Source organism: Bacillus cereus group sp. BfR-BA-01347, from assembly GCF_022663835.1.
GTDB classification, from domain to species: Bacteria; Bacillota; Bacilli; order Bacillales; family Bacillaceae_G; genus Bacillus_A; species Bacillus_A thuringiensis_K.
The window spans coordinates 57672-112449 of the sequence record NZ_JAKUGG010000020.1 but is presented as its reverse complement, the minus strand read 5'-3'; the positions used below and the strand labels follow the sequence as shown (position 1 = coordinate 112449).

Below are 54778 nucleotides of genomic sequence, written 5' to 3'. Positions count from 1 at the left end.
GGAGCTTTATAGTATTCATAAAATTCGTTTCCTGGATGTTGAATTTTCCATTCAGATTTATTGGATACCTGAACTTTATCACCTTCAGCAAATGTCTGCCCTTTACTTGTCTTTACAACAACCATTTTACTTTTTCCACTGTCTGTGTTGTATTCAACAGAAATTTCACCCTTATATGCATCTATTACTGTTCCAACTATAAAGTCTTGGTTTTGTATCTCGCTCACTTTAGAAATAGTATTTTTTGAGTTAGTAATAGAAACATCTGCAAAAGTATTAGATGAGTAAGATAGTAGAGCTCCTGTTAGAATCCCTGCTGCAATAAATTTACGCTTCATATAAAATAAACACCTCTTAAATGTATTACGAGATGATGAACTACCGGTAGCTAACACTCGTGTAACAATTATAGTTACAACCGAATCGGTACGTCAATATAAAATACCTTACAATTTTGTAAGGTATTAAACACAGAATATACATTGACACTTATATATATAAGTAACTATACTAGTTACATTAAATCAGATACATATTTTCTAAAGGTTCAATTTCTGAATGTGTAAATGTTATATAAATAGATTTAATAAATACAATAGAATGTTAGAGGTGCGTATTTTTAATGAAACACAAACTGATTGCAACAAGTATTCTTGCAGGAGCGATATTATCTTATTCATTTAATACTTTAGCAGATACTCAAAAATTTCCTGATGTTCCAAAATGGGCAGAGCAATCTGTAAACTATTTAGTGGATAAACAAGTCTTAATTGGTTATCCAGATGGAACTTTTGGTTCACATGATTTATTAGACAGAGCTTCCGCCACGAAAATTATGACAAAAGTATTAGGTATACAAATTGACTTCGATGCAAAACCATCTTTTACAGATTCACAAAACCATTGGGCTACCCCTTATATTGCTGCTGCTGAAAAAGCTGGCATTATTAAAGGAGAAGGGAATGGAGTCTTCAATCCATCCGGAAAAGTTACTCGCGCTGCTATGGCGACGATGCTAGTAAATGCATATAAACTACAAAGTACAACAAATAATAATGACCAAAGTAAATTTGAGGATTTAAAAGGACATTGGGGTGAAAGATTCGCCAATATTTTAATTGACCTAAAAATTTCCGTTGGTACCGATAATGGCTGGCAACCAAATAGATTCATAACACGTGCTGAAGCTGCTCAACTTACTGCAAAATCTGATCAAATTCAAAAGAACACTAACAAACAAGTTGAAAATAGTATGAGAGCAGATTCAATTTCTAAAGTGGATATTGAAGTTAACAAACAAGTTGAAAATAGTACGAGAGCAGATTCAGTTTCTAAAGTGAAACAATCAACTACACAAAGTGATAAACTTCAAAACAATACTACTCAACCTTTTATTGAAAAAAATAATAAGCAAACAGGTAAAGTAATTGAAAAGGGATCTAAATATTTAATAGTTAAACAGGGTGATGTAACCATTAAAACCAATGTACGTAAGAAAGTTCTAGAAAATATAAATATTGGAGATATAGTACATATTTATGCCGAAAGTTTTACAGGTTCTAATTTACCAATGAAAGAACAAACTTTATATGCACATAGTTCTATTGTCCAAAAAATAGGGGAACCTATAGATTCAAACTACATAAAATTCACAGGGGAAGTTGTGAGTAAGGATGGAAATTACCTTGTAGTGTCTAATGGTAAGATGAAAATGTCAGCTAGAACATCATCCAAAGTAATAGAAGAGATTAATATTGGAGATACAGTCAATATATATACTACAACCGTTGTAGGAGGAATGATTGGAATTAGTTCTGCTGGTTCATCTGTTATTGAAAAATACCTTTAATTATGAAAAATAAGCTGAACTATGAATACATGTAAAAAAATAAAAAGGACAATATCCTCTTATCATTAATAAAAATATATCACTGTTAAATGGTGGTATATTTTTATTTTCAAAAGAATCCTTATACATAGCTGCAAAGAAATACAATTCACATTTAATTAATGGATTTGCTATTGAAAATCATGGTAAATATGAATACGTATATATAACTAAAGAAATTTCCTTATAAAAAAATACCCACTTTTTTGTCTAAAACAATAGTAGGAATAGACGTATCCACTTTCTTGTCTAAATAGTTCTCATTTTCATGTCTTTCTACATTTGTAAAAAGACATGAAAATAGGAACTAATTTTATAGTGTAAAATGCTCAATTATCTACAGAGACAGTTCATTTAGTACCCATTTTCTTGTCCACATATTGAGACAAGAAAATGGGTACTTCTTTAAACGGAGACACCAAAGTGGATACTTTCTGAATAGACTTCAAATTATAGATTTGAAATAAATACAAGATCTTTGCAAGAAAGACGTGAGGTTTCTAAAAAGATACGATGCTTTATCTCTTCATTTAAACCAATTAGAAGCACACAATATAATACTTTTATTAAAATTAATGAAATAGAAGACTAACTTTATATATCTATAAAGTTAGTCTTCTATTCGTAACAACAATTATTTATGAGAATTCAGGTCCTGTTTTTCGTTTTAGGAAACAAAGAATTGCTTAGCTTGATAGCGATATGGCGGAATCACTATAATTAGTCTGTTATCGATTATTTGTTAAATTCTTTGAAAATACATCTTTCGTGATGTAGAAAGAATGCATACCTGCAAATTCTTTAAATTCTTCATTTAAATTTTTGATTTTTTCTTCAAATTGAAATCCGAGCTTTTTCAAAACTCTAATTGATGCTTTGTTTTCAGGGAATACAACAGCAACAACACGCTCTATCCCTATTTTTAAAAATGCGTATTGTAAAAGGGCGTATGTGGCTTCCGTTGCATAACCTTTTCCCCATTTATCATACGATAAAGCATAATACATTTCTGTAGATGTAATCTCAAAGTCTAAAGGATCTAATTCACAATATCCGCTAAACCTTTGAGAAGTTTTTTCAAAAATAGAAAGATTGAATTTAGCAATATTATTTACGTTGTTTTTTTGTTCATCTCTATGCTCCATAGAATAATATCTTGTATTTCTTCTAGTGAATACGACGGAGATGGCATAAAACGGTTTGTTTTGGGATGTTTTTGTAATTCGTATAAAGGTTTTGCATCAGATATGTGATAAGGTTTGATTAATAATCTTTTGGTTTCGATATGAGCCGTACTAACAATCTACAGTACTACGTCTGATCTTGTTTCATTAGTTATTTCAGTAGTATTAATAGCATCAGCTGGAGAATCATTGTTAGTTTGACTAGGTGTCTTCTCTTTATCAACACGAAACTTGTTTAGCATCTCCATAATAATCCATAAGGGGACACCTTTATCTTTTAACATTTTCCATGAGCAGAAGGAGAATCTTGAGTATTCTTTACTGTACCCACAGTTGAATACTTTGTAGATTGATTTACCCTATGTGCATTTAAACCAATTTCCATTCCTTACACCTGTTCCCTTTAAATGTTTATATATAGATATTACGAGTTAAAAGATACTTTGGAAATATAAATTTATGGAACTATTACTATCAATATTCATTGAAAGATCAACTCTTAGTAGATATTTTTATAAGTATTTTAGTAATTGAATGATTTCTTTTTTAAACTCAGGACTTGCTAATTTCAATAACTTAGGGACTTCTCTAAAGTGTTTTACAAGGGCTTTATTGATTTTATTAGAGTAATGCTTTTTGTCACCTGTAAGCAGGTCTACAATGTCGTTTTTTAACGAAGTACTCACTTTCCCCCATAAAAATTCTGATTCTGTCTTATGTTTATCAATAAATATTTTTACTTGATTAATAAAAGGATCATTTTTATGCTGAATAGCATCTTGTAACTGTGTAATTGTCATCACTTCTGCTTGAAGAGATTGGTACATAGGATCTGGATTAGCATTTTCGGCAGCACTTACATTTGTTGCGAAAACTCCAATACTACTACATCCAATCATACTAGCCAAAGCAATTCCTGTACATTGTTTTACAAATGATTTTGGTTTTCTTGCGTTCATAATAAATCTGCCTCCTATATTAATATTTTGTCTTACAGGTAAATGCTACCATATTTATAAGGAGTTTGGGCATATCGAATGTTACAATAAAGTTAAATATTGGGATTTTAAACTTTGTGATAATACGTTTAAAGATTCAATTGGACCTGGTGGTTTGGAAAGTAAGTCTTTTTTCTGAAGTTGGATATACGTTAGAAAGGGCTGTTAAACTAGGAATAAATGATAAGGGGCTAAATGCTGATGGAAATGTGAGTATGATTAAAATAAAGATTTGATGATAAATAAGAGCACATTTGTATATCCGCTCTTAGAAAGGGAAGTAGACAGTCAGTGATAATACAAGAAAATGATTTATTGGATATAAAAAGGAGATTGGAACACAAGAAAAAATTCAGCGTCGATAAATTGATATGAGCTTTTCTACATGTGAAAGAAAAGAGTCTAATTTTACGAAAGATGAAATCCTATCAGCAGCTCGTGATTTTAAACCTTTTTCTATTGATGAATATGGAGAGAAGAGTTTTGGTGGTAAGCACCCTGATGCAGATATTCTATTTAGAAATAAAGGATCAAAACGATTAGATAGGGCACATTATTTTACACTTGGTGCAAGAGTAAGTTCAATATTACCAATGAAAATAGCTTCTTATTGTAATGCTTTAGAATGCCTGTTTACTACCGATAAGTCTGAAGTAAGCCGCAAAATTGCAGAACGTGTTGCATTAATGTTAGGCACTTCAGATGAATCAAAGAAAGAGTATTTCGACCTTATTAAAAAGGCTTATGGATGTCGTTCGACTGTGGTACATGGTCAACATATTAAAGGCGAAGAAAGTGATTTCATTGAAATTTCTAAAAAATTAGATGATATTCTAAGACAACTACTTGTTGCAAAACATGAGATATTTTCAAAAAAAGATTTAGAGATAGAGACGTTCTTTACTGATTTACTCTTTAAAACTAAATAACAACTCTACTCAATTTACTAGAAATACCACCAACTCATGATGCACCTATAGATGCAGTAACGATAACTTTTAAAGAAAATTTAAAATAAGATAATCAAATTAAAAAATCTATACAAAAAGAACCAATCATAAATTGCCCGGTTCTTTTTGTATATCTAAGAATTATAGTTAACAATAACATGAAATTTATTTTCACATAGCTAATTAACTTTAAATATATACCTTTCTAAAAGAACCCTAAATTATTACACAAGACCAATTAGATTTAGTTCGATAAAATTTTAGTTTTGACTTTCTTGTCTAAATAGTTTAAAGTTTCATGTCTTTGTACAATTTCTAAGTGTAGAAAGACATAAAAGTCTAAACTAAAATCTCATGAGCAATCGCTGATAAATAGCCATTATCATAAGTTTTGTAGGTACTTTCTTGTCTTAATAACGGGACAAGAAACTCTAAACTACTTAGCCAGTAATAATGCAATAAGATGATAGTTAACTTTCATCTTATTAAGTTTCCTGAGTATATCAGTAGAAATTAAAATGAAAAGCTAAGTGGTTATATAGACTCATTGCAATTGTCCAGAAGCTTTTGCACCATACTTGTAATAGTCTCCAAAGATTTACAGATAGGATAATCCATTTATTAATATTGGATTATTTTTCCGTTGATGTTTACACAAGACATATGTATAATTTAAATCGTAATCATTACGATTTAAATGGAGGTTTTATAATGAAAATTGCATTTACAAAGAAGGTAGGTATATTAACTATTAGTTCAATGTTAGTGTTAGTAGGCTGTCAGACTTCAGGTTCATCTAAAAAGCAAGAGCAAACATCTGAAAGTCATACACACGAAAATGAACACGAACACAGTCATGCTCATGATGAAGCAACAGAAAAAATTTATGAAGGGTATTTCGAAGACAACCAAGTGAAGGATCGATCACTCTCCGATTGGAAAGGAGACTGGCAATCGGTATATCCATATTTACAAGATGGAACGCTTGATGAGGTATTTGCTTACAAAGCGAAACATAAAGGTAAAATGTCAGCCAAAGAATATAAGGAGTATTATAATGAAGGATATCAAACAGATGTCAACCGTATCGTGATTCAAGGAGATACTGTAACATTCTACAAAAACAAAGAAGAATATTCTGGTAAATATATCTATGATGGGTACAAAATTTTGACATATGATGCAGGGAATAGAGGTGTAAGATACATATTTAAACTAGCAGAAAAAACAGAAGGAGTTCCTCAGTATATTCAATTTAGTGATCATGGTATTTATCCGAATAAATCTGGTCACTACCACTTGTATTGGGGTGACAATCGTGAAGCTTTATTGGATGAAGTCATACACTGGCCTACCTACTACCCATCGGATATGGATGGACATGATATTGCCCACGAGATGATGGAGCATTAAATTAGGGGCCACGATGATTATTTCTTTGACAAATATGTAAGATTCAAAGGTTATCAGTCTAGAATAGTATTGTTTAATACTCAAAAGTTAACTATAAAAAATACTCTTTTATAATAACAAGTGATTTATACATGCTTTTGATAGATATTTTAGTAAATGTACTAAATCAAATAAATTGAGAAAAAGTAATCCTACACTTCGGTAAACGGTCTTGTAAAGATACAGTTGCAATAGAATTGTTCGTGGAAGTAGGGTATTCACCTCACGTGAAATCAACTGAACTAAAAGCAGAAGAAATTCGTTTAATTACTAATATAAACCATAAAATGAAACGAATGGTAAACTGTATATACGTATAATGCATCTAATCCCTAAAAATTCATATTTTTGGGGATTTTTCTTTAAATAAATTATATTCTTTCGAATTTATTTATTTGGTTTAACATTAAATTAAGTGGATATTATATAAATCTTAAAATATTTTAGTTTAGACTTTCTTGTCCCAACTAAGTTCCCCAAATGATAGTTTAGACTTTCTTGTCTAATTAGTTTAGAGTTTCATGTCTTTGTTGTACAAAGACATGAAACTCTAAACTAATTCTATAGTGTAAAATGCTGAATTATCTAAGGAAGAAGTTCATTTAGTACCCATTTTTATGTCCACATATCGAGACAAGAAAATGGGTACTTTTTTAAATAGAGACACCAAAGTGGATATTTTCTAATTGAAATACGCACATTAATGATCCATCGAAAAACATTTAGTAATCAACATTCGATATATATTTTGATGTCACAAAGTCATTAGGCGAATGGAATTAACCGATTTCTTGAAATGACTGCATGAAAGTAGGTATTTTCTTATTTGAAAAGGGTACTATTTTTTAGTTTTTGTTATATATCTTGTTATGTATAGAAACGATGAAAAATGAGCTCAAGGAAAGTATACTAATTACAAATAGACAAATTTTAAATACAGATAAATCTATAAGCGGTGATTGATCATTTCTTTGTTTATTTCTTTCAATAAGAATAAAGAAAGCAAACACAAAAAATGATAGGACAAATATGCTTAATAGGGGTTCAGCCCATCACCATCAAGCTAAGGTTTTGAAGTACCCCCTAAATGAAATTTTCTTTCTCTACAGATAGTTACTCTGAAAAGTCAGCTCATTTTTTCGTTTTGGGGGCATTATAAAATGCTTAAGTTGATGGATGTGTGGTGTTTCCCCATATTAATAAAATGTTACATTTATTTTGTATACTAAATAAGAGTTTTACTTATGTAGGTAAGTTATTACTCTATATAACGCCAACTTGTTAATATGTAAAATAGTAAAAAGGTGCTTATGTATTTTAACATAAGCACCTTTTTTACTTTGAAAGATTAAAAGATGGCAATTCGCTATTTTATACAGTAGATCGCGATTTTTTTAGAAAGTCGGATCATTTGTTAGGAAGGTTTCCCACATTTGTTTTGTTTGTTGAACAATCTCATCTCTTGAGGCACAAAGTCTGTTCTCAGTGCCAGCATACCCTATTTCTATATCTCCATTTCTAACTCCTTTAAAAACAGCATTTGTAAATTCATCTAATGGGACACCAAAATCATGCAATCCAGCACCACCTAAATCAGTATTAACTGCTGGTGGAAAGATCTCAATAACATTTATGTTTGTTTTAGATAGTTGTAATCTCAATGATGTTGTAAACGAATGAAGTCCTGCTTTTGTGGCGCTATAAACCGGAACCCAAGCACCTGGAGTAATAGCTAATCCCGAGGATACATTGATAATTGTAGCATGCTTTTTTTTCATCAAGTGCGGAATAAAAAGCATAGAAAGATGGATAGGCGCATCCATGTTAATTGAGACTTCTTTGCGGTAATCAGCCCAATTATCAATTGGCCTTAAAAGATTTATTCTTTGTTGAATACCTGCATTATTAATTAACACATTTAAATCAGGGAATTTATTATGGGCCCATTTTACTAATGCTTGACGTTCTGATTCATTAGAAACATCACAAACCCTTGTATAAAGTTGAGGGAATTTCTTTTTTGCTGCACTTAACTTCTCTTCTCGTCTTCCTACAATGATAACCTTATTGTTTTCCTTTAAAAAACGCTCAACTAATGCTAAACCAATACCTGTTGAACCGCCGGTGATCAAAATAGTATTTCCTGATAAAATCAAGTTTCTTCCTCCTCGAATATAATTGCAAATATTTTATACGAAACTAATTTTAAAGATTGTTTCTACTTCTGATATATTGGGATTAATCCCTCCTTTATTACAATTTACAAAAAAAATATATTGTAAGTCAAGAGATAAAATGTTAAGCTACTGATACTCGGAAGAAGATTATAAGCAGGTAGAAAATAAGTGAATATAGATTAACAACACGTATTTTCTAAATAGAATAACAAGAGTAAATTTTAAATGATACTTTAAAATCAAATTCCTTAATTGTTCATTTATTCGATTTTTTATGCACAAAACTTACAAAAAATAAATTTTATAAGTTGTAATTATGTATGTTAGACTATTGTCTACTGAAGGATAGTTCTATAGCCACGTTGATTTGCTGATAGAGGTATCAAATTAAAATGAACGTATGACTTAATGGTATTGAGAAACAGGTTTATAAGGAAAGTTTGTTAATTCAGTAACGGAAGAGAAAAAATTTCAAATGAAATATAGGAAAGGTGAGAACAATGACTGAAAAAGCATTAACGAAGGATGTCATTCTTGATGTTGCAGAAAAAGAACTTATCAAATATGGCTGGAGTAGAACAACACTTGTTAGTATCGCTAAATCTTTGGATGTAAGCCATGCGGCACTATATTCTTATTTTCGGAGCAAAGTAGCACTCCGAGATGCCATTCTTGAAAGATGGTTGTTAAAATATTCCGATACACTCGATGTAATTACAAAGCAGGAAGGAAGCGCTGAAGAACTTCTGTACGAATGGTTTTTCTGTTTATTTCAACTCAAAAGAAAGGAACTGATTGAGAATGAAGAAGTCTTTGCGCTAAATACATCCTTAATTGAAAAATATAATCCAGTCATTCAAAACCATGAAGAAAGTTTAGTGAATCAATTAGAAATCATTATTAAGAATGGCATAAAAAATAAAGAAATTATTAATCAAGATAGCTCTTTATTAGCAAATTCTATCTTTAAACTTATGTCTTGCTTTTATCATCCTGCTTTTTCTAAACAATGGAGAAGCAAAGACATAGTTAATGAATTTAATACGTCCTGGAAGATATTATCTCGTGGTATTTTCCATTCGACAAATTAGTTATGCTTCTAGGCGGAATTTAAATTATGGTTTAAATTTCCTAATTATATCACTATTTCTTATTTGGATTGCATCATCTGTTTATGTTGTTTGGATCGTAGGAATATTTTTTGGTCGGGGTTCTGTTACTCCATCTATACAATCTTGGGTAAATATTTTAGCTGTCCCAAATAAGGAATGGAATGGCAAAAGTGGCTTATTTTAATGCATTTGATATTGGTCTTGGATTTGGTAGCTTAGTTCTTAGTGTAATAGCTGGATTAACTAGTTACACAAATATGTATGACTTTTCAATTCTTTTAATTTTCATGTTTACAATAAGTATATTAGCTCAAGCTAATATACAAACCAAACAGAAAAATCCCATCAGGTTAAATTGAATGAAAATATGAGGTGATTTCATGAGTAATTGGGATCAGGAGTTCAAATGTGAACAAGAACGAGTTGATGTAGTCGTTGAAAAAGTAAATCAGAAACTCGATGAATTGCAGGAACAAATGGGTTCAGTAAAAGCAGAAATTATTAGCTTAAGAAAGAATTTTTGGGAAGATGTTACAGTAAATATTGATAATATTAAAGAAATGGTTGAGACTGCTGCTAGCATTCGGCAGGAGTCAGAGATTCTTTCAGAAAGAGAACATACTCATCGGCATGTACAAAATCAATATCAACTTTTGAAGAAACTAAAAGAAACCCCATATTTTGGACGAATTGATTTTTTAGAAGAAAATGAGAGAGAAGTTGATCAAATTTATTTAGGAATTGGTTCATTTTACGACAATGAAACTGAAAGTTTTCTCGTTTATGATTGGCGTGCTCCTATTTCTAGCCTTTATTATGACTATTCCTTGGGATTTGCAAAATATCAAGCTCCTGCCGATACGATATCAGGAGAACTACTTCTTAAACGTCAATATCTAATTCGTAGCAGGAAAATTCAAAGCATGTTTGATACTGGGGTAACAATTGGTGACGAATTATTACAAGAAGTTTTGGGAAGAAATGCAAGCGATCAAATGAAAAGTATTGTTTCAACAATACAAAAAGAACAGAATCAAATTATTCGAAACGATCAGAGCAGTTTATTACTTGTTCAAGGTACAGCAGGGAGTGGGAAAACTTCCGCTGCCTTACAACGAATTGCTTATTTAATGTATCGCTATCGTGAAACAATAAAGCCAGAGCAAATATTATTATTTTCTCCAAACCCAATGTTTAATAGCTATATTTCAAATGTCCTACCTGAGCTTGGTGAAGAAAATGTGCAACAGACTACTTTTCAAGATTATGTAGAACATATGGTAGGGAATGAATTTGTTGTTGAAGATTCATTTGCACAACTAGAATATATTTTAACATCTGGTCAAAACATCGCATATAAAACTCGATTAGATGGAGTTATTTACAAATCCTCTGTTTCATTTATGTCACTTATTGAAAAGTTTATAAAGAGTCTTGGTAAAGAGGGGCTAATCTTTAATGATATAGAGTTTAGAGGTAGGATTTTAATTTCTTCAGATTCCATCTATGATTACTTTTATTCACTTAATCAATCTATTCCATTATCTAATCGCATGCAGTTAACAACAGAATGGATTCTTCAAAAACTTAAGAAGTTTGAAAAACAAGAAAGAAAAAAAGATTGGGTGGAACAAAAAATCCAATATTTAAGTGGAGATGAATATAATCGTTTTCTTGAAGAACAAACAAAAGACAATAAAATTTCTGAAGATATGTTTGATGATTTTGAGCATGAGCATGATTTGCTCACTAAATATATAGTAAAAAAACGTTTTGATTCTTTACGTAAACGAGTGAGATCTTTAATATACGTAAATTCTATGGGAATATTTAAACAATTATTTAGATGGGCACCACAAGATAAATCAGTCCCAAATAATTGGACAGATATATGTAAGCAAACAATAAATCGCCTAGAAGATAACCAATTAGCCTATGAAGATGCTACACCGTATCTTTATTTAAAAGAATTATTAGAAGGATTTAAACGAAATTACTTGGTGAAATTTGTTTTTATTGATGAAGCGCAAGACTATTCACCGTTCCAAGTAGCATTTATAAAGCATCTATTTCCAAAAGCAAAATGGACAATTCTTGGTGATATAAATCAGACAATATTTTCGCATGCAGGAAATACAGGGTTAGAAGTCATTTCTTCTTTATTCCCTAATGAAAAAGCAGAAATAATACGACTTTATCGTAGTTATCGTTCAACTCGTCAGATTGTTGAATTTACCAAACATATGTTAACAGATGGAGATTTAATTGAACCTTTTAATAGATCTGGAAATAAACCATTATGCATGAAGGCATATAGTGAAAAAGAGCATCTAGAAAGTGTGATTCAACGAGTTAATAAGTTACAAAAAGATGGTCACAAAACAATCGCAATCATTTGTAAAACTGCTAAAGAAAGTGAGAAAGTGGCAAAATTAATAGCCGATGATTTAGATTTTTATCTTATCAATAAAGAAAGTACAGTTTATGAACAAGGGGTATTAATCATACCGACTTATTTAGCAAAAGGAATAGAGTTTGATGCAGTAATTATTTTTAATGGATCAAATCAGGCTTATCATAAGGAGTCTGAAAGAAAGCTCTTCTATACAGCTTGTACAAGAGCCATGCATGAATTATCAATTCATACTTTAGGAGAAATAACTCATTTCCTTTCAACAGTTCCAGAGGACTTATTTGAAAGCGAGTCGCTTTCAAATAAGAATCTATAGGAAAGTGGAAATTAGTATATAATTAATTACTTTTAAAAATTAACTCATGTGAAATTTATTTATAACTTGGAAAGGATAGGATAAGTGATGACAGGTATTTTAGATACATTTCAAAATTGTAGTAAAGAGGTTTCAGAATTACTCCCAATTCCTAATAATGTGCAGTTAGTCAGCGTACTAGAAGAAATACGAGATGGTATAAAAGTTGAAGTTCGTCGCTATCAAACACAAGATACAATTCAATTCAGAGGTCCTCATATCACAACAATCGCATCTCAAGAGGGTAGATATCCTCTAAGTTACACAAATCTAATAGCTAAACCTTCAGGAGAATTTCTAAACTCAGATTATGCGGCAGGTCTTGCAATGGATATAATGTTCGCTATTGATCCAGAATATGCCGAGGGATTAACGATCCTTCGAATTGAGAAACAAACAAGATGTTTTATAAATAGTGCAAAAGATATAGTAGAATTCCCGGTTTTATGGATTAAGATGATGCATAGTAATGGAAGTTATAACTGGGTGACATTAGGAAGTGGTGGAAAAGTAGTAGAATTTGAACGACAAGTGCAATGGGATTATCTAGCTGGTCGACGTCAAACAGAAATGTGGTTCCATGATGAGTGGGTTCTTGCACGAATGGGAAAAGGTCCACAGCTTCCACCCCCAATCGCTTTGGCTTAGGCATATAGTTTATATTTAAAAGTTAACTTGGTATTAAAAAATATATGATTATTGCAAATTTAAGAAAATGTATAAAAACACAATTAATTGGAATGAAAAGATTTTCAAGAATAAAAAACAGTTGAATTTCAACTGTTTTTTTATTCTTTGAGAGCTACTCCAATTGCTTACACTGGAATAGGAGGACTTTATGCAACAACAAAACTTTACAACAGGAGATATATGGAAACAATTATTTTTATTTTCAACTCCTATCATGGTTACAAATTTACTACAAGTTTCTTATCAATTTATTGACAGTCTTTGGGTTGGAAATTTATTGGGTGCAAATGGACTAGGAGCAATAGCTGTTTCAAGTACGGTTATTTTCACAATTCTATCTTTCATTATTGGGATAAATAATGCAACGTTAACTATTTTTTCTCAACAAAAAGGAATGAAAGACAGAGAAGGATTAACCTCCTTTTTAAATGCCTTTATTGTATTATTGACGTGTTTGTCGATTGGTTTGGGGATAACCGGTTATCTTTTTTCTGAAGATATTCTAGTGCTACTTGGGATACCATCAGAAATGCTACGAGAAGCTAATGCCTACTTACAAATTAACTTTATTGGAATTTTATTTTTATTTGGTTATAACTTTATTGGGACTGTTTTAAGAGCATTAGGTGATAGTCGAACACCAATTCAGTTTGTGATAATTGCAGTTATTTTAAATACAATTCTTGATCCTCTATTTATTCACGTATTAGGACTAGGTATTGATGGCGCTGCCTATGCAACAATCCTCTCAGAAGGTGTTGCATTTGCATATGGGATGTTCTTGATTATCAACAAAGGGCTAATCCCGCTAACTCAACTTTCTGTTCCAAAACGAGGGGAATTTTTTCTGATTTTAAAATTAGGTATTCCAGCTGGTTTGCAGATGATGGCAATTACTGGGGGAGTAATGGCAATTATGAGTGTTGTCACTTCATTTGGGAAGGATGTTGTCGCAGGTTTTGGCGCTGCTCAGCGATTAGATAGTGTTATTATGTTGCCAGCTATGGCACTCGGAACAGCAGTTAACAGCATGGCTGGACAAAACATTGGGGCAAAACAAATGAATCGTGTTCATAAAATTGCATTTTATGCCATGATTTATAATTTAGTGATAATGTTTATCGTTGCAGTGTTTATTGTATTTCTAGCACAATTTTGTGTGAAACTCTTTATACAAGATAAACATGCAGTCGAATTTGGAACAAAATACTTGCAAACCATTGCTTTTTTCTATCCGTTTTTAGGAATAAATTTTGTGTTAAACGGAATTGTACGTGCTTCCGGAGCAATGATACAAGTACTCGTATTGAATATAATTTCATTTTGGGTTTTACGTTATCCATTAACCCTCCTGTTTTCCAAAAAATCAGGAGATGATGGCATCGCTTATGGGATGGGGGTAAGCTTTGTAATAAGCAGTATCATTGCATTTGTATATTATCGATATGGAAAATGGGATCAAAAATTCTTATTTAATAGCAATAAATAAAGTAACTTATTATCAAAATCAGGTTAGTTTCTATGATATATTCACAATTCAACTTTCAAGCCTTACTAGGTTTTTGTACTTGACTTATATCAGAATAAGTTTTTTATAAAAATTGTTTTTTAGTTAATCAATGGCTTATTACTATCCTAGCTAAACTCTAAAAAAGGTTATTTATAAAATATAAATTTGGCTCCACGAGTAAAATACTATGAATTAGGAGGACTTTATGAGCGAATCATTGTTACTTAGTATGGTTATTATTATTACATTAGGAATAGCTTCACAATGGGTAGCTTGGCGTTTTCAACTTCCTGCTATTGTTGTAATGTCGGTAATTGGTTTATTAATTGGACCAGTTTTAGGGATTATTAATCCTAAGGAAATACTTGGTGATATTTTTAATCCGCTCATTTCCCTTTCTGTTGCAATTATATTATTTGAGGGAAGTTTGAGTTTAGATATTCGTGAATTAAGAGGACTTTCAAAGCCTGTATTTCGTATCGTTACATTTGGTGCTTGTATAGCATGGATTGCTGGTTCATTAGCGGCATATTATGTTGCTGGATTAGACTGGGCAATCGCATTTATAATTGGAGGACTTTTTATTGTCACCGGTCCGACGGTTATCATTCCATTATTACGCCAAGCAAAATTAAAATCCAGAACAGCAGCAGTGTTAAAATGGGAAGGGATTATTGTTGACCCGTTCGGTGCTTTACTCGCTGTGTTTGCATTTCAAATTGTAAACTTTTTAACAAAAGAAAACATGCAGGTAAATACATTGCTGTATTTCTTTGCTGGTTCCTTATTTGCAATTGTATTAGGATACGGTTTTAGGATTTTAATTAGCTATATGATTTTAAAAGGAAAAATACCAGAGTATTTAAAATCACCTATTTTATTTGTTGCAGTTCTGCTCTGTTTTGGAATTTCAGATGAAGTGATGCATGAAACAGGAATGTTAGCTGTAACTGTTATGGGGGTTACATTAGCTCGCATGAAAAAATATATTTCTTCGATTGGTGACATTCGTCATTTCAATGAAAATATATCGGTGTTATTAACCTCTACAGTATTTATTATATTGACAGCATCATTGCCAAGAACGACAATCATAGAAATCTTTAGCTGGCCAATTATTAGCTTTGTCTTAATTATGCTTTTTGTTGTTCGTCCGTTATCAATTTGGTTATCAACAATAGGAACGGAATTAACAATTCCAGAACGTGCATTAGTTGGTTGGATAGCACCAAGAGGGATTGTAGCATTAACCGTATCAAGTTACTTTGCGACAGAGTTATTAGAGGAAGGCTATCAGGATGCTTCTATTTTAACAACATTAACATTTGCTCTTGTAATTACTACTGTCTGTGTACATGGATTCTCAATAGGCTTTTTAGCAAAAAAATTAGGACTTGCCAATACACAGCCTCCAGGTATATTAATTTCTGGTGCTAATAATTTTTCTATTGCATTTGGAATGCATTGTAAAGAAATGGGGATTCCAATATTAATTGTTGATATATCTGAAGAACACTTAAAATATGCAAAGGAGAAAGATCTTGAAACCTATAATGGGCAAATATTATCAGAACAATTACAATTTGACATAGATATGAATCGCTTTGATTATATTATGGCTGCTACTGATACAGATTCTTATAACGTTTTAGTAGCAAACACCTATGTACCACAATTTGGTTATCATAATACATTTTTGTTACCCGTTCATGATATGGAAAAAATTGCACAAGAACGTATTTCTCTTTCCAAGAAGGCTCATTTACTTTTTGGAAAAGGAGAGGTATATGAAGAACTGAATAGAAAAATTGAAGTAGGCTACAAATTTAAATTTATTAGAGTAGAGAAAGAGCAAAAAATAAATAAGCAAGAACAAAGAACAGGAGATGTATTATTATTTGTTCGTCATCGTGATGGTAGCCTTACATTTTCAACACTATATGAATATTTAACGGTTACATTAGGTGATGAGTTAATTGTACTCACCAAGGAGTAATGTAGATAATTCGAAATTTAAAACAGAATGCCTGGAATAAATGGTCATTAATTTAATTGGTAATCTGTATCATGAGATTCGTCATGCATGGCAATTTGAAAATAATTTATTCCAAGATGAAAACATGCAAATCTTTAAAGAACTTATACTGGACTTTTAGAAAAAAGAAAAAATCTCACGTGAAATTAAACTTATATAAGCTTAGCTTGATGAGCACGGGGTACCGCCCACATTTTAACTTAAATATACGCTAAGCAAATTTCGACATAAAATAAGCCGAGCTTCCACTCCTCTTTCCATCATCTTATGTAATTGACGTTGTTCATTTTGATCTTTTGTACTTACACATATATATCCATAAATATTTGCCATATTTAATATGTTCCTTACATTTGTTACCACAATTATACTACTTTCGTTTATAAAGGTGTTCGCTAAAAATAAACGTTTACAAAATAATCTTAATGACCTTTATAAACTTGATGTTTCATAGATGTTCTTTAACTGTTTGTAAAGGTATACCTTTACAAACTGATGGAGAAAAATCTCTACCCATGATAAACAGCAATATTTAACTTAGTTTTCTCAATAAGTATATTATGTATAAAATTATAATAATAGTTAATATTTTCTAATTTATAGTGTACAGTAGATATGCGGGTATTATTTTAGAATTTAGAGGAGGTAACTTTAGATGAAAAAGAAAATTATGTTTACTGCACTGACTTCAACATTATTAGCTATTCCATTATTTTTAGGAGTAAATCATGAAACGAAGGTTGAAGCAAAATCTACTCTTGCGAGTGGTTTTTGTAAAAGTTCTCAGGCTACATCTTACATAAGTACATTTGTAGGTGATAAAGAAGAGTTTGAGGGCGTAGAATTTGAGGCAATAAAAGGACATCCAGATATATATTATTTACGTTCATACGAAAAAGATGGATATGCACTTCTTGAAGGTAAAAAACCAGGAAAGGGCTGTCTAAAGGTTGTTGAATCTGATGGTGAAGTGTATTACTGGGATGTACTAGTTAAAGAAAGATAAAAATTAAATTTCTATTGGGTAGCACCACACATCCATCAAGCTATAATTTTAGATTATCCCCAAAATGAAATATTTATCTTTCTATAGTGATGTATGAGCCTTTAACTCATTTTTTCGTTTTGGGGAACAATGAATTTCTTAGCTTGATGGGCATGTGGTGAGACTCCTAAAACACCTATAAAATTTTACATCTAAAAAATGAAAATATGCATATTTTCAAATCAAATAACAAAATTGTAAATATATAGGTTACAATGGATGTGTAGACACTCTCCGAGTCTCCTAAGTATCTATTTTTCGATACGAAGTCTCTTTATAGACTTCGTTTTTTTTTATAAAAAATGAAAGTAAACTTATAGCCATTAGTTTACTTTCGATTTTTATAAAATATTGAATTTATCTAAAATCCCCTGACACCCTCAGAATCAAAAAACAAAAGTATACATTCAAAACACTGTAAATAAAGAAATTAGAACATTTTTAAACAAAAAATAGATCCAAACTAATCTTTTATATAAATACGATTATGATAGCTGTATACACAAAATTAAGGAAACTACTTATTAACGTGAAAATATTTGCATAAAATGAACATGTTTTCATAATAGAGAATGAGCGTTAGTCCCCAATAGTATGAATATGTTAAATTAATTCATTATTTTCCATTTAAAAGAGGATAGCTACACTATAAATTTTCATAAAATGTTCAAAATATATAATGGAGTTGATACAGTGAATCTATTAAAAAAGGATATTAAGAAAGTTGAAGAAATATGCTTGGGATTTGGTGTAAGTTTGGAGCTGATAGAAGCTATTATTAGTAAATTGGGGTTTCAACAATGGCCTAAAAATAGTGAAGATAACCTGAGAATGCTTTATCAGTCATGGTGCAAAAATGTTCCGCAAGATAATATACATAAAAGGATTTATTTTGGAAATCAAATGTCAGGTCCATTACCAATTGGAAATCCTTCAGAATTCTTTTCGAATTTTTTAGAACATTCAACAGGAGGGACATGTTGGGGACATTCAATCGGTTTATACAGTCTGTTAAAAATTTTAGGATATGATGTGCGCGCTGCGGCAGGATCGATGGTAGGGCTTACTCCACCAGAAAATGGTCCAAGTCATGGCACGGTCATTGTTACAATTGAAGATCAACAATATTTGGTAGATGGTATTTTAATGATTGAAGATATTGTTCCTTTATCCCAAGAACGTCCTTCAATCGGAGGATCTCTACCTTTTACAATCAAGATATATCCGAATTTTAATGATTTGTGGGATATTGTATTTCGAACGGGTCACAGTGAGAAAGAACTTACCTGTAGGTTAGAGATTGATAATGTCGAATTTTCATATTTACAGGAGCGTTGGGAAAATACTCGAAACTATAGCCCATTTAATAGTAGTTTATTTATTCGTAAAAACATTGGGAAAAAGGCTGTTACACTTAGTCGAAATAAACTTTTTCATTTAAATGAAGCTGGTAATATTACAGTTGAGGAAATAGTAACGAATCTAGAAAAGAAACGAATTTTAATTAACATATTTGATTTGAGTGAGGAAATTGTTAATGCAATACCGTTGGATGACCCTTAAAAAAATTGGACTTGTCAACATTTACTGAACACGAAGGGTTCTGTTGCAAATGTTTAGCTTACTCTTTAAAATTTTGCAACAGAGCCATAAATATTGGTTTGGGACTTATATTTAAAGGTAAAGCATCCAAAACGGTTGCTTTTTTCTTTGTTGTATAGAAATTACACAATAAACGTATTTAGAGGTTAATTTAGGCATAATGAAGGCCAAGCATCTCCAGCATCATATAATTATACAGAAAGGCTTTTCTGGCATAAAACTAGTATCCCTACACTTTATGTGGTACTTGAATAAGGTGCCATTCATTGAGAAAATAAATACCTAATATTCCTAATAATTAAATAAATATTTCTATAAATTATAAATATTTACAATAATGTAAAAAATGATACATTTAAGGTGCAAGTTATAAAAAATATTTGAGGAGGAATTTTTATGTTCAAGAAATTAGTAGTGGGAGTACTGGCGACTGGTTTTGTATTAACAGGGGGTATGGGAGCTTCAGCTGCAACATCTACAGTTGATAATACTAATAAAAAACTTGATTCGTCACAGTTCTTACCTAATGAAGTTTATCCATATGATGATTTTTGTCCTCAGAGTAAAGCTCACTTAAAAATGGCAATGAAAAATGAAAATGGGATTTTCGCTAACGCTTTTACTGATTCAACAGGTATCACTTGGTACTTTAAATCTTTTGGTAAGTATGGTGAGAGGACCATTGGATGCTACGAGGGAACAAGGTATTAATCAAAAAACGCGCTTATTTTAAAGCGCGTTTTTTACTATCTATCACATCCCTCGGCATTTCTCATTCTGAGGTGGTACAGTAAAATTGGAGCACGAATGAGATGAAGTAATTGGTTTTGAATATCCGTTGAACTACTCGGGATATATGTAGCAATGGAACCAAAACTTACGTTAAGTATTAGCGGACATGAAAGACCCATTTTTAGTAGTATGATGTCCACTAATGCTTGTTACGTTATCCTGTTCCATTGCTACACAAAGGCCATATTTCATTGCTGGTATGCAAGGAAAATGGAAAGTTGTAGGATCAAATGGAAGAGATTTAGAGAAAGGGAAATTATCAGATCCACGTACTCCAAGATTTGTTAAAAAAGTACCCACTTTCTTGTCTAAAAAGTATCCATTTTCATGTCTTTCTACAAAAGGGGAGGCACAAAAACTTTCACTTTAAATTTTATCTTCGCGTTAAATCCTTATTTAACGAACATATAGATAGAAGGGGGATATAATACTAATATGATATAAATACACATGTTTACAAATTGGTAAGAGATTTGGATAGGAACTCTAAGACTTATAAAATCGTATTTAAAAGAGAAATGTATAGCAATTCAATAATGGAATATACGTACTTGAATATTCACTTTTAAGATTATTTTTGATATTTAAATTTGATATTATATAAATAAATAGCTTATAAGGAGTGAAAATATTGATTGCTTTCACGATGCCAAATAAACAAGAACTAATAGAAAATCAAAAAAAATATAATCTAAAAGAAATGCCTGAATTGAGAGATAGATTTAGGAATATGCCTTTCTTTCATCAAATTCGCACTTTTTCTTATGACGAACATCGTTTTTTAAAACCAAAACAAATTTTAGAATCTAATCAATTAATTTCTCTTAAATTACAAGGTCCAAATGCGGATGCTGCCTTTGGTGGTACTTCAGATTATGACAAGGCATTAGGTAGAGATGAATATGTATATTTACGCTTGGGTGCAGTATTCAATGTGTACTCAGTTAAATCATTCATTGTTGAAATCCCTTCTAGCTATTTAGACTTTGAAGATATTGAAAAAGGTTTTTTCTGCAACGATATTTCAAATTATCAAATAGATTATGAGAATTATGACCTTAAAAACTATAAAGGAACAATATTATCCATTAGACAAGGTATTGATATTCTGGCCGATTATGTCGGAAATGAATATCAAAATGACCCTTCTCAATATACAATTGCAAGATCACATAGGAATATCTACAACGCAAAATCGTTTTTACCTGAATTTGCCGTTAAAGGGAGCATTGCAATTAACGAGCCAGGAATTAAGATTCATTTAGTAGGTTTACCTCGTGAATTAATTGAGGAAGCTCAAATAATTATGGAAAAGCATAATTATTCACCTCCAGTTATTCATAATTCTAATAACGATTTTAAAAATTATCTTACAAATAAATTCAACTCAATATTAAGAGAGCGTACTTAAGGTTGGAAACACTGAATTTTAGGGGATTCAACAAGGTATCAACCGACATCACTCCTACAATACGATAATTCTCATTATTTAATACGTAAAAAAGGTCATTATATTTTTTATAAAATACAATGACCTTTTTTACTATATATATTAACACTTTAAAATTGTATCCCTTAGAGGCATAGTTCATATCATGTATCAATTTCATCACTTTCTTCTAATTGGCGTTGTTCTAAACGCTCAATTGCAGCTCGACGTTTAGTATCATCAATATTCGTATAAAGAGATGTAGTTTCCATCGAATTATGCCCCATTTGATTTGCTAAGAGAACAAGATCCTTATTTTCATTATAATGATTAGTTGCATAGGTATGGCGCAACTTATGAGGGCTCTTTTTTTCATCAAATGCTCTAGTATATTTCTCTGTAAGCTTTTGTATTGCATTAACAGAAATTTGCGCGTATGAGCCTTTATAATTCGTTACAAATAGAATATCCTCATCATCAGGACACTTGTAACGGTTAGCACGTATTTGAAGGTACTCTTGAACATCATCTAGTGCTGTTTGTGTAGCCAAAATAGATGATTTTTTATCTCCTTTACGTATAACCTTTATATAACGAGTACGAAAATTAATACTAGAAATAGTTAAACTTGCTGCTTCAGATACCCGAAGACCTGTACCCAGGATTAGACTTAGAATAGCAATATCACGCTCTCTATCACGTTTAAAAAATCTTAGTTTACCAGGAGCGGTTTCTTGTAACATTTTCTCATATTCAGTAGATAAAAAGCGCATGAATTTAATGTCATCATTGTTGTGAAAAATAACTTCCGAAATTTCTTTTGCTCTAGCTGCAGCGTCGATTTTTTCCTTGTGAATTTCCATTTTGGCCATAACATTTCTATAAAAGTAACATTCTCCATTATCATCCTCAGTATTGCTTGTTAGGTAGTTAAATAATGACTTTAGAGCCGAAAATGTCCGTATAACTGCTTTGGTTTTGTTACCCTGTCTCTCTAAAAAACTCTTAAACCTTTTTACTTGTTTAAGAGGGAGATGTTCCAATGTTTCAATTGTTACCTCATGTATTTCCGTTACAACTTCACCATCTACTGTAGCGAGACGGGAGGAGATTAACCATTGTAAAAATATTTCATATTCAATTAAATAGCCATACAAAGTAGCGGGGGAGAGGTTCGTTTTCTCTTCAATGTATTCAATAATATACCAGGGCATTTTTTCTTTATGACGTTCTACACGCGCTTGATATACTTGCTTTTCTCGATTACTCATTTTTCACCTCAAACTTCAAGTACATTGACTTTTTATCATCAATGTACTTTTTTGTCTAAATTTGTCCGATTTTACATTAAATACAATTTTAATTCACACTTATATTATTTCAATAATTCCTTCTTGCTCAAGTTCATGTATATAGTCGTAGCATGAGGGACATAAAGCTACTTCTATGAATGGAGATGAAGTAGTTTCTAAAGAAACATTAGAGTAGAAATCTTTAGTTTTTTTTATGTCTATTTTTAATTTTTCTCTTAATTTATAATAACCATGAAAACAATTTGGACAAGTATCAGAATCTATATTTTCATCACATACAAAACAATATCTAACTTCTTCTATATTACCGTTTATATCATGAGAATATATAATTAATGAATCTTCATTGCATTTATTGCAATTGCTCGAAATTACTGGACCACAATTAAAACATACAGTAGTCTTCTTATCTTTTTCATACCAAGCCATATTATATCCATTACAATTTGGACAGTTTCTAAAATGCATTCCGTTCATGTGTTTTTCAAATGAAAATGCTACAAATAATTCTTCAATCAAATCTACATCATCTAAACTATTAATAGCTTCTGGAAGACTCATAAAAATACTACCACAATGTAGACACTCTACTTTTTCATCTTTCTTAATTAATTTTTTAATTGAACAAACAGAGCAAGGGACAGGAATTCCATTTAATTTTATTCCTTCTATAGAGTTGTAGTATGCTGTTTGAATAGGTTCAATATTTGCGATAAACGTCCAATTATTAACCTGAGAGGATAAAGTTAATTGTTTAAAATCCTTTACTATTCGATCTAATGAGAATAAAGCATTAGCATAAATATTTTGTGGTACTTTTTCATCATTAAATATAGCTTCTTTATGTATAATTTTATTTCTAAAAGACCTAATTGAATTCAAGTTATCTATATCTAATTTCTGAATTCTTTTTTTAGGCTGTTCATAATTATATATCTTATTAATTCTGCTAATTAAATTGTCTGCACTAACTGTTTTTTCTGCTGAACTATCAATGTTTTCTTCAATAAATAAAGGGTGTATGTTTTCTAATAAACTTTTTAAAATTAATTCACAACCAGTAGCTAATAAAGTGATAGCATATTTATATTCAACTGGACTCGGATCCTCAACAGCTCGAACAAATGATTCCATACTTTTATTAATAAAATCTATACCATTATCATACAGCCTTAGTTCTAAAAACATATTTGGATGTGTGGTAGTCACAATTTAATCCTCCTTAAAATTATATAAGAAAATTATACAAAATAAAAATTTATTTTACAATTATCAATTAAACTCGAATTTAATGTAAAATTAAAGTGAATCAGTTCTCCTAATTAAATGGAGTGTTTAATTAGGAGAACTGATTCTTTGTTCCACCCCCTTTTAAATTATTTGATGTGCATCGTTCCTTATTATATTTTTTTATGATATCACTCTTCCCTTTTCAGATTGTTCAGGGTAATTCTTTTTATTCATACCGTTAATCCGTTTTTCACAATGTTTAAACTGGGTTAGAAGAGGCTGATTTAAAAGAGCTTCATTATATAATGTTCCACACTAAATTCATACATAATAAAACAGTATTCCTAGAATTAGGGTCATAAAGATGTATTTAAAAAGTACGTTCTATTTTCAAACGTACTTTTTCATGAATGAAATTACACTAAATTAAAAAGCATTTACACCTATAAATTATACACAGAATAATTTCCGTCATCTAATTGTTACAATTACATCATTCTCCTATACATCCCGTCAAATATAAATTTTTATTTATGGATTAACATGCAAATGCCAACTACGAATGTTAACTAAAATTCCTTTTAAAGGAACATGATTTAGATTTAGGGTTTTTCTTGCATAATTCATCTTGCAAATATTAATGTAATTCTTTACACAATAACAAATTACATAGAATATATGAAACCATTAAACTCATTATTATACATAAAAATATCATCAAAATATAAAAAGGAAACCTTTTATATACTCTATTTTTTATGAACTTGCTGCCCTTCTTTGTTCTGTTTGCTGTTTATTTACGCGTATTATAATTGGAATAACAGCACTACCCATCACAAAAATAGCACCTGTAATTTGAATAACTGATGGAATACTATTATTAAACAATATATCTAGTAGCAGTGAAAACAAAATGTTTAAATATAACAACGCAGATAAATTTGAAATTCTCGTAGTTAACCTATACGCCCTTCCTCTAAACCATTGATTCCCTAAACTTCCCATTGCCATTAAGAATAAAAATACTAGTACCATTGTATTATTCGTAAATACATCAATATAATTCCCCTTTGAAAAACATGCAGAGAGTACACCCGATATTATCGTCCCATATAGGTATGTATAGGCCATAATGGATAGATTATCATCCGTCTGTGCACTTCTATGTAAAAAAAATTGTGAAAATGCTAAGGATAATCCTGAAAGTAAACCTACTCCTAAATAAAGAAATGCTTCATAATCAATACCACCATTTTTTAAAACAAGAAACACTCCAAAAAATCCTAGAAATGCTGCTACTATTTCTACTCTTGTCGCACGCCTTGTCTTTGAAAAAAGAGTAATAAGACAGATAAAAATAGGACCTGTATTATATAAAACCATTGCTATAAAAAGGGAGGTTTTAGCTGCACATAGAAAAAATAATGCCTGTGAAAAGGTAATAGAAAAAGCTCGAGGTAATTGTTTATAACTATTACTCCAAAATGAAATTCCCCCCATTCTTTTTATAATAAAAGGGACTAAGAATAGAAAAGGAATAAAAAACCTTGCTGTTAAAGTTACAAAGAAATCCCCTGATATAATAGCATGTTCTGCAAAAAATCCAGAAAGTGAAAAGCTAATTCCTGAAAGAACCATAAAAAATGTCGCTTTTTTAAGATTATCCATTTAATGTAGGCCTCCTTAATAAATATACGCACCGAGAAACGTTATTCTTTAAATTTCTCGGTGCTTAAAAAATGTGCCATTAAAACTATATCAAGAAAAATAATTCATTGATCAAGGTATTATTAATTCTCCTTTAAAAAGTAACCTTGCTGTTCGTGTAATACTAGATTTCTTAATTACATATCCATTAGCTGACTCCTCAATAACTGATTCTGTTTGAATTTTCCCCGCTGGGTGTTCTATTATAATTTGATTCAATTTTTTCATTTTATTTAAATCATTATTTTGTGCAACATGGTATGCAGTTGTACCATTAATTTTTATGGCTGCCGATAATGCGAGTGATCCTGTTACTGCATGAGTGCTATGACATTGGTGAGGAATAAAATATCTTGATGTAATAGTGCCAGATTTCCTAGGTTTTGAAATTATCGCAATCTTAGGAATTACCTTATTTGATACGTCACCTAAATTTGCAAGACGAGCTACCTTTTTTCTAATGAGATCAATGTCATGTAAAAATGTTTTATTTGCATTTAACAATTCTGGACTTTCATCTCCCATAATTCCCAATTCACTGGCTCGAATTATAATTAATGGCACTGATACATCGACACAAGATACATTAATTCCATTAATAACATCCATTTTTGCACCTGTAGGAAATAACTTCCCTGTAACTGAGCCGATAGAATTTTTAAAATTAAGATTTATTGGAGCTCCTGTACCCGGAACACCGTCAATTTTAATATCTCCGTTATATACAACATTTCCGTTTTTAGTGGCTATAGTTGATTCAACAATTACATTTGTATTTAAATTTCTTATTGTTATAGTTTCTTTTCCTGATCCGACTTTAATTAGTCCGCTCTCTACTGCATAGGGAGCAACAGCTGCAATTATATTTCCACAGTTTACACTATCGTCTAATATCCTTCTCTTTAAATCTGCTTGTAAAAATAAATAATCAATATCTATTCCTGGTGTATTGGAAATTCGAATAATCGCAATTTTATTTGATAAAGGATCTAACGTACCCATCCCATCAACACCACGTGCATTTCCTGCCCCTAACGCTTTTAAAATAACCTCATCTCTAATCGATTTATTTGAAGGTAAATGTTTATCTAAAAAAAATAATCCTTTTGACGTTCCTCCACGCATGACAAAACAAGGTATTTTCATTTATTAGCATCTCCTTTTCATTTTTTAATCATTATATACAAAAAAATAAATTTTTGTTCTATTACTAAATCTAATTAAAGGAAAAAATATTACTTAACAATCTCGTCCCTCCTCCATATATTCAAAAACAAAAAGATAATATTTACAATTATGTAAATCACCTCCTGCAACTTGCATCCATTCTAACAATAAAATATTAAATAAGTAACAAATTACTCTGTATAAATAAAATATTAATAATTAAGAACTTTGCAAATATAATTAAATTTAGCATTTTAACTAATTCATCTCCCACTTCCTCATTAGACTGTGGCGCTTCACGCTCATTGAGGAAGAAGTCTTCTTTGCTTTAAAATCACTATTCAATTATTTGGCTCAGAATACAGAAAATGAATACGGGGAAATTTATATCTCACGTAATGTTATGGAGAAAATTGAGCTACATAAGGAAAAAGCAGATGACGTTGCAAACATGATATTTAACGAAAAGGATGATGTAGCCTTTCTTCAATTTTTAGCAAATGTTTACGGAGAAATGTTGAAAGATATATCACCAAGAAAATATAGTTTTTTTCAGCGTGATAAAGAAAGAGATATAGCCATTATAAGCCTCATTTTAGGCACTGGGCTTCGAGTTTCTGAGGTAGCTAGTCTTACTATATCTAGTATAAACTTCCGTCAGGGAAAAATAAAAGTGACTCGTAAAGGTAATAAAAAATCTTCAATACTCGCAACGAAATCGTGTTTAGACGACGTACAAGAATACATGAAAGTACGTTTAGAGAAATATATGTGTCCGCCTGAAGAGGATATTCTATTTGTAACTAGATACCAGGGAAAATACACACAGCTTTCTGTACGCGCTATACAGAACTTAGTAGAGAAGTATTCAAGTGCTTTCGATGAAAAACGTAGCCCACATAAGCTACGTCATACGTATGCTACAAATCATTATAAGGAAAACAAGGACTTAGTATTGCTACGAGACCAACTTGGTCACACTTCTGTTGAGGTTACTAGTATCTATACAAATATAAATAATCAAAAGAAACGAGAAGCGATTGATCGTTTAGAAAAAAGACAATTTGAATAAAATTTCATTAGAATTAGTCGTCATTGTTTGGTGAAATATAAAGTTTGATAATATTATTAATATAAATAGTAGAACCGCATCCTGAAAAAGATATTTATATCTGGATAAAGGTACTAGACACTATTCGACATACAAAAAATGTTTCTAAACCATCATTTGAAAGATAGTTTAAAGGAAGTATATTCCTTCAAAATGGAAATCACTTCTGCATATATAGCCGAAATAAGTTCGCTGCAGACTGGTTAGCATCACATTGTAAAGATATAATCATCGAGTCCTTACAAGAATGTACACATTTTGATGAGGATATTCATGCACTTGTTTTTGACTACATGGAAGTAGAAGGCGTACAACAAAAAGAAGAGTGAGATTTCACTCTTCTTTTTTTATCACTCAATTGGGTGTCTTTTCTTTGATTAATACGCTCTTCCCTCGTAGCATCCAATGGTCTTATTATATCCATTTCCTTTAAAATACCAAGTGATTCCTGTTGCTGGATCAGTAAAAGAGTTAGCGAAATACCCATTTTCATTTATCATTGACATTCTATAGGGAGCATTACTAGTAAGCCTAGGACAACTAGAATGATATTCATACATGTCATAAGATGAAAACTGTGGTGAATCAAGTTTGTTATTAGTATCATCAACTGTAGATGTTGCAGCTGAGGCTCCCATACCCCCTGTTAATACAAAACCAGTTGCTAATGCTCCCACTACTAATTTCTTGAACATAAAAATTCCTCCTTTAATAGTTTTATAACTAACACCTTAACTGTAACATGATTTACATTATTGTAAATATTTATAATATATAGAAAATTTTATTTAATTATTATGAATATTAGGAACTCATTTTCTCAATGCAAAAATATTCTAATATGTAATTAAATCAAAGCTGTCACTCTTATCAATGTTAGATTGGAAACCTAACATCTTATCGAATTTCAACAAAAGAAAAGGCACTCAAAATCCGGGCTTCTTTTCTTTTATTTTAACAATTGTTACTCAAAGTTTCTGTACGTATATATTAAAAGAAGAGATGCGCTAACATCTCTTCCAGTAACTACTACCACAAGGTGAGTGGTTGCGACTAAATACTACTTTTTAAAAGTAATCTTCTTAACTAAGACCCTAGTTTTTACGAGGAAAAGTTTTATAATATCGTAAGTGGGCAACTAGGAGAATCTGCAATTTCTGTATAACCCAGAATAATCTCTTAGCGCTCATAACTTTTCAATCACTATCATTTCCCCTGATGTATGAGGTACTTCATGCTTAATAATCCCCTCTTTTAAATACGCCTTTTTCTTGTCATATTGTTCTTTTACATGCTTCTTAACAGGGTGCAATCCCCAAGGGTGGTCCCAATAATGGAATTTACCGATTTTAAAATTTTCCCATTGAAACTGAGCATCTTGCAGCCGGTTATTTCCTTGATATAATCGCTCCAAAGAGTATTTCTTGATTTTCCCTTTTAGACTATCTACTACAATATATTTACTAGTTTTATTATCATAACCAACTATAGAAATCCAATGAGAAATTATATGATTCTTTGTACGGCGTTTATATGTACATAAACTAAAAAGTACAAAACACTTATTCTGTTGTAACTTCGTAATTAACTCTTTAGAATTTAGATGTTTTATGTTCTTTATACTTACATCATATTTTATATCATCACATCCAGTTGCTTGATTGAATATCTCCAAATTATTAACTAAAAACATTTTATACAAATTTAAATCGAAAAGTACGGCGGTAATATCAACGTTAAGGCTATCGAACTTAGACGGAACGCTGGCGAATACCAGCACTACAGTTAGTACCGCTAACATGATTAGAGTTATTTTATCTTCACTCATAGATACTTCACTCCTATCTATCTTTTTCCACCTGCAATAACTTCTGAAACTCTTCTTTAACTCTCTTATAGATTCATCTCTTAGGCTTCCAGATGCAAAAATAAATGACCCAATGAGAAAACAATTCCAAATGCCCATAAAAATGTATCAGAATTCAGCTTCAATTTCCTCATACTATTTAGCACCACCTTTAATACAAGTTATTTTTCTTTTATATACCTTATACTTATACCATTATCAACCTTTTTTCAGTTTCATACCCTAACTCTAATTGATAAAATCCTTCTAATGATTCTACAGCTCCTGCAAATTCTAAAATCTTCGGAATATCTTTCTTTGATTGATAATAAACTATTTTCGCCTGCGGTATTTTATGATCTGTTTGTATACACTTCATTCCAATATATAACTCATTATGTAACACACGCACAATGTTATTTAATACATCAACAGAACCAAGTATACGCAAACGCGGTCGGACCCAACTTCATGCAACAAGCGAATATACATACTAACAAATACCATTTCATTAAAACGTCCTTTTGGAAATACTCGATTCCCTCCTGTAATTGGAGTCCATCCCATTTCTTTTATTCTTTGGACAGTTGAGTATTATCAGTTCCGTCAATCTAGTACACTAAATACTTTCAAAATCGAATTATTGTGTTTTGATGAATCATATGCCTTTCATTTAATTTCAGAGAATGAATTAATCCCTCAAGAATACCGTTTTGTTGCAATTAATGATTGGGAGATTAACGAAGAATTTGGTTTTGATCTTGTAGATTCTAAATCTAAACAGGCAGTATTACAACGTGCGATAAATACGGCAAGTGCCATTGCAAAAAAATATTGTGAAAAACCTGTTAAACAATAAGTATATTATGTAGTGAAGATCATTCTATAAGGAGATGTTAAAATTGAACTTTAACTATATTAATAAAAATACAGGCAATTATCTTCTTGATCCACCACCAGGAATTTATTATATTCCTGGTGGTGGCCACTAAAAAACAACACCTACAGTATTTGTAGGTGTTGTTTTTTCATCGTTTAGACTTGTAAAATATTTCGTATTTCTTCTATACGTAAATTTGTAAACTTCGCAATATCTTCTATCGGCATTCCATTTTTACTCATACCACGAATGAGTTGTATTTTCCCCTCTTCAATCCCTTCCTTGCGGGCATGAGCATACTTTGCTGCCTCATCCATCAGAGCTTTTTCCCTTGCTTCATACGCTTGTCGGAAAGAAGAATCTTGACTCATACGCTCCCATTTATTCATTGCTTTTTGTAAAATCGGATCTTGGTTCATCGCAATTTCCTCCAATGTTTGGGTTAATTGTTCATCTTCATTCGCTGGAAGTAATAACAACCAACGAACAAATGAATCCTCCCAAGGATTAACCTGTTCACTCCGCCACTGTTGCATCAGTTTTGGAATCTCCACAATATGAACTTCAATATCATCACTCAATATCTTCTTCTGCTGTTGATTCCATAGGATTCCTGTAGTATGGAATTCTTCATATTCAGGAAACATAACGAAATTCAACAAATTAATCGTAATTGTTTTATGAAGAGAGCTATACGGCATTCCTTTTTGAAGTTGGGATGTATATAGCCTTCCCCAGTAATAAAGGCTGCGTTTAATCATATTATGGGCGTTATTCATTTGTATTTCTATATTTACTTTCGTACCAGTATCTAATGTAGCGGAAATATCTAGTATTGATAATTTATCCTCTTCATGTTCTCGATGCAAGTGTGGATCTTCTAATTGTAACGAAACAATAGGAGATTCTAACGAATCCTGTAACATTGCGTTTAAAAAGGCAACGAGAATATCTTCATTTCCACTTGTACCAAATAGTTGTTTAAAAGCAAAATCAATGCGTAAATTCACTAATTGTTGGTTGAACATGGTTTTCCTCTCCCAATCTCATAAGATGTTTTTCTTTCATTGTACATAAAAAAATGATAAAGATGCAAACAAGCTCTTATGTATATTTACATAAGAGCCTGTTTATAACAACATACAATAAAAAATTAGATTGTAGCATAGAACGAGAAATTGCTGACTGTAAGAAAAACGAGGCGAGGAGAATACTATATGGGATATTTTAAAGGAAAACAATTTAAGAAGGATATTATTTTAGTAGCCGTTGGCTACTATTGTCGCTTTTCTTTAAGCTATCGCGATGTATCTGAACTTTTGAGAGAACATGGCATATTGGTTCATCCAACAACTATTATGCATTGGATCCATGAATATGGAAATTTGATCTATCAAATCTGGAATAAGAAAAACAAAAAGGTACAATCATCGTGGAAATTAGATGAAACTTATATAAAAGTGAAAGGAAAATGGCGTTATTTATATCGTGCAATTGATAAGGATGGATATACATTGGATATTCAACTTCGAAAAACAAGAGATCCTCAGGCGTCATATGCCTTTATGAAAAGATTGGTGAAGGCTTTTGGAGAACCAACGGTTCTCACAAATGCCAAGGACCTAGCGCTACTTTGTGCGTTTAACAAATTAAAAGAACACGGCTTTTATAAACGTACAACTCATTGTACCATCAAACTTTTGAACAATCTTATAGAACAAGACCATAGGCATGTCAAACGACGTTTTTCCAAATCTGCAGGTTTTCAAAATCTTCGTCATGCTTCACGTACCTTGAAAGGAATCGAATCTATTCATGCTTTATATAAAAGAAACCACAGTTTACATCCAAACTGCGGTTTTTCAACGTACAAAGAATTACATAAATTATTAGTCACTGCCTAAATTGTGTTCCTCATTTATCAATATCTGTTTCTATTTTTAAACTTTGCAACGGAACCCTAATTTTAATATCAATCTTCTTCTATACATAAAATTCCATTCTCTATTTTTCCCCAGCATATTTACTAAGTACATGAACATTATCCCACAAATAAAGTGAATTCTACTCATGGTAATCCCCGTCTGTTTCTATTAAGTGACTAACTAATGTATCAAATATGGCATTTTCTACTTTTGTATGCATTAGTCGAATATTATCAAATTGGGCCACATTCATTTTAAACCACTCTAGGATATCTGTACCCTGAATAATCTCCTTTTCTCTTGGGTCTAACTCCTCCAACAACTCATGGTAATCTTTTTCTATAATTTCCTGTTTTTGAATCATATTTAATGGGCTAAATTCTACTAAATTATCAATCCTTGAATAAATCGGTATGCCCAATTTATTCATAATCTGCTTTTCATTTTCAAGATTTGTAGTTAATATAAAAATACAATTTTTAACATCAAGACGATAGTTTAAATCCTGGTATACGCCTTCATCAAACATTTCATAAAAAGCATTATAAAAGTTCGGATGCACTTTATCGAATTCATCTATAAGAACTATATTTGATTCCCTTGAAAGAAGATCTCTTGCAAGTGACGGTTTTGAATGACTTTCCCCAAAAATATAATTATTCGCTTCATTGGTTTGCATCATTGAAAACTGGATTCTTAATAAACTTCCACCTAAATGCTTACTTACTACTTTTGATAACTCAGTTTTTCCAACACCAGATGGTCCGTAAAACAAAAGTACTATTGGCTTATTGTTCTTTTTTCTTCTTAACTTATATAGATTGGATATTATTTTTCTCTTAGGGTCTTGTTGCCCGATAATTTCTTTATTTAATCCCTTCCATATTTCATTTAGATCATTAATCTCTACTATTTTGTAATTTGAATAATAGTATTCTATTTTATCACCATACTCGTATTCCAAAGAATCTATAACTCTTTTTGGAGGGTTATGTAAATACAAATTCTCTATTTCATGACCCGATGTAAGAATTTGTACAAAGTTCGACATTACAAACTCCACTGCCACAGAATAGTCATCAACTTTTACAACACAATTTTCTACTTCCTCTTTTTGATTTAAAAAAAAACGATTATCTCTATCCGCAAAACCCATATTAGATGCTCGAATAGTTTCATTATATTGTTGAATTAACTTTGTAAATGATAGTACATCACTACTCATATATTGTTCATCTAAGAAACTTTTAAAATCTTTCTTTGAACCATTGAAAATACAAATTCTCTCCATACTATCTATTCAACTCCTGCCAACAAAACATCATATATATCATAGGTATCTTCACTTGTATTATCTATTTCACCATCACTACTATGAGCGCTACTTTCATAATTAGGATTTATAATATTCTGCTGTTCAACGTTCAATTCATTACTAATACTTAAATCCGTTTCCCTGCTCTTCCCAACATAAATAGCCAAAAATACTAGGTCCATCCTAAGTAAATCTGTTATTTTATAATTATTCCTAAAGGCAGTAATATTAAAACGTAAAATGACTTTTTTAGAATTAGAGGCAGCATTTTCTGCAATAAACTCATAATATCCCTTAGCATTTTTTATAGTTTCATCTATTTTCTCTGTTACAATATCAAAATTCGCGTTCCGTTCATCACCTACATTAATTTTCCCATCTATCATCCTCATATATGGACTGACCATAACAATGTACGCAAGAGAATCTTTAATTGTTGATAAATTATAATTTTCAAATCTTTTAATAGAGTTGTTATCCTCTTTTAACGTATTAACATAGTCCATAAAATCCGTTAGAATGGTATTTTGAATAATAGATTTAGCCATTTTATCCGTTTTTGCACTGGCCCCCACATTAACATTTCCTTTCACACTGGCACTAAATCCAACTAAAGCACTTAAAGCGTTAGAAATTAATGATGATTTTGGTGCAACCGATACTTCTCCGGACACTTTACCATCTATAAATTTTCCCGACTGTTTTAATAGTTCTGTTGTTTTTTGTAATTGTCCCCCTGCCTCAATTTGTAAAAAATCAGTAACCGAGGCGTCATCAAAATAAATAATCTTCTTCAATCTTAATCATCCCTATTCATAAAGATTTCTTTAATAAACCATAAAACTAGCAAGTCTTCTTTACATCTTTCGACTATATCTATATTCTATTACCATTTGCATTTTCTGGGTACAAAATAATATCTATTTCCCTAAATAGTCAACATTAAAATAAAAGTCCAAGTAGAACAATAAATGCAACTATGTTTTAAGTTTTGAATAAGTAATTAAAGTGTATAATTTTCAAAAAAATGAGATTTTATCCTTTTACCTAAAATCTATCAAATGTTAACATATTACTTGCAGCATTCAATTAAATAGGAGGAACCAATCACATGAATTCATTTTTAATTTCTTACGACTTAATCACTCCAGGTAAGGACTACGACAAAATAGCAAAAAAAATCGAAAACTATCCGAACTCTAAACGAATATTAGAATCCGTTTGGATCGTAAATAGTAATGAAACTTCTCAACAAATTGCACAAGGTCTCAAATCAGTAACAGATAACAACGATAAAATATTTGTTGTGAAATTAGAATCCACCATCAGTTGCAAAGAATCTTATCAACAATTATTAAGGATAAATGGATTTGTTTCATTTAGGAATTCTCTTCAATCTGTTGCAACCAAGAAAGAAATTAACTGATATGAAGACTATGCAAAAGTGATACTTGGTTCTGAAATATATCAAGCTATAGAATTATATCTTGTACATTCAATATATATGTATGATACGAAAGTAAGAAGATTAAGTATTCGTTACGATGGTTTGGATAATCACATGTATATTTGTGAGATATAAATATTTAATCCCTATAGATTCAAGGGAATAGGAACAAAAACAATTCAGTATCTAATCCATCTCGCAAAAGAACTTCAAGTACAAACCATTACTGGAACTGCTCGCTCCCTTGATGATACAATCTCACATAATAAATTATTATCCTTTTATAAAAAGAATGGATTTAAAATAACAGATTACGAACTGAGCAATTTTAGAATGGATATAAACCAAGCATCACTTGGACATACTTAAAAAACCGAAAAATTAACAGAATTCCAATTCAATTAATTAAAATAACAAGTAGCCCCAAAAGTAGTAATCGTTTCCGTACCCAGTAAAAGGTTTCCTAATACTTTTCCATTATTAAACATACAGAGAATATAACAGTTTATTACTATAAAACTATAACTATGGAGGAACTACTTATGAATAATTTCTTTAAAACAAATGATACAGGTATTGGGTGTAGTAAAGTGAAGTGTAATGATTGCAGCGGTTTTTACATCTTACGTTCAAGTGACTATGGTGAATTTGGTGGATGCACTAATTTTCCGAAATGTAAATCTAAATTATCTAAATCTAAGTTTATACTATCTTTCATAAAAGAAAATGGGATAAATATTTATAAATGGGAAAAGAAATGTTGGAAATGTGGAAAAAATACGGAAGTCTATTCATACTATTTACATTATCAATTATTAAAAAGTTCAGCAAATGCTACTGCATTAGTATTTGCCGGTATCGGATACATTCAATCAGTTGATAACTATCTAACTAACAAATATCCATCAATCCAACTAAAGTATAGCAAGACAATTAATTCTGGATATATAGCTAATACTTGTATTCATTGTAATGCACTCCAAGGAAAAAATTATATTGTTGACGATCCTCATGAGATTTTCGGTAATATGTACATTCAAAAATGTATGGAAAAGTATTTTGTCGAAAATGTTCCAGATTGGTTATTAAATATTAAACCTGAAGAAATTGACAGGCTTGGGATATTGTATATAAGTTAATGAAGGGGTAGCATCACACATCCATCAACTTAAGGGATATTTTCAAACAAAATGTGGTTTTTTCATATAATTTTTTATTATCTCTTGTAGTTTTTATAAAAGTAGGCATATCAAATAAACCCTGACGGGTTTCAATTTTTTACTATGCTACCTGATGATTAGAAGTGGTATACTCATAAACAACACCCAAAACATACTAAGATTAGTAGTGTGGACCAATGCATTGGTTTACACTACTATTTTTTATAGTAGAAGTGAAGAGTAGGTCGCTTTGATATTGGGATTTTAAATCCGTACCCAAAACAGACCTTCTTCACTTACCTTATTTGAATCAGTTTAGTATGTGGATCCTTGAGATCGTGTATAAGAAATGGGAATCGATAAGAGTAAGATGAGGACTTCAATTCTACATAAGGAGGCAAAGTATGCAACATGTAATTGCGTTTGATGTTAGTATGGGAAAGAGTTATATGGTTATTTATAATGCTCAAAAACAATGTATTTTTGAAAGTGAAATCAATCATTCTAAGCCTGATTTTGAAGAACTACGAAAACGAATAGATCAACTTATGAATGAAAATAAGAAATCACCTCACATTGTGTTCGAAGCAACTGGTGTCTATTCGAGACAACTAGAGCGTTTTATGCAAGATAACAAGTTTGAATACTTTCTGTTGAACCCTTTAGAAGCAAAATTACAATGTGATTCCTTACGGATTCATAAAACCGATAGAAGTGACGCGCATCAATTAGCTCTCACACATTTTACGGCTTCCCGGAGGGAAAAGACAGGCACAGATAACTTATTTTATCAATTAAAATCACTCTCAAGGTTTTATAATGAACTGGATGACGAATTATCTTTGATTCGTAGCCGAATGCATAAATTCATTCAATTGACATTTCCGGAATTGGAACAGATTTTCATAACTAAGTCAGATTTATTTCTAAACTTTGTTCAATTATTCCCTCACCCAGATTTTGTTCAAAATCTTTCTAAAACGGTCATGAAGAATCAGATTCGTAGGAATACCAACAAAAACATCTCAACCCGTATAGCAGAAAAGAAGGCTATGGAAGTACTTGAGGCTGCTAGGTATTCTTATCCAGCCGTACGTCAGGATGACGTTTTATGTGAACAACTCAAATCGTACGCGAAACGCTATCAGGAGCTCCTTCATCAAAAAGAACAGTGTATCACGAAGATGGTACGATTAGCTGAAAGTCGCACAGAATATCCAATTATTCTTAGTTTTCCGGGAATAGGTCCCAATACGGCTATACGTTTGTTAGCTGAAATCGGTGATATTACTCGCTTCAAGAATAACAAACAACTTAATGCATTTGCAGGTATTGATATACGCCGTTTTCAATCAGGAAAAACTTTTTTCAAAGATAAGATCAATAAACGTGGAAATAAGCATCTGCGTAAGCTTCTTTTTCTCATTATCCAGAACATGATAAAACTACGTCGTTACGGACAGAACCACATTGTTGAGTATTATGATAAATTAAAAACGCAACCTTATAACAAATGTCATAAAGTTGCGTCAATCGCATGTGTAAATAAGTTATTGAAGCTTCTCTTCTACCTTATTACACATAATATACACTATGATTATCGGTTAACCGCCTGAAATCATAGTCTCATTCATCATACTATATTTATTCCCCCTAGTAAAAAAATGAATACATATTAGGGGTATTTAGTTTGCATTAAATTTAATATATGCGATATTTAATTGATTAAAAATCTAAAAATAATGATTGACTAATCGTAAGAAATATCAAAGACTGTCTTTTTCTCGTACCGATGAGATTTTCGTCCGTTGTGCTGTAGGAGGTTAAACAGACGAAGGAGAACCTTTGATAATTCTTGGGTGTTTTTGTGTAATGCTTGGTAAAAAAGTAAAAAATAATCCTTAATTATATACATCGCTTTATATTCACTTAGTTCTTTCTGTTTCTTACGTAATAGGAGTTCTCGCATTTTAAACATAGTAGAAGAACATAATAGAATACTAATGAGTTGCCCATAAAGATGACATTCTAATCGCTCTTGTTTAATAGATTTACAACGATGAATTTGAAACCAAGATTTCCATATTTTAAATAACAGCTGTCGGGTAAAAGACTGGTGCGGCATCAGTGACCCGTTTCCAGACTCTCCCCATAAGAACTGCTCGTGAGGTTTTCCCTCAAGCAGCTCACCCCATAAACTTCATCAAAAGGGTTATGAGACCTATCAAATGGCAGACACTTTCATCGGAAACTCTCTGCACTTTTCAGGGGAAGGACTTTCCAGTCCCAATAAAGCCCCAGTACACCATAGAGATATTCGTTACTCCATCTCTGCCATCCGATGCTACGCTTTCGTCGTCGTTTCCTTCTCGTTAACAGTGTGCGAATTTTCATCTCCGTATAATCACGTACTTCACTGAAAGCTTGACTAGAGTTCCCACCCCGGAAGTAGTTCACCCATCCAGTCAGTACGGCATTGATTTGTTTTATTAAGTCTTGTGCTGGCTTCGCTCCTGCGTTTTGAATGAGTTCACGAATTTTTACTTTCACTGCCGTGCGAGCTTTCTTCTTAGGAATCATGAAAACGAAGCATCCATTCTTATTTCGGTTCGGTATTCGTCTCAGGTCAAATCCTAAAAATCCGAAGGATTCTCCTTTTAGGACATTAACCATCTGAGTCTTCTCCAGATTCAGTTCAACTCCCAAAGGCTTTAACTGTTCCCACAGTCGTCGTAATGCCAGTTCAGCCCATCCACTTTTACTGGAGTGTCCGCTTACAGCGATAACTATATCGTCGGCAAAACGGTGATAGTTTACAGCTTCGTAATTGCCCTCAGCTGTTTTACGTCGAATGGTATCAAATGTCCAATCCACTTCATTGAGGTAAATGTTCGCGGCTAGTGGAGAAAATGGTCCCCCTTGCGGGACACCGATTTATCCTGTTGCCTTAATTACCTGTTTTACAAGATGCATAACCTGTGGGTCTTGGACACGTTTCGCGATTTTCTCCAATAATATGTTGTGTCGGATTGTATCAAAGTAGCGTGACAAATCAACATCAATTATTATGGTCATACGGCGCAATATACTGCGTCGTACTTCTGCCAATGCCTGATGTGGAGAACGTTTCGGCCGAAATCCATACGAGTTTGGACAGAAATCAGCTTCAAAAATTGCTTCTAATATGAGTTTTAGCGCTCCTTGTACTACACGATCTCGTATACATGGAATTTGCAGAGTTCGCATTTTGCCGTTTGCCTTTGGGATTTCTACTTTTCGATTGGCTTGTGGTCGGTATATTCCAGCTTGCAATTCTTCTTGAATACCCGTTAAGAATGGGATAACTCCTTCTAGTTCTATATCAGTAAAACTTTTTCCATCAATGCCTGGAGCACCGTTGTTTTTCCTCGCCTGTTGATATGCTTCGTGAAGGGTTGTCATTTTGGTAATGTGAGTAAATAGCCCCCAAAACCGGTGCGTAGGTTCAGACTTCGCCTTTCGATAGATTCGTTGCCTTAGTTCCTGCAAAGTGATGGGTGTTTTTGTCATGGCACCCTTGCCTCCTTTAGTCATACGAAATGTTTACAGGTTCGGACCCTTTCCTCCCCGCGCGTTTTGCTGCACGCAGATCTCTGGTACTACGATCCGTTCCGCCACCCTGACACCTACCGTTCTCACTTCCCGATCGCGGTTATAGAGACGATCTCCTCGATGAGGTTTCTTCATCGGGTGTCGAGGGCTTCTCCAGTTTCCACATTATCTTTCTCTCCATGTCGCCGGTGAGAACTGCCGTTCCAGACTCATTTCGGTCAGCTCTTGTTGCTTTCGCACGTTATTGACCGTCTCAGCCACCGGAATTGCGTGTAACGAGGCTACGTCTACGTTCACTGTACGTTACAACCTGGAGATTTGCCCACATACCTTTTGCATGTGATGTCAGAGGGCTTCGCCATGTCGCTTTCACTTCATGACGCCTCTCAGGCTACGGGAGTGGAGTCTATTCTCCCGATTGGACTTTCACCAACTAGATAATGTGTCCTTATCTGGACACGCCAATTTGCCATCGTAAGGAGTAAAAATCGTATACTTGTTCCGTTGGTAGATATTCCAAAGGAATATTTGTAATGTAAAAGTTAATTGCACTTAACCGCTTACTGCCTTCTTTATAGGTAATTTGTTTCTTATGTTCTTTAGATGCTAAATCCTTTTGTCTAAGTTTCATTTGCAGTTAACTTATACAGAATGAGTCTTGCAGGAAGCTTTTGATACATTCCAATATAAATCTTAGGAATTTCATATGTTTCACCGGGTTGCAATTGATCGATAAATTTCTCCGGAATCTGAAAATGTGTAGCATCCCATACGCGAATACGTCGAAAATAGTTTGTATACAAAGTTGGGATCTTGCTAGAAGAACAAAATTGTTGATGAAGTAAATGTGCTAAGAGTTGTTGTAAAAACTGAACAGCCTGAGGGTTAAAACGTTGATTGAGTCCCTCTGGACTCATAGAAATACCGGTGTTAGCTTCTAATAGACTACATAATTGTGTCAATGAAGAACGAGCTACATTTTGGCTTAACCAAACACACAAATCTACTAAATCTTGTGCTCGATATTTACTTTTTCGTTTAACAAATCCTATATTTTTAGCTAATTGCTCTAAAGTATCAGGTAACATATATCGTTGTAACTCTTAGTAATACAATTGCAGCTCATCTTGAATTGAAAAGCACATTATAAAAACGGTAACCTTTCTTTTGATTCTAAAGAAAGGTTACCGTTTTTTCTGTTTTTATAACAGGGTTTTTCGAAGGTTTTAATTTAATCCTAATTATATTTTTTATAAATTCTAAAAGTACATTCCCTATTTTTGGTATGATAGACAGGAACTATTTTTTTTAACAGGAAACAATAAATATATAAACAATAAAAAGAATTAATTATTATATAATATATACATAGCGTATTATTGAGAAATTCTTTCATGATACCAGTATGTATTATTTAGCAATCGTTGAAATAGCTTGTTTGTATACAAGTTGCTGCTTACCATGTACTAGCATAAGAACAGTGAATTTATCCATTGCAAGAATCTGCCCATGTATCCGAACGCCACTCTTTAAAAATACAGTAATTCCCCCTTTTTTCTCTATTAATTGTTCATACATTTCTTCTTGTAAGTCCTTCATATAAATCCCTCCCTTTTATAAGGGTATCATAAATAAGTAGAAATGATGTTACATACACATATTTCGCAAGAAATCCATCTAAAATTTAGATTGTAAGCCCCGTTTTGTAAGGACTATTATTCAAGTTTTACATTTTATCCTTCATTTAGCGATTAAATGAGACAACAAATAAATGTAGATTAATTTATATTGTAAATTATTTTATTAATAAATACAGCACCTGAAATTATAGCATTAAACTTAAAAAAACCCCTTTTGGATTCAAATTATTTTACAAGGTACGGTTTTAATTCTTTTATTAATAGCTCTGCACCTTCTGGAGTTAGTGTAACCTTCCCATTTACTATTGACATATTACAATTGGATACTTCTCCAGCTACCACATAAACACCACCAGGCTCGCACTTTTGTAAAATGATTTTTTCACCCTCTACAAAGATTTCTAAAGGGATTTCTCTTTACTTCCTAATGTATCCCTTAATTCTTTTGGTATTTCCACACGTCCTAATTCATCTACTTTTCGAGTTATACCTGTTGATTTCATGGAGCCTCTTCCTTATTTTTATTTATAGCCCTGCCTTCATACCCTATTTTTATTTTACTGTAACAAGCATTCGCCAAACATGAAAAACAAAATTATCCAAAAACTAACGTTTAACCTTATACCTCCTTTGCTTGAGAAGGATAAAAAATGTACAGTGCTCTTTTTGAGGGTATCACCATATCACTATCAAGCTAAGGCTTCATGCTGTTCCCAAAAACAAGAATTTTGTACATTTTTACTCCTGAGATGTCAATTTCACTGTTTTGGAGGCGTTTCTTATCACTTGCTTGATGGCTATGTAGGATGACTCCTATATAAACGATAAAAAACACAAAAAAGAGAACAAATTTCTCTGTTCTCTTTTTTTATAGGACACCTCATCAAAAAAATATTACCAGTGTTTTCGTTCACAACGACAACACACAAAGAAACATTTACAACAAACCTTCTTAAGTCTTGGTTTGAAACACTTACGCTTTCTACACTTCAAACAATCACAATGATGTTTAAAATCATCGCAATTCCAGCTCATTTCTTATACCTCCTTTCAATCGAAGAATATATTATTCTATGTTCTAGTAAGAAAAATGCTTGTTTCATAACCTACTATCACTTTAAAAATGAAAAGTCCACCTATTTCTTTTGAAAAATTAAGTAGTTGCAAGTCCTCATGCTGCAGGACCTTTATGTGTATTTTTTAATATTTGCTTCTATCTCTTATTTCCTTTCTGAATTATCAAGAATGCTTGACTTTTCTTATTTGACCACGTATTTCTCCGTTTGGATGATTTTCCGTATGAATGTTTACGTAAGTATTACCTGCTTTCATCTCTCTTGCTAGTTCAAATAAAGACATATCCTGTAAAGGACCGACAAGATCTTCTTCCATAATTGCTCCTGTTACTACTCCCCTATAGATACTGATACCACGCGATTCCGGTCCGAATAGAAATGCAATAACCGGTCCGTTTTCGCCCCGCATTCCTAAATGAATATGAGCGACAGTTAACTTTTCTATATCATTGACTACTAATTTAAAACGAAGTCTTGTAAAGTCTCTGTTAAATATAAATTGTGCTAAACCAAAAGCGATTGTTCTTACAGGTGGGACTTCCTCACGACCTGTTAATCTAGCAAAAAAACATTTAGCCATAGTGTGGTCTACCTCCCTATTCGTTTGATATTATATTGTATTCATTTAATAGAAAATAGTTTGTTCGTTTTGACTATTAAATGATGTTTAAACTTACAATTTTTCTCAAAGAATAACTTATAGGGAACCTCACATTACCATAAAGGAGGATGTACTAAGAGTATGACTTTTTTAGACTGTTTGCTTTAAAGTTGCAGAAGAAAATCATTCTAAATATACGTTTGAAACCCTGTCTTTTCAAAAAGAACAAACTTGGATTTAACATGCTCTTAAACACGTTTAACCTGACGGCAATAGGGTAGTAGCATCAACAACACGTAAGCAAATTTCATAAAAAAATTCGATTTCCTATACGGAAAGGAATTATCGTTTTTTCTTTGGTGAATTCGTAAAATGTGTAGGTGTTGAGATTATCTAGTTTGAGTTGATTAATCTTCATTTAAACTCTAATTTTTGATGGATTACCTATCTAATCTATTTAAACAAAATTATATTGTGAAATTTATGTAATTTCTTTTGTAACGCGTTAAATACGAAAAAACTGAAATGTTATATTTAGTTACGATTATCGATATATAGAATTGATTTTAAATTATATGGACGTGAGGCTTTGGAAGATAAAATCTAATCAAAACTATTTCTAGGTTTCATTCAAATTCACATTTTACACAATGGAAAACGACGCTCTCTTAATAAAGGCGGATCGTAATGTAGCAGGAAAAATTCGAAAGTACTATTCCATTACTAAAAAAGGGAATACTGTTTTTGTTTAGTCTCGAGAGAAAGCATATGAACTTTTTAAAAAATCAAAGACTAGTTTGAAAGGAGTTACATGATGTATCCAAATACACCTAAGAAAGATTTTAAATCTCTAATGGAAATGCTACTCGTTTCTACACGGCTCGGACTTATATCGTTTGGTAGCTCGATTGTACATTTAGGCTATTTTCATGAAGAATATATTCGTAGGAGAAAATAGATGGACGAAAAAAGCTATGCTGATTTAGTGGCATTATGCCAGTTCTTGCCTGTCCCTTCCAGTAGTCAGGTTGGTATTGAGGTAATGCGTGCAGGTACACTAGGTGGAATCCTAGCTTTTATAGGATTTACACTTCCTTCCGTCGTCGCATTAATATTATTCAACATACTCTTGCAAGGCTTAGATATTGACGATGCCAGCTAGATTCATGACTTAGAAATAGTTGCTTTAGCTGTAGTGGCTCATGCGATAGTAGGTATGGCTCAGAAATTAACACCAGATTTGCAGCAAAAGTCAATTGCTTTATTACTTTGCTATGGCAAACGGCTTTTACACAAGTCAGTGTTATTCTATTATCAGGATTAATGGGATACCTAATCTATAAAAATCACAATGAAAATGATGAGCCTAAATTATTTTTTCCTATATCACGCAGTTTCGGAATAATCTGCTTATCCTTATTTTTCGGTCTACTCATTTTTTTACCGGTTTTAAGGGAAGTAACTATATTAAATTGGGTGGCAATGTTTGATAGCTTCTACCGATCAGGTTCACTAGTCTTTGGTGTCGGCCATGTTGTTTTACCATTACTTGAACGTGAATTTGTCCTACTGGATGGTTAAATGAAGAAGCATTTTTAGCTGGTTATGGTGCTACACAGGCTATACCAGATCCATTATTTACATTCACAGCCTATATTGAAGCAGTCCTTAATGGCTGGAAAGGCGGGTTGCTCACAACTGTGGTCATATTTCTACCAGCTTTCCTTCTTATTTTAGGTACTTTACCTTTTTGGGATACACTAAGACGTAATCCTAAAATTAAGGGTGCTTTAATGGGTATAAATGCAGCAGTAGTAGGTATTTTGATTTCTGCTTTCTATCATCCAATTTGGACTAGTGACATTTTAACACCAATTGATTTTGCCTTTGCTTCCGTATTATTTAGTATGCTTGTTTACTGGAAGTTACCACCATGGGGCATTGTTTTTACTGGTGCAATTGGAAGTACATTGTTATCATTAATTTAAAATAAGTCATATATTTAGTAAGTGCTACCATAATTCTGGTAGTTTTTTTGTTGCCGCTTTATTCAAGAGTTTTTTAATTACCAATCAAGAATGTTTTTTATCCTTATTAAGCTAACTGACCAGTATAGTAAAAAAATAGAAAATATGAATGATCAAACATACAAACACCACTGTAAGTGGTGTTTGTATTAAAAGCTACTATTTATTAAGGAATTAATGTTCTATTAAGTTGGATAAAAGGAATCTCTTGTTCATTATTGGATTCATTAAAGGGATAGATTCTAGCATTTTCATTATTTTCATCCACATTTTGAATATATATTGGAACCCATTATATGTTACATTAGCCATAACTGGTGAAACAGCAATCTCTTGTGCTCTTTGTTTGTTCATTATAATGATCTCCTTTTGATTTATAACAGTTATAATATTTACTTCAAACTACTTAAGTATTCGTATTACTCAATAAGAAGTAAACAGGTAGCTAGTTTTAATTACGGTTACTTGACTAACGAGGGCAATGGTTAGATTTTGATTTCCTAATTGGTTGCGGGATTAGTTATGTAACGGTAAATGTTTTAATCCTTACAGCTAAACCTTTTTTATACTTAAATATTTCTACATAGATAAAAAATGAAAATATGCAAAATAAAGAACCGCTACCGGTTCTTTATTTTGCATATTTGATATGGGGTTAGGACAAGGGATTTTGTGTTGAATACCTTGTTCTTATCGCCTTATGAGTTTGGAAATTCGATTAGAAACTCACAAGGTACTTTTAGTATGTCACGTATTTCCAGTTTTATTTAAGTTATAACAATTTATTTGAAAAGACTTCAGGTCTTATATTATTTTATTAAAAGCATCATATATTTAGTAATGAGAAATTAGGGTATTGACTAAAAAGCATTCACACTGGTCGGTGCTTTTTAGTTTTTTATGCGAATTGAACCCCTCTTCTATAAAAACAATTATAAAAAAAGAAATGCTTCTATTTTTAACTTGAAGCATTTCGCTAAATTACCTGTTTATCAACAGATAATAAGATATACTTACTTACATTATGAATTTATATGTTCAAACTATAAATAATATGATGGAACATTTTTTGCTTGTTATTGATTAAAAGCATAGAATCATTCGAGCTTATGCCACAACATTCGATTAATTATAAGGTATCTTATTTTTAAGTAACAAGGTTCTCGACCATAGTATCCTTTATTGTGGTTATATGATTTATTATAATCATTCATTCTTTTTTCTCCCCTTCATATTATTTGTAGGAGTTAAAACTGTAGTTCTGAAGAAGAAGCAAGTAGGCGTTGTATAAAATATTGTATGATATGTAGAGGATGTCTTGTTAAACGGAAATAAGCCCTTTTAAGGTATAAATGTAGAACAAAAAGAATCCCCAATGAGGATTCTTTTTGCGGTGCTGCGGAGATGACCAGCTTATTTTGTAAGGAGTTACATTTAATGTATATGCTACATACAAAGAATGCATGCTAAAAAAAGAAGCTTCATTATTAAACTATCTCCTAACATTACCATCAAGTTAATTTAGATTCGTATCTCAAAAACAAAAAATATACTATTTTTTCAATTCATTGTAAATTACAACGTTGAATATCACCTATATTATTAATATCTCTTCCCTTAATTTAAAACAAGAACAATGATTTGATGGATTTCCAAACATCTATTTATACAGTTGGCATTTTGATCCTGATCTCGGATTAAAAACCATTTATATTAATCATTTTTTACCTGGAGATGTTGTCTATTTTAATAATCCGGATTTTCATCCTCAAACCCCCTGGTGGATAGGAGAAAATGCCGTCGTTCTTGGAGATGGTACGTATTTTGGACATGGGCTGGGAATAAAGACGGCTTTCTCCTTTGATCCATGCTCTGAATCAAAGGAGAAAGCCACGGGCAACCCAATCAGCCTATCTGACAAATTTAGTCACAAGGCCGGCTTTTAAACATTTGGCGAAATTTTTGATGCCACAACGAGGTTATTCAGTTCATAAGTATCAACATATAGTCATCAATCATAATGAAAGTTCTATTTCATTTGATCGATATATGTTCTTTTTAAAGATGGTGTACAATAATATGGCCCATATGCAACCATTCTCATAATGAGAATGGTTGCATATGTCAGAGAGCCTGTATCAAAAGTAGTACTTTGGGATAGCCTCGTTCTTTTATACAAACATTCTTTACTTATAGAACTAAATTTCTATCGAGAATCCGAATATTCTCTACATCCATTTACGAAATTCACTGGAATTAGCAAAGAAATAAGAGGCTGATTTCAATTTGTCGTCATTAACCGACCTTTTGAGTCAGTCTCCTATTCTAAAATCGCCCTATTTCTTTTTTTCCGTACTAGTAAATGCTTCAAATTTCTGTTATTTTTATTCTTTCTATTATCTGATTACTTGATTTGTTGATCTTCATCAATCATTGGTACTACAATTACTGTTTACTGAAACTTATTATTGTTTTCTGTTTAACCTATCTAATTAAACTTGTTGCTAAATAAAAAGTTGTCCCTAATAGGAACAATAATTGTTCTTAATAGTAAGAGAGTGTCGCTTTTAATGGCAAATGATCAGATTCTTTTGACATTTTTGTCGCAACTTCTACTTCGATAACCTGGAGATTGCGGCTGACAAATATGTAGTCCAATCTTATTCTTGGTCGAACCGATGGATAGGTGTATCCTTTCACCTGCCCTGCGATATGCCAAACATCTTGAAATTCACGAGTTATTTTTCTCCACCCTCTTGATCCCGGTTTCATATTCCAATCGCCCATGATAATAACAGGATAAGAATGCTTATGAAGATGATTTACAATAAAATCTGTTTGCTTCTTATGGAGAAAGGGATTCAGACTTTGATGAGTCACATATACTTGGAAGAGCTGTTTGTTCTTTTGAATGATTACTTCAAGCAATGACCTACCTTCCATTAGTCCATATCCAAAATGAAATGGATAGCTCTTTTTTGTTATAATTGGATATCGAGACAAAAGAGCGTTTCCATATTGCCGTACTGTTGTTGCATTTCTAGACTTTAAAGAAAGAGATGGACTGAAAGCCTGATGCATGTTTAATTGTTTCGCAAGCCAGCTGATTTGATTTTCATAATAGCTCCGCTTGGAAAAATGTTTATCGACCTCGTTAAGACCAATGATATCTGCCTCGCTTTTTTTAATCACTTCAGCGATTCTGTACAGATCCACTTGTTTATCAATGCCTCTGCCATGATGAATGTTATAGGTCATGACCTTAATTTGCAAAATAACCGCTCCTCTAAAAATTCTATTTAATAACGTTATTTACATAAACGAGAAAAAGAATTCCATATTAATAAATGAAAAGCGAAAAAATGAGAAATATCTGTTGTCTTTTTATTTTAATAAACAAAAAATAGGTTACTTTGCAAAAACAAGTTCTATTTAAACAAACACTAAAAAGGATTGATACAACATGGTAATACACATTAAGAAACGTGTCATTATGCTGATAGTGGACTCCTTAATGGATTCACCTTTGCAAGAAGCAATAAAAAAAGAGAAAGCTCCTGCACTACGTTTTTTTATGGAACGCGGAAAATATGTTCCGAATGTTATAAGTGCCTTTCCTACAATGTCCGTAAATATCGACAGCACACTTCTAACTGGTACGTATGCAAATGTCCATAAAATACCTGGATTAGTCTGGTTTAATAGTAAGGAAAAACGCCTTATCAATTACGGCAGCCACGTAAGAGAGTTACTAAAATTGGGACTTATAAAGTCTATTAAAGACATTATTTATCATTTAAACAATAATCATCTAAGTAAAGAAGTAAAAACTATCCATGAAGAGTTAGCGAAAAATGGTAAGTCCTCTGCTTCTATTAATGCGCTCATTTATCGCGGAAACACAGAACATCGTTTAAAATTACCAAAGTTGTTAACTTTTTTTACATCACTGGACAACTATCAGAAAACAAATGGGGCGAATTTGTTCACTTATGGCGCTTTATCCAAACTTAGCCCATGGAACCGTTACAACCATTTTTGGCAAGCATATGGTTTTAATGATAAGTTTTCTGCTCAAGAATTAAAGTATCTTATTCAAACAGATAGCCTTCCTGATTTTACAATTGTTTATTTTCCGGACCTTGACAAAAGCGTCCATAAAAATGGTCCGCTCGATATAAAAGGGGTTGAAAAAGTAGACCGACAGCTTCAAAAAGTGTTAAATACTTACGAATCCTGGGATGAAGCTTTAAAAGATAATATTTGGATTGTAATGGGAGACAGCGGTCAAGCTCCGATTGATGCGGATCGAAAAAAAGCATTAATTGATTTAAAGCAATTACTTAGTTCTTATCGAATTATGAAATTAAAAGAAGGCGTAAAAGACAAAGAACAAATTGTCCTTGGTGTTAATGAACGAATGGCATATATTTATTCATTGAATCTGGGGAGTTTACCGCTTTCAGAAATAACAAAAACTTTACAAAAAGACGATAGGATTGATGTCATTGCGTGGAAAGAAAAAGAATCCGTCTATGTGATATCCCCTGCATATGGTGAGAAGCTCAGTTTCAAACCTACTGGAGAATACATAGATAAATATGAGCAATCATGGTCTTTAACAGGAAATACAGATATTTTAAACATCGTATTACAAGATAATAAAATCCTTTATAATAACTATCCTGATGCATTAGCTCGATTATATAGTGCATTAACTTCCCATGAGGGAAATTATATTGTTGTAAGCGCAAAGCCTGGATTTGAATTCATTGGTGAAGGTTCTCCAACTCATGTCGGAGGCGCAAGTCACGGAGGATTACATAAACAAGATTCACTGGTGTCAATGATTGTAACCGGAAGTGATTCTTATCCAAAACATTTGCGAATTGTCGATTTAAAGGATTGGATTTTATCGCTGATTAATTAACAGAGAGCTAAAATGATTCAAAATAACCTTTTACCTTCCTTTAAAATTGTATTGGACCGAGATTCATCGTCCTCTGTCGATTGGTCCAATCATTATTTCCATATTCTCATTCCATTTTTTACGTAATTATTTATTTGTACCGTATAAATAAAGTTATTTACTTTTGATGACGTAATGCCGCATTCTTCTTGTGAAAAATGCGGCTTCCCTAAAAAATAGTTTTTTACTTTTAATCAACTGATCAGAACAAAACTGTAAATAACTGGCGAAAAGTTGTTTACTAAATTCCTTTAATCAACTATCGCCACGTGTGTTAGAAAGCCAGCTACTATCCCCTGTGATTGTGAACCCACATCTCTCCAGAACCTTGAGTAAGCCGATGTTATCCTTCGTGACAGAACAAACAAGAGGCCGAGGTTACAACTTACATAGAGTCTTGGTGCTGCCCTTGCCCCAGTGTTTTCAGTCAATCCAATAGCTGATCTCTCTTTCATCAAACTGCTTGAAGTACAGAACGTTATCGATCACATTGTTTAACGATGATAGTCTGCTTGATGATGGATTCATCCGCTAGGATTTCAGCCCAGTTTTTAGAGAAAAGGTCCCAATTGTTCGAGCCCTCCATTGTGAAGACCGCCATATAGTTCGCATCTCGATCCTGTTGGTATTCAACCAAGAGGTCACCCTCCATTACACCCCGAAGTATATATCGATCATCGTATTCCCTCCTTAGAAGTTGACACCAGCAAACTAAATGTGCATTTTGATTACAATATTTGAAGTGAGGATTAGTAAAAGATATTTTTTCAAAGCAAACAACTTTTTTACCATCCAACATTATTTAAAATAGATGACTTGTTTATAAACAGATGTTAACTCTAACTCGCATCTTTTTATGCCATTGGCACCTGGGACATGATTTGCCCTTCAATACGTTCAAAGATGTCATCTAAATCCCGACCCGTAATTGTTAGACCGTGATTCTTAAGCCCAATGATTGCCCTAGATGGATCATTGGCATTTCGTACTAGATTTGCTACAGTTTCCGCCAATTGAATCGTACCACAAGGGTAGTTAATTTCTGTTGCTGTTACACCATCCATCCATGCATGAATATGAACAATTGCCCCTACCCTTGGATGTTCTTTATAAATCATCCAATGTTCAATCGCATCAACCGACGCTCTTTTTGGAGAAATACGAGGAGGAACACTTATTTCCATGGCATTTTTCTTCGAATTAAATCCTTTAATATATAAAATATCTTGACCAATTACTCGCATATTAGCTTTGTTGACACCGCTTGCGCTCATCCAAAAATGTTTATGATCTTGTCTGCTGCTTAGATTCCCATAGCTAAGACCGCCTATCCCGTATAATTTTTTTAACTGACGCATATCACGAGGTGATAAATATTTTTCAAGCGGAAATGGAGCAGGTAATAAATTCATTTCATCTAATTTTTTACCTGCTCCGTACATTTTTTGTGTAATTTTGTTTCCATTCCATAAATTTTGATCTAAATCATCCACAAAATGATTGTCAATGACTAATTGAGCCGATGCAATTGGCTCCAACTTTTCATAAATCTTTTGAAAAAATTCTTCTTTTTCTTCACCTTGGTAACTCAATTTGTAAAATCCTTGTTCAGGAGTAATAAAATAAACATCTGTTTTTTCCTTATTGTGTAGAATAAAAATTAAATGGTTCGATATAGATCTAATTAGATATGGATAAGCAGCTTCAAATATATTCTCCGGTTCTTCATCCTTTTCTAGTATAGATACTACAAAAGTCGCCTGTGCCCTTCTACGAAATGGGCGTGGCGTTTCTTCGTCAATCACATTAAATACAATCCTGATGTTATCAACTGCTTCTTCACAATACTCATATCCTTCAGTTAAAAATTTCTCCTTTAACCCTTCCGTATACCATTTGAGAAAAGGAGATTTTTCAGCACCTGTTATTGTAAAGTTCTTCATTTTTGTCTTCCTCCTAATTTCTATCAAATTGTTACGGTTCAAAAACCACTTTGATTGCTGCACGATTTTTCTTATTTGAAGCAGTATCAAGAGCATTTCGGTAATCTTCTAATGAAAATCGGTGAGTAACCAATGATGATAAATCGACTTTTCCACCACGCATTAATTCAATCGCTACGTCAAACGTCCGTGTTCCTTTTCCTTGAAACATCTCCGTACTATAAGCAAAGCTTCCTTTGACATCTAACTCATTAAGCCAAACTGTTGTCCAATCAATTCCGTCCATTATGCCAGCTAGACCTAACATAACAACTTTTCCACCGTTTTTAGAAAAACGAAGTGCATCATTAATGCTCTGTTTTTTTCCAACACATTCAAAGACAATATCTGCCCCTCCCTGTATTACCTCTGGACCGAAAAGAGGGTTTAATATCGTTGCATTCAGTGATTTCGTTAAATCATGGATATATGTAGTTTTCTGGAGCATAATAATGTCGTTCGCTCCGTATTGTAGTGCAAGCTGAGCTTGAAAATCATGTTTAACTAAAGCCACGATGTTACAATCAATATCGAGTGCACGAATGGCTGCAATAACACAGAGTCCAATAACTCCTCCCCCTATAACCAGCACGGTATCGTATTTACTTGGAGGATTTCGAAAAACACTATGTAAAGCACAACTAAAAGGCTCAACCATGACGCCGTTTAAATCATCAACTTCAATTGGAAGTTTAAAAACTTGACTTTTGTGTGCCACAAGACAAGAACTCCAACCACCGCCTGTATCACGACAAGCACCAATTAATAAGCCTGGTGATAGGCTTCCTTCTGTTTTATGGACACACAAACTAAAATCACCTTTACGACAGGCCGAACAGGAGTTAGTTATTCCCCTAGCTGCACATGACAGAATTGGATCAATTACAACCCGATCACCGATATTTAAATAATCAGCCTGGGAGCCCACTTCCGCAATTTCTCCTACAATTTCATGACCTATTGTAAAAGGAAATGATACAAATGGTGAAGTTGCAGGACTATCATTTAGAAAGAGAAGATTTAAATCACTGCCACAAATACCACCATACTTTACCTTCACTTTTACCCAATGGTCATCTGGAAGATTCGGTTCTGTTCCCTCATGAAATTTCAAACATGACAACCGTGAATTCCAGTAAACAGAAGGAATCAACTTTCCTGTAAGTTTACTAAAGATATAGCGAGGTAACTGATAGTCAAATTGCAATGCCTTCAAGAAGTATCACCTATTTTCTTGTAAATATTGCGAATCATAATTCTCCCTTAATAAAACCATATTATTCTTAAATTGGAATAAAAATGCTTGGTAGTGTAAATTGTATGCTGCATTCCTTACTAAAACTGTTCATCTAGTTAAAATTTCGAATTAACATCATCGGGTTGGAACACATCTCACTCGTAACTCACTGATTATACCTGCTAACCATATGAGCATTTATACCCCCATATTTCTACCATGTATGTTGAAACGGAGAGTTCATTTTATGAAAAAAACAAACTGTTTCGTTATTGTTTTTTAACATTTTTTACTGTCGTTTATGCGATTCTGGTGAATCATCAAAGCGGAACCTTTATTCATCTTGTATGCCAAATTTTAAGGATTATTCATAGGAGAGAAATTATTGGTATTTTCCAGCGGATAGAAAGTATAAAAATAGAGAAGTGGTTCAGCCTAAAAAAGAGATGGCTTTTATCATATGTAAAACAAATGCACCTATTCTTCGAATTGCAATTATTAAAGTAAAAAATTCGAATACTTATAAAGATTATGATTGGATCACAGTACATACTTATCATTCAGATATATCATATTATTCATCTCTTTCATAATATGTTATGGGTCTGATTAAAGGGCTAGAAAAAAGTATTCAATAGATTACTTCACTAACTAAAAAAGAGGTTTGTCATGATGTATAATAAACAAGCTTTAATCATCTATAACCCATTTTCGGGAAAACGAAAAAAACATAACTCTTTTCCGATATTATTAAATAAACTATCAGAAATAGGTTATCACCTAACAATTTATCAATTAGACGAGTTAAATCAATTTAATAATCCAATTAAAAAAGCTTGCATACAAAGATGGGACTCAATTTTTATTGCAGGTGGGGATGGAACGGTTAATCAAACCATCCAATTTCTAGCGGAAGAAGAGT

Annotated in this window: 41 protein-coding genes and 9 pseudogenes (1 of these 50 running past the window's edge); 24 read left to right on the top strand and 26 right to left on the bottom strand. The window is 32.2% G+C overall.

Annotation, left to right across the window (positions count from 1 at the left end; genetic code table 11):
- Positions 1–338 (bottom strand): annotated as a pseudogene (locus MR143_RS24605) (hypothetical protein); the annotation flags it as partial.
- Positions 339–622: 284 nt separating this feature from the next.
- Here MR143_RS24605 and MR143_RS24600 point away from each other — a divergent pair.
- Positions 623–1849, top strand: coding sequence for an S-layer homology domain-containing protein (locus MR143_RS24600; protein WP_199697659.1), 1227 nt, complete (start codon positions 623–625; stop codon positions 1847–1849).
- Between the two features lie 767 nt (positions 1850–2616).
- On the opposite strand, the gene MR143_RS24595 is transcribed toward MR143_RS24600, so the two are convergent.
- From MR143_RS24595 to MR143_RS24585, 3 genes are all read right to left on the bottom strand, one after another.
- The gene (locus MR143_RS24595) at positions 2617–3033 is read right to left on the bottom strand and encodes a GNAT family N-acetyltransferase (RefSeq protein WP_242281045.1); all 417 of its coding nucleotides are present in this window, start codon (positions 3031–3033) and stop codon (positions 2617–2619) included.
- Between the two features lie 158 nt (positions 3034–3191).
- Positions 3192–3356 carry a DUF3914 domain-containing protein gene (locus tag MR143_RS24590; protein WP_242281044.1) on the bottom strand — a complete coding sequence of 55 codons (165 nt, stop codon included), beginning with the start codon at positions 3354–3356 and terminating at the stop codon, positions 3192–3194.
- Between the two features lie 228 nt (positions 3357–3584).
- Positions 3585–4031 carry a hypothetical protein gene (locus MR143_RS24585; RefSeq protein ID WP_199697658.1) on the bottom strand — a complete coding sequence of 149 codons (447 nt, stop codon included), beginning with the start codon at positions 4029–4031 and terminating at the stop codon, positions 3585–3587.
- 410 nt (positions 4032–4441) lie between these two features.
- On the opposite strand from MR143_RS24585, the gene MR143_RS24580 reads away from it, so the two are divergent.
- Both MR143_RS24580 and MR143_RS24575 read left to right on the top strand, forming a co-directional pair.
- Positions 4442–4999: a HEPN domain-containing protein gene (locus tag MR143_RS24580; protein ID WP_199697657.1), complete on the top strand. Its 558-nt coding sequence runs from the start codon at positions 4442–4444 to the stop codon at positions 4997–4999.
- A gap of 732 nt (positions 5000–5731) precedes the next feature.
- Complete coding sequence (locus MR143_RS24575; protein ID WP_199697656.1) at positions 5732–6433, top strand: ZinT family metal-binding protein; 702 nt, start codon at positions 5732–5734, stop codon at positions 6431–6433.
- A gap of 1433 nt (positions 6434–7866) precedes the next feature.
- On the opposite strand, the gene MR143_RS24570 is transcribed toward MR143_RS24575, so the two are convergent.
- On the bottom strand, positions 7867–8628 hold the full coding sequence (locus MR143_RS24570) for an SDR family oxidoreductase (RefSeq protein WP_199697655.1): 762 nt from the start codon (positions 8626–8628) through the stop codon (positions 7867–7869).
- A gap of 521 nt (positions 8629–9149) precedes the next feature.
- Here MR143_RS24570 and MR143_RS24565 point away from each other — a divergent pair.
- The 5 genes from MR143_RS24565 (at position 9150) to MR143_RS24545 (ending at position 16725) form a co-directional block, all read left to right on the top strand.
- Positions 9150–9740, top strand: coding sequence for a TetR/AcrR family transcriptional regulator (locus MR143_RS24565; protein ID WP_199697654.1), 591 nt, complete (start codon positions 9150–9152; stop codon positions 9738–9740).
- Positions 9741–10141: 401 nt separating this feature from the next.
- Positions 10142–12490, top strand: a complete 2349-nt coding sequence (helD, locus tag MR143_RS24560) for an RNA polymerase recycling motor HelD (protein ID WP_199697653.1) — start codon at positions 10142–10144, stop codon at positions 12488–12490.
- Between the two features lie 87 nt (positions 12491–12577).
- Positions 12578–13177: a hypothetical protein gene (locus MR143_RS24555; protein WP_199697652.1), complete on the top strand. Its 600-nt coding sequence runs from the start codon at positions 12578–12580 to the stop codon at positions 13175–13177.
- Positions 13178–13367: 190 nt separating this feature from the next.
- Complete coding sequence (locus MR143_RS24550) at positions 13368–14708, top strand: MATE family efflux transporter (protein WP_199697651.1); 1341 nt, start codon at positions 13368–13370, stop codon at positions 14706–14708.
- A 226-nt stretch (positions 14709–14934) separates the two neighbouring features.
- Positions 14935–16725 carry a cation:proton antiporter gene (locus tag MR143_RS24545; protein ID WP_242281043.1) on the top strand — a complete coding sequence of 597 codons (1791 nt, stop codon included), beginning with the start codon at positions 14935–14937 and terminating at the stop codon, positions 16723–16725.
- 270 nt (positions 16726–16995) lie between these two features.
- On the opposite strand, the pseudogene MR143_RS24540 reads toward MR143_RS24545, so the two are convergent.
- Positions 16996–17127 (bottom strand): annotated as a pseudogene (locus tag MR143_RS24540) (recombinase family protein); the annotation flags it as partial.
- Between the two features lie 292 nt (positions 17128–17419).
- Between MR143_RS24540 and MR143_RS24535 the strand changes: the two are divergent.
- The 5 genes from MR143_RS24535 to MR143_RS24515 all read left to right on the top strand — a co-directional run bounded on the left by MR143_RS24535 (position 17420) and on the right by MR143_RS24515 (position 21614).
- Positions 17420–17770 (top strand): hypothetical protein, encoded by a 351-nt coding sequence (locus tag MR143_RS24535; protein ID WP_193673045.1) that lies wholly within the window; start codon positions 17420–17422, stop codon positions 17768–17770.
- 732 nt (positions 17771–18502) lie between these two features.
- Positions 18503–19372: an arylamine N-acetyltransferase gene (locus tag MR143_RS24530; protein WP_242281042.1), complete on the top strand. Its 870-nt coding sequence runs from the start codon at positions 18503–18505 to the stop codon at positions 19370–19372.
- A 435-nt stretch (positions 19373–19807) separates the two neighbouring features.
- Positions 19808–20122 carry an LCI fold-containing protein gene (locus tag MR143_RS24525; protein ID WP_199697648.1) on the top strand — a complete coding sequence of 105 codons (315 nt, stop codon included), beginning with the start codon at positions 19808–19810 and terminating at the stop codon, positions 20120–20122.
- 223 nt (positions 20123–20345) lie between these two features.
- On the top strand, positions 20346–20573 hold the full coding sequence (locus MR143_RS24520) for a hypothetical protein (protein WP_199697665.1): 228 nt from the start codon (positions 20346–20348) through the stop codon (positions 20571–20573).
- Between the two features lie 261 nt (positions 20574–20834).
- The gene (locus MR143_RS24515) at positions 20835–21614 is read left to right on the top strand and encodes a hypothetical protein (protein ID WP_242281041.1); all 780 of its coding nucleotides are present in this window, start codon (positions 20835–20837) and stop codon (positions 21612–21614) included.
- A 182-nt stretch (positions 21615–21796) separates the two neighbouring features.
- On the opposite strand, the gene xerS (MR143_RS24510) is transcribed toward MR143_RS24515, so the two are convergent.
- The 4 genes from xerS (MR143_RS24510) to MR143_RS24495 all read right to left on the bottom strand — a co-directional run bounded on the left by xerS (MR143_RS24510) (position 21797) and on the right by MR143_RS24495 (position 27028).
- Entirely contained in the window at positions 21797–22903 is a 1107-nt protein-coding gene (xerS, locus tag MR143_RS24510; RefSeq protein WP_046956880.1) for a tyrosine recombinase XerS, read from the bottom strand.
- A 99-nt stretch (positions 22904–23002) separates the two neighbouring features.
- Complete coding sequence (locus MR143_RS24505) at positions 23003–24154, bottom strand: hypothetical protein (RefSeq protein ID WP_242281040.1); 1152 nt, start codon at positions 24152–24154, stop codon at positions 23003–23005.
- Positions 24155–24931: 777 nt separating this feature from the next.
- Positions 24932–25843 carry a DMT family transporter gene (locus tag MR143_RS24500; RefSeq protein ID WP_242281039.1) on the bottom strand — a complete coding sequence of 304 codons (912 nt, stop codon included), beginning with the start codon at positions 25841–25843 and terminating at the stop codon, positions 24932–24934.
- A gap of 111 nt (positions 25844–25954) precedes the next feature.
- Positions 25955–27028, bottom strand: coding sequence for a PrpF domain-containing protein (locus MR143_RS24495; protein ID WP_242281038.1), 1074 nt, complete (start codon positions 27026–27028; stop codon positions 25955–25957).
- Between the two features lie 340 nt (positions 27029–27368).
- Here MR143_RS24495 and xerS (MR143_RS24490) point away from each other — a divergent pair.
- Positions 27369–28121, top strand: a pseudogene (gene xerS, locus MR143_RS24490) (tyrosine recombinase XerS); the annotation flags it as partial.
- Between the two features lie 416 nt (positions 28122–28537).
- On the opposite strand, the gene MR143_RS24485 reads toward xerS (MR143_RS24490), so the two are convergent.
- The 3 genes from MR143_RS24485 to MR143_RS24475 form a co-directional block, all read right to left on the bottom strand.
- Positions 28538–28855 carry an LCI fold-containing protein gene (locus tag MR143_RS24485; protein ID WP_199697645.1) on the bottom strand — a complete coding sequence of 106 codons (318 nt, stop codon included), beginning with the start codon at positions 28853–28855 and terminating at the stop codon, positions 28538–28540.
- A gap of 491 nt (positions 28856–29346) precedes the next feature.
- Entirely contained in the window at positions 29347–29988 is a 642-nt protein-coding gene (locus MR143_RS24480) for a hypothetical protein (protein ID WP_242281037.1), read from the bottom strand.
- 226 nt (positions 29989–30214) lie between these two features.
- Positions 30215–30457 (bottom strand): hypothetical protein, encoded by a 243-nt coding sequence (locus MR143_RS24475; RefSeq protein ID WP_242281036.1) that lies wholly within the window; start codon positions 30455–30457, stop codon positions 30215–30217.
- A 99-nt stretch (positions 30458–30556) separates the two neighbouring features.
- On the opposite strand from MR143_RS24475, the gene MR143_RS24470 reads away from it, so the two are divergent.
- The gene (locus MR143_RS24470) at positions 30557–30865 is read left to right on the top strand and encodes a hypothetical protein (protein WP_242281049.1); all 309 of its coding nucleotides are present in this window, start codon (positions 30557–30559) and stop codon (positions 30863–30865) included.
- Positions 30866–31041: 176 nt separating this feature from the next.
- On the opposite strand, the gene MR143_RS24465 is transcribed toward MR143_RS24470, so the two are convergent.
- Positions 31042–31914, bottom strand: a complete 873-nt coding sequence (locus MR143_RS24465) for an Rpn family recombination-promoting nuclease/putative transposase (RefSeq protein ID WP_242281035.1) — start codon at positions 31912–31914, stop codon at positions 31042–31044.
- Positions 31915–32103: 189 nt separating this feature from the next.
- Between MR143_RS24465 and MR143_RS24460 the strand changes: the two genes are divergently transcribed.
- Positions 32104–32790 carry an IS6 family transposase gene (locus MR143_RS24460; protein ID WP_242281034.1) on the top strand — a complete coding sequence of 229 codons (687 nt, stop codon included), beginning with the start codon at positions 32104–32106 and terminating at the stop codon, positions 32788–32790.
- A 160-nt stretch (positions 32791–32950) separates the two neighbouring features.
- Here MR143_RS24460 and MR143_RS24455 read toward each other — a convergent pair whose 3' ends face one another.
- Both MR143_RS24455 and MR143_RS24450 read right to left on the bottom strand, forming a co-directional pair.
- Positions 32951–34102: an AAA family ATPase gene (locus tag MR143_RS24455; protein ID WP_242281033.1), complete on the bottom strand. Its 1152-nt coding sequence runs from the start codon at positions 34100–34102 to the stop codon at positions 32951–32953.
- A 5-nt stretch (positions 34103–34107) separates the two neighbouring features.
- Complete coding sequence (locus MR143_RS24450) at positions 34108–34923, bottom strand: DUF6414 family protein (RefSeq protein WP_242281032.1); 816 nt, start codon at positions 34921–34923, stop codon at positions 34108–34110.
- A gap of 314 nt (positions 34924–35237) precedes the next feature.
- Between MR143_RS24450 and MR143_RS24445 the strand changes: the two genes are divergently transcribed.
- The 3 genes from MR143_RS24445 to MR143_RS24435 all read left to right on the top strand — a co-directional run bounded on the left by MR143_RS24445 (position 35238) and on the right by MR143_RS24435 (position 38349).
- Positions 35238–35552: a CRISPR-associated protein Cas2 gene (locus MR143_RS24445; RefSeq protein ID WP_242281031.1), complete on the top strand. Its 315-nt coding sequence runs from the start codon at positions 35238–35240 to the stop codon at positions 35550–35552.
- A gap of 563 nt (positions 35553–36115) precedes the next feature.
- A complete protein-coding gene (locus tag MR143_RS24440) occupies positions 36116–36712 on the top strand; it encodes a topoisomerase DNA-binding C4 zinc finger domain-containing protein (RefSeq protein WP_242281030.1) in 597 nt (198 codons plus the stop codon).
- Between the two features lie 425 nt (positions 36713–37137).
- Entirely contained in the window at positions 37138–38349 is a 1212-nt protein-coding gene (locus tag MR143_RS24435; protein WP_242281029.1) for an IS110 family RNA-guided transposase, read from the top strand.
- Between the two features lie 134 nt (positions 38350–38483).
- On the opposite strand, the pseudogene MR143_RS24430 reads toward MR143_RS24435, so the two are convergent.
- From MR143_RS24430 to MR143_RS24405, 6 genes and pseudogenes are all read right to left on the bottom strand, one after another.
- A pseudogene (locus tag MR143_RS24430) lies at positions 38484–38834 on the bottom strand (IS4 family transposase); the annotation flags it as partial.
- Between the two features lie 140 nt (positions 38835–38974).
- Positions 38975–40282, bottom strand: a pseudogene (gene ltrA, locus MR143_RS24425) (group II intron reverse transcriptase/maturase).
- 505 nt (positions 40283–40787) lie between these two features.
- Positions 40788–41412: pseudogene (locus MR143_RS24420) on the bottom strand (transposase); the annotation flags it as partial.
- 322 nt (positions 41413–41734) lie between these two features.
- Complete coding sequence (gene hfq / locus MR143_RS24415) at positions 41735–41923, bottom strand: RNA chaperone Hfq (RefSeq protein WP_242281028.1); 189 nt, start codon at positions 41921–41923, stop codon at positions 41735–41737.
- 266 nt (positions 41924–42189) lie between these two features.
- Positions 42190–42467, bottom strand: a pseudogene (locus tag MR143_RS24410) (AbrB/MazE/SpoVT family DNA-binding domain-containing protein).
- Positions 42468–43203: 736 nt separating this feature from the next.
- On the bottom strand, positions 43204–43620 hold the full coding sequence (locus MR143_RS24405; protein ID WP_242281027.1) for a CHRD domain-containing protein: 417 nt from the start codon (positions 43618–43620) through the stop codon (positions 43204–43206).
- A gap of 832 nt (positions 43621–44452) precedes the next feature.
- On the opposite strand from MR143_RS24405, the pseudogene chrA reads away from it, so the two are divergent.
- A pseudogene (chrA, locus tag MR143_RS24395) lies at positions 44453–45629 on the top strand (chromate efflux transporter).
- 205 nt (positions 45630–45834) lie between these two features.
- Here chrA and MR143_RS24390 read toward each other — a convergent pair.
- A pseudogene (locus MR143_RS24390) lies at positions 45835–46022 on the bottom strand (H-type small acid-soluble spore protein).
- A 1304-nt stretch (positions 46023–47326) separates the two neighbouring features.
- On the opposite strand from MR143_RS24390, the gene MR143_RS33275 reads away from it, so the two are divergent.
- Both MR143_RS33275 and MR143_RS33535 read left to right on the top strand, forming a co-directional pair.
- A complete protein-coding gene (locus MR143_RS33275) occupies positions 47327–47614 on the top strand; it encodes a hypothetical protein (RefSeq protein ID WP_308218774.1) in 288 nt (95 codons plus the stop codon).
- On the top strand, positions 47529–47774 hold the full coding sequence (locus tag MR143_RS33535) for a hypothetical protein (RefSeq protein WP_374267094.1): 246 nt from the start codon (positions 47529–47531) through the stop codon (positions 47772–47774). Before MR143_RS33275 ends, MR143_RS33535 begins: the two co-directional genes overlap by 86 nt.
- Positions 47775–48212: 438 nt before the next feature.
- On the opposite strand, the gene MR143_RS24380 is transcribed toward MR143_RS33535, so the two are convergent.
- On the bottom strand, positions 48213–48941 hold the full coding sequence (locus MR143_RS24380; protein ID WP_242281026.1) for an endonuclease/exonuclease/phosphatase family protein: 729 nt from the start codon (positions 48939–48941) through the stop codon (positions 48213–48215).
- Positions 48942–49131: 190 nt separating this feature from the next.
- Between MR143_RS24380 and MR143_RS24375 the strand changes: the two genes are divergently transcribed.
- Complete coding sequence (locus MR143_RS24375) at positions 49132–50598, top strand: alkaline phosphatase family protein (protein WP_242281025.1); 1467 nt, start codon at positions 49132–49134, stop codon at positions 50596–50598.
- Between the two features lie 893 nt (positions 50599–51491).
- Here MR143_RS24375 and MR143_RS24370 read toward each other — a convergent pair.
- Both MR143_RS24370 and MR143_RS24365 read right to left on the bottom strand, forming a co-directional pair.
- Complete coding sequence (locus MR143_RS24370) at positions 51492–52580, bottom strand: class II aldolase/adducin family protein (RefSeq protein WP_242281024.1); 1089 nt, start codon at positions 52578–52580, stop codon at positions 51492–51494.
- Positions 52581–52611: 31 nt separating this feature from the next.
- Positions 52612–53835, bottom strand: coding sequence for a zinc-dependent alcohol dehydrogenase (locus MR143_RS24365; RefSeq protein ID WP_242281023.1), 1224 nt, complete (start codon positions 53833–53835; stop codon positions 52612–52614).
- Positions 53836–54525: 690 nt separating this feature from the next.
- Between MR143_RS24365 and MR143_RS24360 the strand changes: the two genes are divergently transcribed.
- Positions 54526–54778 carry the beginning of a YegS/Rv2252/BmrU family lipid kinase gene (locus tag MR143_RS24360; RefSeq protein ID WP_242281022.1) on the top strand. 653 nt of this gene lie beyond the right edge of the window, so only the first 253 of its 906 coding nucleotides appear in the window; its start codon is at positions 54526–54528; the stop codon falls past the right edge of the window.

What these genes read in the sequence shown, in the direction of transcription:
- MR143_RS24600 (WP_199697659.1), top strand. Translation starts at nt 623, where the DNA reads ATGAAACACAAACTGATTGCAACAAGTATTCTTGCAGGAGCGATATTA.
- MR143_RS24595 (WP_242281045.1), bottom strand. Translation starts at nt 3,033, where the DNA reads ATGGAGCATAGAGATGAACAAAAAAACAACGTAAATAATATTGCTAAA.
- MR143_RS24590 (WP_242281044.1), bottom strand. Translation starts at nt 3,356, where the DNA reads ATGTTAAAAGATAAAGGTGTCCCCTTATGGATTATTATGGAGATGCTA.
- MR143_RS24585 (WP_199697658.1), bottom strand. Translation starts at nt 4,031, where the DNA reads ATGAACGCAAGAAAACCAAAATCATTTGTAAAACAATGTACAGGAATT.
- MR143_RS24580 (WP_199697657.1), top strand. Translation starts at nt 4,442, where the DNA reads ATGAGCTTTTCTACATGTGAAAGAAAAGAGTCTAATTTTACGAAAGAT.
- MR143_RS24575 (WP_199697656.1), top strand. Translation starts at nt 5,732, where the DNA reads ATGAAAATTGCATTTACAAAGAAGGTAGGTATATTAACTATTAGTTCA.
- MR143_RS24565 (WP_199697654.1), top strand. Translation starts at nt 9,150, where the DNA reads ATGACTGAAAAAGCATTAACGAAGGATGTCATTCTTGATGTTGCAGAA.
- helD (WP_199697653.1), top strand. Translation starts at nt 10,142, where the DNA reads ATGAGTAATTGGGATCAGGAGTTCAAATGTGAACAAGAACGAGTTGAT.
- MR143_RS24555 (WP_199697652.1), top strand. Translation starts at nt 12,578, where the DNA reads ATGACAGGTATTTTAGATACATTTCAAAATTGTAGTAAAGAGGTTTCA.
- MR143_RS24550 (WP_199697651.1), top strand. Translation starts at nt 13,368, where the DNA reads ATGCAACAACAAAACTTTACAACAGGAGATATATGGAAACAATTATTT.
- MR143_RS24545 (WP_242281043.1), top strand. Translation starts at nt 14,935, where the DNA reads ATGAGCGAATCATTGTTACTTAGTATGGTTATTATTATTACATTAGGA.
- MR143_RS24535 (WP_193673045.1), top strand. Translation starts at nt 17,420, where the DNA reads ATGAAAAAGAAAATTATGTTTACTGCACTGACTTCAACATTATTAGCT.
- MR143_RS24525 (WP_199697648.1), top strand. Translation starts at nt 19,808, where the DNA reads ATGTTCAAGAAATTAGTAGTGGGAGTACTGGCGACTGGTTTTGTATTA.
- MR143_RS24520 (WP_199697665.1), top strand. Translation starts at nt 20,346, where the DNA reads ATGCTTGTTACGTTATCCTGTTCCATTGCTACACAAAGGCCATATTTC.
- xerS (WP_046956880.1), bottom strand. Translation starts at nt 22,903, where the DNA reads ATGAGTAATCGAGAAAAGCAAGTATATCAAGCGCGTGTAGAACGTCAT.
- MR143_RS24500 (WP_242281039.1), bottom strand. Translation starts at nt 25,843, where the DNA reads ATGGATAATCTTAAAAAAGCGACATTTTTTATGGTTCTTTCAGGAATT.
- MR143_RS24495 (WP_242281038.1), bottom strand. Translation starts at nt 27,028, where the DNA reads ATGAAAATACCTTGTTTTGTCATGCGTGGAGGAACGTCAAAAGGATTA.
- MR143_RS24485 (WP_199697645.1), bottom strand. Translation starts at nt 28,855, where the DNA reads ATGTTCAAGAAATTAGTAGTGGGAGCATTAGCAACTGGTTTTGTATTA.
- MR143_RS24480 (WP_242281037.1), bottom strand. Translation starts at nt 29,988, where the DNA reads ATGAGTGAAGATAAAATAACTCTAATCATGTTAGCGGTACTAACTGTA.
- MR143_RS24465 (WP_242281035.1), bottom strand. Translation starts at nt 31,914, where the DNA reads ATGTTCAACCAACAATTAGTGAATTTACGCATTGATTTTGCTTTTAAA.
- MR143_RS24460 (WP_242281034.1), top strand. Translation starts at nt 32,104, where the DNA reads ATGGGATATTTTAAAGGAAAACAATTTAAGAAGGATATTATTTTAGTA.
- MR143_RS24455 (WP_242281033.1), bottom strand. Translation starts at nt 34,102, where the DNA reads ATGGAGAGAATTTGTATTTTCAATGGTTCAAAGAAAGATTTTAAAAGT.
- MR143_RS24445 (WP_242281031.1), top strand. Translation starts at nt 35,238, where the DNA reads ATGAATTCATTTTTAATTTCTTACGACTTAATCACTCCAGGTAAGGAC.
- MR143_RS24440 (WP_242281030.1), top strand. Translation starts at nt 36,116, where the DNA reads ATGAATAATTTCTTTAAAACAAATGATACAGGTATTGGGTGTAGTAAA.
- MR143_RS24435 (WP_242281029.1), top strand. Translation starts at nt 37,138, where the DNA reads ATGCAACATGTAATTGCGTTTGATGTTAGTATGGGAAAGAGTTATATG.
- hfq (WP_242281028.1), bottom strand. Translation starts at nt 41,923, where the DNA reads ATGAAGGACTTACAAGAAGAAATGTATGAACAATTAATAGAGAAAAAA.
- MR143_RS24405 (WP_242281027.1), bottom strand. Translation starts at nt 43,620, where the DNA reads ATGGCTAAATGTTTTTTTGCTAGATTAACAGGTCGTGAGGAAGTCCCA.
- MR143_RS24375 (WP_242281025.1), top strand. Translation starts at nt 49,132, where the DNA reads ATGGTAATACACATTAAGAAACGTGTCATTATGCTGATAGTGGACTCC.
- MR143_RS24370 (WP_242281024.1), bottom strand. Translation starts at nt 52,580, where the DNA reads ATGAAGAACTTTACAATAACAGGTGCTGAAAAATCTCCTTTTCTCAAA.